The organism is Bacillus sp. N1(2025) (genome assembly GCF_053470005.1).
This window is the reverse complement of the sequence record NZ_JBLTJB010000011.1, coordinates 54,815-112,154: the sequence shown is the minus strand read 5'-3', so window position 1 is coordinate 112,154 and position 57,340 is coordinate 54,815. Positions and strand designations below refer to the sequence as shown.

58 protein-coding genes, 2 pseudogenes and 1 riboswitch (2 of these 61 cut by a window edge) are annotated in these 57,340 nt (G+C 43.7%); of the genes and pseudogenes, 23 read left to right on the top strand and 37 right to left on the bottom strand.

Features of this window, described 5'->3' with window-relative positions; all coding sequences use genetic code 11:
* Positions 1-185 carry the 3' end of a sulfite exporter TauE/SafE family protein gene (locus ACNFN4_RS19290; RefSeq protein WP_448200400.1) on the top strand. It extends 559 nt beyond the left edge of the window, so only the last 185 of its 744 coding nucleotides appear in the window; its start codon lies off the left edge, out of view; it ends in the stop codon at positions 183-185.
* 41 nt (positions 186-226) lie between these two features.
* Here ACNFN4_RS19290 and ACNFN4_RS19285 read toward each other — a convergent pair whose 3' ends face one another.
* Positions 227-1,066: a helix-turn-helix transcriptional regulator gene (locus tag ACNFN4_RS19285; protein WP_448200399.1), complete on the bottom strand. Its 840-nt coding sequence runs from the start codon at positions 1,064-1,066 to the stop codon at positions 227-229.
* A gap of 108 nt (positions 1,067-1,174) precedes the next feature.
* Between ACNFN4_RS19285 and fabF the strand changes: the two genes are divergently transcribed.
* Positions 1,175-2,410, top strand: a complete 1,236-nt coding sequence (gene fabF / locus ACNFN4_RS19280; RefSeq protein WP_448200398.1) for a beta-ketoacyl-ACP synthase II — start codon at positions 1,175-1,177, stop codon at positions 2,408-2,410.
* A 28-nt stretch (positions 2,411-2,438) separates the two neighbouring features.
* On the opposite strand, the gene ACNFN4_RS19275 is transcribed toward fabF, so the two are convergent.
* Positions 2,439-3,650: a Bcr/CflA family efflux MFS transporter gene (locus ACNFN4_RS19275; RefSeq protein ID WP_014417042.1), complete on the bottom strand. Its 1,212-nt coding sequence runs from the start codon at positions 3,648-3,650 to the stop codon at positions 2,439-2,441.
* 145 nt (positions 3,651-3,795) lie between these two features.
* Positions 3,796-4,929, bottom strand: a complete 1,134-nt coding sequence (locus ACNFN4_RS19270) for a glycerol dehydrogenase (protein WP_014417041.1) — start codon at positions 4,927-4,929, stop codon at positions 3,796-3,798.
* A gap of 282 nt (positions 4,930-5,211) precedes the next feature.
* Between ACNFN4_RS19270 and ACNFN4_RS19265 the strand changes: the two genes are divergently transcribed.
* The 4 genes from ACNFN4_RS19265 to ACNFN4_RS19250 all read left to right on the top strand — a co-directional run bounded on the left by ACNFN4_RS19265 (position 5,212) and on the right by ACNFN4_RS19250 (position 9,470).
* On the top strand, positions 5,212-6,069 hold the full coding sequence (locus tag ACNFN4_RS19265) for a YitT family protein (RefSeq protein WP_335494664.1): 858 nt from the start codon (positions 5,212-5,214) through the stop codon (positions 6,067-6,069).
* Between the two features lie 116 nt (positions 6,070-6,185).
* Positions 6,186-6,713, top strand: coding sequence for a GNAT family N-acetyltransferase (locus tag ACNFN4_RS19260; RefSeq protein WP_014417039.1), 528 nt, complete (start codon positions 6,186-6,188; stop codon positions 6,711-6,713).
* Between the two features lie 276 nt (positions 6,714-6,989).
* Positions 6,990-8,621 (top strand): ribosomal protection-like ABC-F family protein, encoded by a 1,632-nt coding sequence (gene abc-f / locus ACNFN4_RS19255; RefSeq protein ID WP_448200397.1) that lies wholly within the window; start codon positions 6,990-6,992, stop codon positions 8,619-8,621.
* A 126-nt stretch (positions 8,622-8,747) separates the two neighbouring features.
* Positions 8,748-9,470 carry a gamma-glutamyl-gamma-aminobutyrate hydrolase family protein gene (locus ACNFN4_RS19250; RefSeq protein WP_104843124.1) on the top strand — a complete coding sequence of 241 codons (723 nt, stop codon included), beginning with the start codon at positions 8,748-8,750 and terminating at the stop codon, positions 9,468-9,470.
* Positions 9,471-9,503: 33 nt separating this feature from the next.
* On the opposite strand, the gene ACNFN4_RS19245 is transcribed toward ACNFN4_RS19250, so the two are convergent.
* From ACNFN4_RS19245 to ACNFN4_RS19225, 5 genes are all read right to left on the bottom strand, one after another.
* Positions 9,504-11,657 (bottom strand): MMPL family transporter, encoded by a 2,154-nt coding sequence (locus tag ACNFN4_RS19245; RefSeq protein ID WP_022552671.1) that lies wholly within the window; start codon positions 11,655-11,657, stop codon positions 9,504-9,506.
* 98 nt (positions 11,658-11,755) lie between these two features.
* Positions 11,756-12,391: a response regulator transcription factor gene (locus ACNFN4_RS19240; protein ID WP_053285505.1), complete on the bottom strand. Its 636-nt coding sequence runs from the start codon at positions 12,389-12,391 to the stop codon at positions 11,756-11,758.
* Positions 12,384-13,601 (bottom strand): sensor histidine kinase, encoded by a 1,218-nt coding sequence (locus tag ACNFN4_RS19235; protein ID WP_079891268.1) that lies wholly within the window; start codon positions 13,599-13,601, stop codon positions 12,384-12,386. The genes ACNFN4_RS19240 and ACNFN4_RS19235 overlap by 8 nt, the downstream gene beginning before the upstream one ends.
* Positions 13,602-13,755: 154 nt before the next feature.
* Complete coding sequence (locus tag ACNFN4_RS19230; RefSeq protein ID WP_014417033.1) at positions 13,756-13,878, bottom strand: maltose O-acetyltransferase; 123 nt, start codon at positions 13,876-13,878, stop codon at positions 13,756-13,758.
* A gap of 118 nt (positions 13,879-13,996) precedes the next feature.
* Positions 13,997-14,251, bottom strand: coding sequence for a maltose acetyltransferase domain-containing protein (locus ACNFN4_RS19225; RefSeq protein WP_014417032.1), 255 nt, complete (start codon positions 14,249-14,251; stop codon positions 13,997-13,999).
* 146 nt (positions 14,252-14,397) lie between these two features.
* On the opposite strand from ACNFN4_RS19225, the gene ACNFN4_RS19220 reads away from it, so the two are divergent.
* The 7 genes from ACNFN4_RS19220 (at position 14,398) to ACNFN4_RS19190 (ending at position 19,115) form a co-directional block, all read left to right on the top strand.
* A complete protein-coding gene (locus ACNFN4_RS19220) occupies positions 14,398-15,435 on the top strand; it encodes an ROK family protein (RefSeq protein WP_014417031.1) in 1,038 nt (345 codons plus the stop codon).
* A complete protein-coding gene (locus ACNFN4_RS19215) occupies positions 15,432-16,646 on the top strand; it encodes an MFS transporter (RefSeq protein WP_072177221.1) in 1,215 nt (404 codons plus the stop codon). Before ACNFN4_RS19220 ends, ACNFN4_RS19215 begins: the two co-directional genes overlap by 4 nt.
* Before the next feature lie 150 nt (positions 16,647-16,796).
* Entirely contained in the window at positions 16,797-17,042 is a 246-nt protein-coding gene (locus tag ACNFN4_RS19210) for a hypothetical protein (RefSeq protein ID WP_007409324.1), read from the top strand.
* 17 nt (positions 17,043-17,059) lie between these two features.
* Positions 17,060-17,428, top strand: a complete 369-nt coding sequence (locus ACNFN4_RS19205) for a spore coat protein (RefSeq protein ID WP_014417029.1) — start codon at positions 17,060-17,062, stop codon at positions 17,426-17,428.
* An 18-nt stretch (positions 17,429-17,446) separates the two neighbouring features.
* Positions 17,447-18,583, top strand: coding sequence for a zinc-dependent alcohol dehydrogenase (locus ACNFN4_RS19200; protein ID WP_448200396.1), 1,137 nt, complete (start codon positions 17,447-17,449; stop codon positions 18,581-18,583).
* 18 nt (positions 18,584-18,601) lie between these two features.
* Positions 18,602-18,808, top strand: coding sequence for a hypothetical protein (locus tag ACNFN4_RS19195; RefSeq protein ID WP_014417027.1), 207 nt, complete (start codon positions 18,602-18,604; stop codon positions 18,806-18,808).
* Positions 18,809-18,815: 7 nt separating this feature from the next.
* Positions 18,816-19,115: a spore coat protein gene (locus ACNFN4_RS19190; protein WP_014417026.1), complete on the top strand. Its 300-nt coding sequence runs from the start codon at positions 18,816-18,818 to the stop codon at positions 19,113-19,115.
* 65 nt (positions 19,116-19,180) lie between these two features.
* Here the strand turns inward: ACNFN4_RS19190 and pdxR (ACNFN4_RS19185) are convergent, their stop codons facing one another.
* Entirely contained in the window at positions 19,181-20,569 is a 1,389-nt protein-coding gene (gene pdxR, locus ACNFN4_RS19185) for a MocR-like pyridoxine biosynthesis transcription factor PdxR (RefSeq protein WP_448200395.1), read from the bottom strand.
* 126 nt (positions 20,570-20,695) lie between these two features.
* On the opposite strand from pdxR (ACNFN4_RS19185), the gene ACNFN4_RS19180 reads away from it, so the two are divergent.
* On the top strand, positions 20,696-21,580 hold the full coding sequence (locus tag ACNFN4_RS19180) for a DMT family transporter (RefSeq protein WP_173613708.1): 885 nt from the start codon (positions 20,696-20,698) through the stop codon (positions 21,578-21,580).
* A 77-nt stretch (positions 21,581-21,657) separates the two neighbouring features.
* Here the strand turns inward: ACNFN4_RS19180 and ACNFN4_RS19175 are convergent, their stop codons facing one another.
* Complete coding sequence (locus tag ACNFN4_RS19175) at positions 21,658-22,236, bottom strand: TetR/AcrR family transcriptional regulator (RefSeq protein ID WP_021495037.1); 579 nt, start codon at positions 22,234-22,236, stop codon at positions 21,658-21,660.
* 258 nt (positions 22,237-22,494) lie between these two features.
* Here ACNFN4_RS19175 and ACNFN4_RS19170 point away from each other — a divergent pair, with 258 nt between their 5' ends.
* The gene (locus ACNFN4_RS19170) at positions 22,495-23,685 is read left to right on the top strand and encodes an MFS transporter (protein ID WP_014417022.1); all 1,191 of its coding nucleotides are present in this window, start codon (positions 22,495-22,497) and stop codon (positions 23,683-23,685) included.
* A gap of 196 nt (positions 23,686-23,881) precedes the next feature.
* Complete coding sequence (locus ACNFN4_RS19165) at positions 23,882-24,244, top strand: hypothetical protein (protein WP_014417021.1); 363 nt, start codon at positions 23,882-23,884, stop codon at positions 24,242-24,244.
* Between the two features lie 47 nt (positions 24,245-24,291).
* Here ACNFN4_RS19165 and ACNFN4_RS19160 read toward each other — a convergent pair whose 3' ends face one another.
* Positions 24,292-24,912: an FMN-binding negative transcriptional regulator gene (locus tag ACNFN4_RS19160; protein WP_021495040.1), complete on the bottom strand. Its 621-nt coding sequence runs from the start codon at positions 24,910-24,912 to the stop codon at positions 24,292-24,294.
* Positions 24,913-25,029: 117 nt separating this feature from the next.
* Between ACNFN4_RS19160 and pdxR (ACNFN4_RS19155) the strand changes: the two genes are divergently transcribed.
* A complete protein-coding gene (gene pdxR, locus ACNFN4_RS19155; protein ID WP_014417019.1) occupies positions 25,030-26,412 on the top strand; it encodes a MocR-like pyridoxine biosynthesis transcription factor PdxR in 1,383 nt (460 codons plus the stop codon).
* Between the two features lie 30 nt (positions 26,413-26,442).
* Here pdxR (ACNFN4_RS19155) and ACNFN4_RS19150 read toward each other — a convergent pair whose 3' ends face one another.
* Both ACNFN4_RS19150 and ACNFN4_RS19145 read right to left on the bottom strand, forming a co-directional pair.
* Positions 26,443-27,732 (bottom strand): Na+/H+ antiporter NhaC family protein, encoded by a 1,290-nt coding sequence (locus ACNFN4_RS19150; protein WP_326232704.1) that lies wholly within the window; start codon positions 27,730-27,732, stop codon positions 26,443-26,445.
* 226 nt (positions 27,733-27,958) lie between these two features.
* Positions 27,959-28,363, bottom strand: a complete 405-nt coding sequence (locus ACNFN4_RS19145; RefSeq protein WP_007409338.1) for a MerR family transcriptional regulator — start codon at positions 28,361-28,363, stop codon at positions 27,959-27,961.
* 159 nt (positions 28,364-28,522) lie between these two features.
* Here ACNFN4_RS19145 and ACNFN4_RS19140 point away from each other — a divergent pair, with 159 nt between their 5' ends.
* Entirely contained in the window at positions 28,523-29,572 is a 1,050-nt protein-coding gene (locus tag ACNFN4_RS19140) for an NAD(P)-dependent alcohol dehydrogenase (protein ID WP_109566726.1), read from the top strand.
* A gap of 57 nt (positions 29,573-29,629) precedes the next feature.
* Here ACNFN4_RS19140 and ACNFN4_RS19135 read toward each other — a convergent pair whose 3' ends face one another.
* From ACNFN4_RS19135 to ACNFN4_RS19090, 10 genes are all read right to left on the bottom strand, one after another.
* Positions 29,630-30,592 (bottom strand): arsenic resistance protein, encoded by a 963-nt coding sequence (locus ACNFN4_RS19135; protein WP_029974170.1) that lies wholly within the window; start codon positions 30,590-30,592, stop codon positions 29,630-29,632.
* Positions 30,593-30,769: 177 nt separating this feature from the next.
* A complete protein-coding gene (locus ACNFN4_RS19130) occupies positions 30,770-32,005 on the bottom strand; it encodes an HAD-IIA family hydrolase (protein WP_029974172.1) in 1,236 nt (411 codons plus the stop codon).
* On the bottom strand, positions 31,986-32,834 hold the full coding sequence (gene thiD / locus ACNFN4_RS19125) for a bifunctional hydroxymethylpyrimidine kinase/phosphomethylpyrimidine kinase (protein WP_100261619.1): 849 nt from the start codon (positions 32,832-32,834) through the stop codon (positions 31,986-31,988). Before thiD ends, ACNFN4_RS19130 begins: the two co-directional genes overlap by 20 nt.
* Before the next feature lie 14 nt (positions 32,835-32,848).
* Entirely contained in the window at positions 32,849-33,607 is a 759-nt protein-coding gene (locus ACNFN4_RS19120; RefSeq protein WP_014417013.1) for a class I SAM-dependent methyltransferase, read from the bottom strand.
* A complete protein-coding gene (locus ACNFN4_RS19115; protein WP_014417012.1) occupies positions 33,604-34,614 on the bottom strand; it encodes a thymidylate synthase in 1,011 nt (336 codons plus the stop codon). Before ACNFN4_RS19115 ends, ACNFN4_RS19120 begins: the two co-directional genes overlap by 4 nt.
* Positions 34,611-35,075 (bottom strand): hypothetical protein, encoded by a 465-nt coding sequence (locus tag ACNFN4_RS19110; RefSeq protein ID WP_014417011.1) that lies wholly within the window; start codon positions 35,073-35,075, stop codon positions 34,611-34,613. The genes ACNFN4_RS19115 and ACNFN4_RS19110 overlap by 4 nt, the downstream gene beginning before the upstream one ends.
* A 77-nt stretch (positions 35,076-35,152) precedes the next feature.
* A riboswitch (TPP riboswitch) is annotated at positions 35,153-35,256 on the bottom strand.
* A gap of 117 nt (positions 35,257-35,373) precedes the next feature.
* A complete protein-coding gene (locus ACNFN4_RS19105) occupies positions 35,374-35,754 on the bottom strand; it encodes a hypothetical protein (protein WP_448200394.1) in 381 nt (126 codons plus the stop codon).
* A gap of 109 nt (positions 35,755-35,863) precedes the next feature.
* A complete protein-coding gene (locus ACNFN4_RS19100) occupies positions 35,864-36,913 on the bottom strand; it encodes a Cfr family 23S rRNA (adenine(2503)-C(8))-methyltransferase (RefSeq protein WP_017419193.1) in 1,050 nt (349 codons plus the stop codon).
* A gap of 150 nt (positions 36,914-37,063) precedes the next feature.
* The gene (locus ACNFN4_RS19095; RefSeq protein WP_017419194.1) at positions 37,064-37,267 is read right to left on the bottom strand and encodes a hypothetical protein; all 204 of its coding nucleotides are present in this window, start codon (positions 37,265-37,267) and stop codon (positions 37,064-37,066) included.
* Between the two features lie 143 nt (positions 37,268-37,410).
* Entirely contained in the window at positions 37,411-38,205 is a 795-nt protein-coding gene (locus ACNFN4_RS19090) for a dihydrodipicolinate synthase family protein (RefSeq protein ID WP_072177226.1), read from the bottom strand.
* Between the two features lie 275 nt (positions 38,206-38,480).
* Between ACNFN4_RS19090 and ACNFN4_RS19085 the strand changes: the two are divergent.
* Positions 38,481-38,977 (top strand): annotated as a pseudogene (locus tag ACNFN4_RS19085) (DinB family protein).
* Between the two features lie 261 nt (positions 38,978-39,238).
* Here ACNFN4_RS19085 and ACNFN4_RS19080 read toward each other — a convergent pair.
* Positions 39,239-39,772, bottom strand: a complete 534-nt coding sequence (locus ACNFN4_RS19080) for a cupin domain-containing protein (RefSeq protein WP_029326205.1) — start codon at positions 39,770-39,772, stop codon at positions 39,239-39,241.
* 271 nt (positions 39,773-40,043) lie between these two features.
* Here ACNFN4_RS19080 and ACNFN4_RS19075 point away from each other — a divergent pair, with 271 nt between their 5' ends.
* Positions 40,044-40,676: a hypothetical protein gene (locus ACNFN4_RS19075; protein ID WP_159353816.1), complete on the top strand. Its 633-nt coding sequence runs from the start codon at positions 40,044-40,046 to the stop codon at positions 40,674-40,676.
* An 89-nt stretch (positions 40,677-40,765) separates the two neighbouring features.
* Here ACNFN4_RS19075 and ACNFN4_RS19070 read toward each other — a convergent pair whose 3' ends face one another.
* Together ACNFN4_RS19070 and ACNFN4_RS19065 are read right to left on the bottom strand one after the other, a co-directional pair.
* Positions 40,766-41,803, bottom strand: a complete 1,038-nt coding sequence (locus tag ACNFN4_RS19070) for a flavin-containing monooxygenase (RefSeq protein ID WP_159353817.1) — start codon at positions 41,801-41,803, stop codon at positions 40,766-40,768.
* A 61-nt stretch (positions 41,804-41,864) separates the two neighbouring features.
* Positions 41,865-42,806 (bottom strand): cation diffusion facilitator family transporter, encoded by a 942-nt coding sequence (locus ACNFN4_RS19065; protein ID WP_025650274.1) that lies wholly within the window; start codon positions 42,804-42,806, stop codon positions 41,865-41,867.
* A 192-nt stretch (positions 42,807-42,998) separates the two neighbouring features.
* Here ACNFN4_RS19065 and ACNFN4_RS19060 point away from each other — a divergent pair.
* Positions 42,999-43,398: pseudogene (locus tag ACNFN4_RS19060) on the top strand (VOC family protein).
* Between the two features lie 131 nt (positions 43,399-43,529).
* On the opposite strand, the gene ACNFN4_RS19055 reads toward ACNFN4_RS19060, so the two are convergent.
* From ACNFN4_RS19055 to ACNFN4_RS19025, 7 genes are all read right to left on the bottom strand, one after another.
* Positions 43,530-44,876, bottom strand: coding sequence for an FAD-binding oxidoreductase (locus tag ACNFN4_RS19055; protein ID WP_017419201.1), 1,347 nt, complete (start codon positions 44,874-44,876; stop codon positions 43,530-43,532).
* A 398-nt stretch (positions 44,877-45,274) separates the two neighbouring features.
* Positions 45,275-45,574, bottom strand: coding sequence for a hypothetical protein (locus ACNFN4_RS19050; protein ID WP_014417001.1), 300 nt, complete (start codon positions 45,572-45,574; stop codon positions 45,275-45,277).
* Between the two features lie 240 nt (positions 45,575-45,814).
* Positions 45,815-46,000, bottom strand: coding sequence for a hypothetical protein (locus ACNFN4_RS19045; protein ID WP_017419203.1), 186 nt, complete (start codon positions 45,998-46,000; stop codon positions 45,815-45,817).
* A gap of 194 nt (positions 46,001-46,194) precedes the next feature.
* Entirely contained in the window at positions 46,195-46,611 is a 417-nt protein-coding gene (locus tag ACNFN4_RS19040) for an NUDIX hydrolase (RefSeq protein ID WP_014417000.1), read from the bottom strand.
* A gap of 324 nt (positions 46,612-46,935) precedes the next feature.
* Positions 46,936-48,234, bottom strand: coding sequence for an MFS transporter (locus tag ACNFN4_RS19035; RefSeq protein ID WP_101560367.1), 1,299 nt, complete (start codon positions 48,232-48,234; stop codon positions 46,936-46,938).
* Between the two features lie 92 nt (positions 48,235-48,326).
* Complete coding sequence (locus ACNFN4_RS19030; RefSeq protein WP_022552649.1) at positions 48,327-49,715, bottom strand: aminotransferase-like domain-containing protein; 1,389 nt, start codon at positions 49,713-49,715, stop codon at positions 48,327-48,329.
* Between the two features lie 240 nt (positions 49,716-49,955).
* Positions 49,956-51,203 (bottom strand): Zn-dependent hydrolase, encoded by a 1,248-nt coding sequence (locus ACNFN4_RS19025; protein WP_110124534.1) that lies wholly within the window; start codon positions 51,201-51,203, stop codon positions 49,956-49,958.
* A 126-nt stretch (positions 51,204-51,329) separates the two neighbouring features.
* Between ACNFN4_RS19025 and ACNFN4_RS19020 the strand changes: the two genes are divergently transcribed.
* On the top strand, positions 51,330-52,226 hold the full coding sequence (locus ACNFN4_RS19020) for an AraC family transcriptional regulator (protein WP_014416996.1): 897 nt from the start codon (positions 51,330-51,332) through the stop codon (positions 52,224-52,226).
* A gap of 39 nt (positions 52,227-52,265) precedes the next feature.
* Here the strand turns inward: ACNFN4_RS19020 and ACNFN4_RS19015 are convergent, their stop codons facing one another.
* The 4 genes from ACNFN4_RS19015 to ACNFN4_RS19000 form a co-directional block, all read right to left on the bottom strand.
* On the bottom strand, positions 52,266-53,426 hold the full coding sequence (locus ACNFN4_RS19015; RefSeq protein ID WP_014416995.1) for a M20 aminoacylase family protein: 1,161 nt from the start codon (positions 53,424-53,426) through the stop codon (positions 52,266-52,268).
* Between the two features lie 49 nt (positions 53,427-53,475).
* On the bottom strand, positions 53,476-54,786 hold the full coding sequence (locus tag ACNFN4_RS19010) for a septum formation initiator (RefSeq protein ID WP_206647874.1): 1,311 nt from the start codon (positions 54,784-54,786) through the stop codon (positions 53,476-53,478).
* Between the two features lie 77 nt (positions 54,787-54,863).
* Positions 54,864-55,241 carry a RidA family protein gene (locus ACNFN4_RS19005; protein ID WP_014416993.1) on the bottom strand — a complete coding sequence of 126 codons (378 nt, stop codon included), beginning with the start codon at positions 55,239-55,241 and terminating at the stop codon, positions 54,864-54,866.
* A gap of 139 nt (positions 55,242-55,380) precedes the next feature.
* Positions 55,381-56,046 carry a GntR family transcriptional regulator gene (locus ACNFN4_RS19000; RefSeq protein WP_072177239.1) on the bottom strand — a complete coding sequence of 222 codons (666 nt, stop codon included), beginning with the start codon at positions 56,044-56,046 and terminating at the stop codon, positions 55,381-55,383.
* Positions 56,047-56,187: 141 nt separating this feature from the next.
* Between ACNFN4_RS19000 and ACNFN4_RS18995 the strand changes: the two genes are divergently transcribed.
* A protein-coding gene (locus ACNFN4_RS18995; protein ID WP_014416991.1) for a diaminopropionate ammonia-lyase crosses the window boundary here: on the top strand, positions 56,188-57,340 show its 5' portion. 44 nt of this gene lie beyond the right edge of the window; the window shows 1,153 of its 1,197 coding nt (coding positions 1-1,153); it begins with the start codon at positions 56,188-56,190; its stop codon lies off the right edge, out of view.

Here is a 57,340-nt window from a genome sequence, read left to right as displayed (position 1 = left end):
TCGGCGGAGGACTCGGTTATGAGACGGAAGGATTTGTCGATTATATGCTGTTGGTCAAAGTGCTGATCGGAACGATGTGCGGCGCATATGTCGGAGCGAAATTCACCAACCTCGTGCCGAAAGTCATTCTGAAATCAGCCATCTTTTTAACACCGGCCATCGCCGGTCTCATGCTTTTATTTTAAACTGAAACGGGAGGCGGCCGCCTCCCGTTTTTTTCTGTTCTTCACCTGTTTTCGAAGAGCTTTTTCAGCTTTGCTTCCGTTTCGGTATGATCTACCGGCGTATACACACTGCAGCGCAGATCACTGTTGCCCTGAACCTGAAATGAAGTCAGGTTAAAGACCATTTTTCCCGCCTTCGCGTGGCGGAACTCAATTAATACTTCGGGTGCCGAGCTGACTTCGCTCTCATTCCACAGCGTATGAAATTCCGAATACGTTTTCTCCATTTCTTCTATAAACTGAGAATACCACGTATCAGCTACATACTGGCCGTAATACGTTCTGAAAATGGCGATGAATCCTTTCACAAAGTGCTCCCAGTTCACGGCTAAACTTCTTAATTCTTTTCTGGAAAACAATAGCTCTATGAGATTCCGTTTTTCAGGAGGAATTTGTTCAAAATCTAAAAACACGTGAGCCGCGGCCTGGTTCCATCCTACGATATGACACCGCCTGTCCGAGATAATGGTGGGACAATAACGGAGCTCCTGCAGGATTTTTGAAAGCGACGGGCTGATAACCGCTTCTTCCTCCGCGGTAAACGGCTGCTTCACGCCCTCCTCAATGGCAAGCGCGTATAAATAATTTCTCTCATCTTTGTTGAGCTGCAGCGCATCGGAAACGGCGTCCAATACGGCTGTGGACACTTTAATGTCTCTGCCCTGCTCCAGCCACGTATACCACGTGGTGCTTACGCCGGCTAATTGCGCGACCTCTTCTCTTCGGAGTCCGGGCGTTCTTCTCCGTGTGCCCATCGGCAGCCCGGCCATCTGCGGAGAAATTTTGGCCCGCTGCGTTTTTAAAAACTCTGAAAGCGCCTGCAATCTTCCTTCTGGTATCATACCGAATCTCTCCTCTCTTACCCTGGTATTCATTATACTAGGATAATCAACAACTTGTAATAGGATAATTGCGAGTTACAATAAATACATACTGAAGGAGGAATGACCATGAAAAGAGTTGTGATCACCGGAATGGGAGTGATTTCACCTCTCGGCAATGATGTGCATACATTTTGGAAACACCTGACGGAAGGAAAATCGGGAATCTCTTTCATCGATTCGTTTGATGTCTCCGGTTCAAAGACAAAAATAGCCGGTACCGTCCGTGATTTTGACGCAGAAGAAAGATGGGGCAGAAAAGAAGCGAGACGGCTTGACCGTTTCAGCCAGTTTGCTTTAGCGGCAGCGGAACAGGCGCTTGAAAGCTCCGGGATTCAGCTCGATCAGATTGACCGTGAACGCCTCGGCGTGTACGTCGGCTCGGGAATCGGCGGCATCACGACTTTGATTGATAACGTTCATACTTTAAATGAACGGGGAGCGCGAAAAGTGAGCCCGAGCCTTGTCCCCATGATGATCTCAAACGCGGCCGCCGCTCAAATCAGCATCAGATTAGGCGCGCTCGGCCCCTCACTTTCTCCCGTCACCGCGTGTTCCATCGGCAATACGTCGATCGGGGAAGCATTCAACGCCATTCGGAATGATGACGCAGATATCATGTTTGCCGGGGGAGCGGAAGCGGCGATTACGAATTTGTCATTAGCCAGCTTCGGCAATGCCCACGCGCTGTCAGCGAGAAACGAAGACCCCGCCGCGGCAAGCCGGCCGTTTGACGCGGATCGCGATGGGTTTGTCATGAGTGAAGGCGCGGGCATCTTAGTATTGGAATCATTGGATAGCGCAATCGGCAGAAACGCCCCGATCCTCTGTGAGGTGCTCGGCTACGGCGCAAGCTCTGACGCCTATCATATGGTAGCCTCCCATCCGGAAGGAACGGGCGCATACCTGGCGATGAAAAACGCTTTGAAAAAGGCGAACGTTTCAGCGGAAGACATTGATGTCGTAAGCGCTCATGCGACAAGCACAAAAGCCGGAGATCTTTCTGAAACATTGGCCATCAAGACATTATTCGGGGAGCTTGCCTATGACATTCCGGTTACGACCAACAAATCAATGCTCGGCCACATGCTTGGCGCGGCAGGCGGCGTTGAAGCCATCGCTCTGACAGAAAGCCTGAGACACGGCATCATTCCGCCGACGATCAATCTGCAGCACCCTGATTCGGCATGTGATTTGGACTATGTAGCAGACGGACCCCGCCAGCAATCGTTAACGATCGGCCTTTCCAACTCATTCGGCTTTGGCGGGCATAATTCGGCGATCGTGCTGAAGAAATATGAATAGCGGGCATCAAAAAAAGGAGTGAATCATTTCACTCCTTTTTTGCTTTCTCCGGTTTTGTTGTTAAGGCGAAAAAAGCGATGGAACCGATAACGGATGTCGTGAACATTATTGCCCCCATCGGCACGGCCGTCGCTTCATTCATCCCCACAAGCGGCGACACGATGGAACCGAGAAGAAGCGGAAGCATGCCGAGCAGTGCGCTTGCGCTTCCCGCGCGGTGTCCCTGCTTTTCCATCGCCAATGTAAAGGTGCTTGTCAGCGTCATGCCGATCGTAATCATATAAATAAAAATGGAAATCACCAGTGCCGCCAGCGGCCCGTGAATGATTGTCATGACGAGCAGAACGGCAGTCGCCGTCATCGCTGTAATCACGCCGATTCTCAGCAGGCTTTTTTCGTGAATGATCCCGCCGAAACGCCCGATGATAAAGCTTCCGGTAATGATCGCCAGACCGTTTATGCCGAATAAAACACTGAATACCTGAGGCGTTACTCCGTAAATATCCTGATACACGAAAGGCGTTCCGGAGACATACGCAAAGCTCCCGCCGTGAATAAAACCGACCGTCAGCGCATAGCCGATAAATGACCGATCCTTCAGCAGGCTTCCCATTGTCCGCACGGAATTTCCGATGGAGCTCGGAATCCGCTTTTCCGGCGGCAGGGTTTCTGTCAGCTTGAGCGCAATGATGATTACAAGCAAAAAACCGATAAACGTTAAAAAGAGAAAAATCGTATGCCATGATGCAAACGGAAGCAGTAAAATCGCGCCTCCCGTCATCGGCGCCACCATCGGCGCGACGGCGGTAATGACCATCAGCAGCGAGAAAAATTTAGAAAGCTCTCTTCCCGTAAACACATCTCTGACGATTGCACGGGATAAAACGAGTCCTGCCGAAGCGGTGAACCCTTGAAGAAAACGGGCAATCACTAGTGTTGCAATGTTCGGTGCAAGTGCGCAAAACAGAGAAAACAACGCAAATAAAAAAATACATAGTAATAACGGTTTTCTTCTTCCCTTCGCGTCACTTAACGGGCCGACAACAACCTGTCCGATTGTCAGCCCGATCAGACATGCGGTTAAACTGAGCTGGACAAGCGATGCGCGGGCGCTTAAATCTTCAGCGATTTCAGGGAAACTCGGCAGATACATATCTATATTGAGCGGCCCCAGTATCGCAAGCATTCCGAGAAGAAAAGCAAGCGCAAGCCGCTCCTTACCGGTCGGATTATGCAGCATATCGTTCCCACCTTTCCTTTGTCAATCTCTCAAAACATTTGTATATTGTATCATAATTTTTTCTTTATTTTTAAAAGTTTTCAAAGGGCACAAAAAAACCAAGGGCTGTAACAGCCCTTGGTTCCGGGTCACGCGGTAAAAGGTTTTACGCGTGTTTTTCTTTAAATGCTTTTGCGTATTGATCAGCCGCTATAATGGCATCCGCCACGTCGTCAGCCGTCACGTCAAAAGCGGCATGAATCGTTTCTTCTTCAATCGTCGCGGCTTCTGCCACTTTCATAATGTCCTCTTTAGATGCGTCTTTCAATTTGATGTCTTCAAGTGTGACAGGCAGCCCCAAGCTGATATAAAACGCGATATACCGCTCAATTTCCTCAAGCGAACGTTTTTCCAGCGCCAATTGAACGAGCGTGCCGAATGCCACTTTTTCACCGTGGGTCAAGTGATGGATTTCACCTTCAAGCGCGGTAAATCCGTTATGAATGGCATGTGCCGCAGCTAAGCCGCCGCTTTCAAATCCCAGTCCGCTCAGAAGTGTATTGGCTTCAACCACCGCTTCCAATGCGGGCGTAACGGCTTTCGCTTTCACAGACTCATAAGCGAGACGGCCGTATTTGAATAACACCGCTTCACATTTTTCCGCGATAGCTTCTCCGGCGATGGTAGGAATTCCGCCTGCCATCGTTTTACCGCCATTGGCGATGACACTGCGCGCCTCTATCCACGTCGCCATCGCATCGGCAATCCCTGATGCTAAAAAGCGCGGCGGAGCTTCCGCGACGATTTTCGTATCGACCAGAACCAAGTCAGGATTCTTATGATAGAAACGATAGTTTTCGAACGCGCCTTGTTCAGAATATACGACAGACAGCCCGCTTGTCGGAGCATCCGTTGAAGCGGCCGTCGGCACGATAACGGTGTAGCCGTTTATTTCATCTGATACGGCTTTGGCGGTATCAAGCGTTTTACCGCCGCCGACTCCGATGACAATAGTCGCGCCTGCTTTTTCTGCGATGCCGGCAATTCTTTTCATTTCTTCCTGGGAGGCTTCGCCGTTGAAAACCGCCTCTTCAGAAGAAATATTGCTTTTCTTTAATTCAGCCGTCACCTTGTGGCCCGCGATATCCCATACGGTTTTGTCCGCAATGACGACGGCTTTTTCACCAACGCCCTCCAAATGTCCGCCGATCGTTTCAATGGCGTTTTTTCCCTGCACGTATTTGGCCGGACTGATAAAAATTCGTTCCAATGTCATCATCCCTTCTTCGTTGTCTTTCATTACATTTCTCTTATTGATAGAGCAGAAATGAAAACTCTTCTGATATAATTCCTCGTTTTAACTTGATTTAAACCTCATATACACTGCAGAAAAATCAATTTTCACGGCATTGACAAGATGTGAAGGTGTCTATATAATCTTCGATATTGAAGCTGATCATTCTTTACTGAATGAACAAACGAGATTGTGAATGATTCGTCTTAAAAATTATTTAGTTCTGCTGGATAATTTTTGAGGCGTTTTTGTTTTTTATATATTTTTGACTGCAGAGGAGGTTTGCACATGAAGAACATTTGCAAGGATATACTGATGATTATGGCCGGAGCCTTTCTTATTGCGGCGTCCGTGGAATTTTTCGTCATCCCGAATCATTTAGGGGACGGCAGCACCGTGGGAATCGCTCTCGTGTTATATTATCTTTTCCATATACCTGCAAGTATTACGACTCTGGTTGTAAATTTGATTTTTATCGGGCTGGCTTATAAATTTTTAACGAAAAAAACGATTTTATACACGATACTCGGTACGGGGATGACTTCTGTTTTTCTCAGCGTCGTCAGCTTTATTCCGTTCGGCGTGCACGACATGGTGCTCGGGATTGTATTCGGCGCTCTGCTGATGGGAGCGGGGCTGGCATTGATCTTTATCGCTGACGGATCTACCGGCGGGACCACGCTTTTGGCGTATTTATTAAATTACACAAAGGGCTTTAACATCTCGAAAAGCATGTTTTATATGGATTGTGTCATCATTTTCGCATCCGTTTTAGCGATCGGCCTCAATCATATGCTGTATACGTTTATATTCGTATATCTGTGCGCCAAAATCGTCGATATTGTCATTGAGGGTTTCCATAATAAAAAAGCCCTCACCATTATGTCTGACCAATACGAAGAAATCGCCAAAGCCATCACCTCTGAGTACGGCAACGCGGCGACGATTTTTTACGGATACGGGTATTACGGCAGCAAAGACAAGCGCATTATCTATGTTGTCATTAAAAAGAACGAATTGCTGAAAATCAAAAAACATGTTCAAAAAATTGACCCGAAATCATTTATCGTTATTCATGAAGTAAAAGAAGCTGTCGGAGGGCAATTCGGATTTACAAACCTGCCCGCCGCCGCAAATGAAAAATAATCGCCTGCAGTGTATAGCTGCAGGCTTTTTTTATTCGGCTCTTCTCCGCTCAAAGGTTTTTACATCTTTCAATCGAAGTAGTAAATGAAATCTTTTTTGATGGAGGAACATAAAAAATGAATATCAAAACTGACAGGCTCGTCATTCGGACATTTGAACCGGAAGATTGGCAGGATGTCTATGCGTACACATCAAATCCGAATGTCATGAAATATATACCAGAGGGTGTCTTTACCGAAGATGATGCCAGGAAATTCGTTACTGAAAACAGCGGTGAACATGCCGGGAAGTTTCCCGTTTTATTGAAGGATGAGAAAACGGTCATTGGCCACATTGCTTTTTTTCAGTATTTTGGCGATCATACGTATGAAATCGGCTGGGTGTTTCACCCGGAATATCAGGGCAAAGGATATGCTTCAGAGGCGGCGCGCGCCGTGCTGGCATTCGGGTTTAACAAGATGAAATTACACCGGATCATTGCGACATGTCAGCCGGAAAACACGGCTTCGCACCGGGTGATGGAAAAGATCGGGATGAGACGGGAAGGCTTTTTTAAAAAATGCATCCCCCATGATAATGAATGGTGGGATGAATATTATTATGCCGTTTTAGAAGAAGAGTGGGAAGTCTCCAATCTGGAATAAAAAGGCTTATACCCTTTGCTTTTACAGATAAGTGTGTGCTACACTGTTCGTAACAAATACGAAGGGATGATGGGTGGACAATGATTAACTAATCTTATTTTGACCGTTTGAAATCAAATATTTCAAATCAGAAAAAATAGGATTAGTCTGCCCATTTTCTATACGATACGAAAGCTATGTGAAAATAGCTTATTTGATCATGCACAGGTACGGCTAATCCTTCCAAATCAATTGGGAGGATTTTTTTGTCCTCCCTTTAAAGCGAGGGATTGACATATGAAAGAAATGTTAAAAATAAGCGGCATCAGTTATGAAATCAACAGCGTTCCCCTTTTTGAACAGATCAGCGCGAGCGTTCAGCAAGGTGACATCATCGGCGTTATCGGTAAAAACGGCGCCGGCAAATCGTTATTGCTGCAATTGATCTGCAATCAAAAAGCGCCGTCACAAGGACAGATTCAGATGATGCAAGATGTGAACATATATATGGTGGAACAAGAAACGGAAGCTTATGATTCCGGCCATCCGGAGCCTGCGGAGGCAGCCTTGTTAGAAAAGTGGAACGTGCCCGCACGCGCCTTTTCGCAATTGAGCGGCGGAGAAAAACTGAAAGCCCGTCTTGCCAAAGGTTTCTCCTCCTCAAGCAGCCTTTTGTTATTAGATGAGCCGACGAACCACCTCGATCAGCACAGTTTAGAAATACTGCTGAATCAGATCAAGAATTACAAAGGCACCATTATTTTCGTTTCGCATGATCGTGCTTTTATAGATGCAGCGGCGACAAAAATCTGGGCCATCGAAGGAAAGAAACTCATTGAACATAAAGGGAATTATTCAAGCTATATGGAGGTCCGCAAACAGAGAAGGCTGACACAGCAGCGGGAATATGAGAATCAGCAAAATATGATCAGACGGATTGAAGCTCAAATGAACGAGCTGAGCGCCTGGTCGAAAAAAGCCCACGCCCAATCAACGAAAATAGAAGGCTTTAAAGAATACCATCGTGTAAAAGCAAAACGCACGGACGCCCAGATTAAATCAAAGCAGAAGCGTCTTGAAAAAGAGCTTGAAAAAGCGAAAGCAGAACCGGTTGAAGCGGAGTATGAAGTCCGTTTTTCCATTGAGCACCGCAAAAAAGCGGGAAAGCGTTTTTTAGAAGTAAGGGATGTCACAAAGTCATATGACGGCCGAACGCTTTTCAAAAACGTGAATTTCACTGTGATGCACGGTGAAAAGATTGCCATTACAGGCCCGAACGGCAGCGGGAAAACAACATTATTGAAGGTCATCCTCGGTCAGGAAAAAGCACAGGACGGCAGCATATGGATTTCTCCGTCTGCAAACGTCGGATATTTAACCCAGGAAGTATTCGACCTCCCGCTTGATAAAACCCCCGAACAGCTTTTTTACAAAGAAACGTTCGAAGCAAGGGGAAATGTTCAATCCCTCATGAAGCATTTAGGATTTACCGCAGCGCAATGGACGGAACCCATCGGCAAGATGAGCATGGGAGAGCGGGTCAAATGCAAACTGATGGCGTTTATTCTGGAGGAGAAAGATGTGCTGATTCTGGATGAGCCGACAAACCACCTTGATCTGCCGTCACGCGAGCAGCTTGAAGACACTTTGGCCCGATACGACGGAACGCTTATCATCGTATCTCATGATCGTTACTTTCTCGAAAAGACGACGGACATCCGGCTTGATATCTCAAATGGCAGCGTCCGAAAACAATGGAAAGAATCCCCCTCTGTCAGGGACGATGCTGAAGAACTGCGATTAAAGCTTGAAACCGAACGGCAGGAAGTTCTCGGAAAACTCAGCTTCATGACTCCGGCTGATAAACAATATCGTGAGCTTGATCAAAAATTCAAAGAGCTGACGGAAGAAATCAAGAAATTGAAATGAATGTAAAAACCCGTGATTGTCACGGGTTTTGTTTTGGAAAGTTCACGTATCATGAAGAATAATTTCAAACTGATCTGTACAACCTACGTTCAGATTTATTATGAGCATGGTTCAGGGGGGCAAAGAATGGCCAAACGCATCGGAATTACGGGAAACATTATGGCTGATCAATCCGGTCCTTTCCCGGGTTATAATCGGGCATATGTCAATAATGATTATATTCAGTCTGTTTCTGAGGCCGGCGGTGTGCCGTTTATATTGCCGGTGATTCAAGAGACGGCGCTTGTAAAGGAACAGGTCTCTCATGTTGACGGGATCATTCTGTCCGGCGGTCAGGATATAGACCCGCTGTTTTACGGTGAAGAACCTTTACAGGCTTTAAGAAAGACCTTTCCTGATCGGGACGCCTATGAGAAGGAGCTGATTCTCACGGCGGTTGCTTTAGAAAAGCCGATTCTGGCCATCTGCCGGGGGATGCATATGTTAAACGTCACTTACGGGGGAACTTTATATCAGGATCTGACACACGCTTCATTTGCTGAAATCAAGCACGATCAAGAAAAAGATCCGCCGTTAAAAACCCATCATGTTTCTTTTGAAAAAGGGACACGTCTCCATTCCTTGTTTGGCGATTCAGCGCGGGTGAATTCATTCCATCACCAGATCATAAAAGAGACGGCGCCTTCGTTTAAAGCCGCGGCTTATGCGAAAGACGGGGCCATTGAAGCGATTGAACGGACAGGTGAATTATTTGTCGTCGGCGTGCAATGGCATCCTGAAATGCTGACAAAAAAACATGAAGACATGAAAAAGCTTTTTTCTCTTTTCATGAATGCGGTCAGCACATAAAAAAAGCAGATCATAACGATCTGCTTTTTCATTTTATTCTTCCGGTTTCTCCGGTGTTTTGCCTTGTGTCAGCTTATGGCCTTCGATATCCACGTTCGGAATGATTTTATCCAGCCACTTCGGCAAGTACCAGGCCGCATGTCCCATCAGCTTCATGACACTCGGAATAATGGTCATTCTTACAATGAACGCATCAAAAAGAACACCGAAGGTCATTGCCAAGCCCATGGATTTGATCGTAGCTTCTCCCGCAAAGATGAACCCCGCAAAGACGAAAATCATGATCAGTCCCGCCGCTGTTACGACAGGTCCGCTATGTTTCAATCCGGCATGGATGGCTTGTACCGGATTTTTTGTTTTGACATATTCTTCTCTCATTCTGCTGACAAGGAATACTTGATAATCCATCGCCAGTCCGAAAAGAATACCGATCGCTAAAATAGGCAGGAAGGCGAGAATCGGGCCTTTTTCCGGAATGCTGAGCAAGCCGGTGAAATTCCCATCCTGCAGAACGAATACCGATAAGCCGAGTGTAGCGGTCATCGTCAGCAAAAAGCCGACGACGGCGGCAAGCGGCACGAGAAGCGAGCGGAAAACAACGGTCAGCAATACAAACGCAAACCCGACAATGAGAATGGCGAATTCCGGAATGGCATCGTTTAACCGGTCTGAAATATCAATGTTTACCGCGGTTGAACCGGTGACGAGCAGGCGGATGCCGTTTTTGTCTGATCGTTTCCGTATATCCTGCACTAACTCTTTCGTTGCCTTATCATTCGGCCCGGTTTCAGGCACTGCCGTAATAATGGCATAGTCCCCTTTTTCGTTCGGCATGGCCGGTGTGACGCTCGCCACATTGTGCAAGTCCTTCATTTCGTTCACGGCGTCTTGAAATGCTTCACTTTTGTTCCCCTTGACCCCTTTTGCATCGGCAACAATTGTCAGCTTGCCGTTAAAGCCTTCGCCGAATCCTTTAGACAACAGATCATAGGCGCGGCGATCCGGGCTGTCTTTCGCTTTCATTCCCGCATCAGGCAGCCCCAGCTCTAAATGCATGGCCGGCAGACTGATGACGGCTAAAAGAATAATGCTGAAAATGCTTAACAGAATAGGCTTCTTTGTAACGAAGCGCCCCCAGGCATTCGTGTCGGCGCTTTTCTTTTCTTTCTTCTTGTTTGATTTCGGAATCATCCGTTTTCCTGCGATTGACAACACCGCAGGCACCAGCGTAACAGAAGCCGATACAGCCATCAGCACACTGAGTGCCGCAGTCAATCCCATGGCAGACATGAACGGAATGCCGACAACGGTCAATCCGCAAAGCGCGACGATCACGGTCAGTCCCGCAAAAACGACGGCGCTGCCAGCCGTTCCCGCGGCTTTAGCGATCGATTCATTTTTTTGTACACCTTCGCCCAAAAACTGACGATGCTTCGTAAAGATAAACAGCGCATAATCAATCCCGACGGCCAGTCCGATCATTCCGGATAATGAGAGACTGACCGAGGCTATCGTAAAGAACTGTGTCCCGATTAACGTCAGCGCGACGCTTACGCCTAACCCAATCAGGGCCGTGACAATCGGAAGCCCCGCTATGACTAATGAACCAAACGTAATAGCCAGTACGACGAATGCCAGCACAACGCCGACAATTTCAGATACACCGCCGATTTCAACACCGGCCCCCGGCACATCGCCGCTGAGCTCCGTCTGCAGACCTTTGTCTCCTGCGGCGGACAGACTGTGTTTAATATGTGAAACAGACGCATCCGTAATGTCATCCGCCGCTTTTTTGTACGTAATATCGGCATATGCTACTGATCCGTCTTTAGAAATGGTTCCTGTCTCAAAAGGACTTGCAATCGAAGCGACTGAATGATCTGTTTTGATCTTCTTTAATGTCTCTTCAATCGCTTGTTTTTCCGGTTTTGACGTCAATTTCTTCCCGTCTTCAGCTCCGAAAATAACCCGTATGCTTCCTTTATCGGGACCCTTTGAAAATTCTTTTTGAATCATATCCATCGCCTTTTCAGAAGGTGTGTCGGGAATTGACATATCCTCAGAAAAAGCAGGTTTTAACGAGATGGCGATCACAATCGAAGCGATCAGTATCACGAGCCACGCACTGATCATTTTTAATCGATTGCGGGCAGACCATCCCCCTAATTTATATAAAAAACCAGACATCGAATACTCCTCTCCAATCATTACTTTCTGCCTAATTGTAGTTCACATTCACATAAAAAAAACGTACATAGGGGCATGTACGTTTGGGCAGTTTTTCATTATATATTCAGTTTCAGAATGCCTTTTTGCATGGCAATGGTGACGGCTTCCGTCCGCGAATCAGCGCCTAATTTGTTATAAATTGATGTTAATCTCGCTTTTACCGTCCGCTCTGAGATTCCTAAATCGAAGGCGATCGCTTTGCTTTTATGTCCTTGCGCAACGGCTTGCAGAACTATGATTTCCTTGTCCGTCAGCTGTGTTTCATTGGCATTTGCCCGTTCCATTTTCATTTCCCGGAAACGCCGCAAGATGTCCGGCTGCAGAAGCACTTCTCCCCTGACTGCCGCATCCATCGTATGAAATAAGGTTTCTGAGCTTGTGTCCTTCAGCAGATAACCGTTCGCGCCTGATTCGATGCCTTCTATCATCAGATGATCTTCATTATAGGTCGTCAAAATAATGATCGGCACATCAGAATGCTCTTTTATCTGTTTAATGGCTTCCAGCCCGCTCATTTCCGGCATGTACAGATCCATGAGAATGACATCGGGCTTTAGTTCCTCTGCGAGGCGGACGGCGGTTTTCCCGTTTTCCGCTTCTCCCGTTATGGTGTAATGGTCATTTGTTTCTATCAAAAGCTTCAGACCTTCTCTGACGACAAGATGGTCATCTGCTATTAACACTTTATACATGTTCCGCCTCTCCCTGAATTGGTATGATGATCTCAATTTGAGTCCCCGCTGATCTGGCGCTTGTTATACGGAAAGTACCGTTCATCATATTGACGCGTTCTTGTATCCCAAGCAGCCCGTAATGTCCGCTTTTTCTCATTTCTGTTCCGGCATCAAAGCCTTTCCCGTCATCTTTGACGGTTATGCGGATCTGTCTCTCTTCTTCCCGAACGGACACCCAGACATTCTTTGCTTCTGCATGCTTGGCGGCGTTTGTCAGGCCTTCTCCGATCATGTAATGGCAATTCTCCGCCGTATGAACGTCAAGCACATGATGCACGCTGTAATCTAAAAAACAAGACAGCCCGGAGGCTTCTGTAAAATGGTTGATTTGTTCAGTGATGCTTTCTTTTAAGAAACCGATCTCTTCTGATTTACTGCGAAGGTTATCAATGGCCGAGCGCGCATCAGCCAATGTGCCCTTCACTCTGTCCATTGACTGGCTGATGATGTCTTTCGCTCTGTCAGTGTTATCTTTCGAAAGATGAACTTGCACCGCTTCAAGCTGCATGTGCAAGCTGACCAATCCTTGGGCAAGCGTATCGTGTAAGTCTCTCGCCATCCGCTGTCTTTCATTCTGAAGCGTCAGCTGTTTCACTTGCCGGTGAGCGAGCTCTAATTTTTCAAGCGTCATCTGTGTTTTTATTTTTTCATCAACTTGCGCGAAAAATGTGGCCGCATACGTGATAATCACGATCATGATGGGAGCGGCGATAACGATGAAACGCAGCAGATGATGCGGATGCTCCTGATGCAGGGCTGTTATGGACATTAAAATGAAAAGATAGAGTATGAGCAACGTTTTTCCCTTATCCGCCATTCCGATAATCTGCCCGATTAAAAAGGCATAGAGACCGATGACCAGTGCGATATAGCCGCCGGTCATCAAGTTAGCCGATGTATATATGATAAATCCCTGTATGATGAAATAAAGAAACGTCTTTTTCTTCACCCAGCGATGGGAATGCCAGTGCAGCACGGTAAAAATGACGATCAATATCGTGAATAACAGCTGCAAAAAAACCGTCCAGCTTTCATAAATGTACTGCAAAGAAACTGATGCGGCATATACCATTAAAATAAACGCCAGACCGGGCACCCGAAGCGCAAGCATATGCAATGAGCGTCTGTCACGGGAGACGTAGTCTTCTTGATGTTTTGTACCAAACAATCTCTGTCCACTTCCTTTTAGCCGACCGGCCTCACGAGGTTTTATTCTATTTGTCATCATACCATATGTGCCTTCTTCTCACCTTCCCCTTCTGTCCCTGCATGACGGGTGAAAGAAAAAACAGCCTGCGGGATTGTTCGCAAGCTGTTTTTGTTCATATCTTTTTTATGACCTTCCCCGGGTTTCCGGCCATGACGGGATTTGGCGGGACGTCTTTCGTAACGACTGTACCGGCCGCAATGACGGAGTTTTCGCCGATGGTGACGAAAAATGACACAGCTGCCTCCGATCGTAATCGGAATGCCGTAACCGCTTTTATTTCTTCCTCCCGGCTGTATAGATCCCGACATTCGGCCCTATCATACAGTTATCGCCTATTCGCACGTCAGCCATGTCTAAATGGTGCAATTACAGCCGGCATAAAAATGATCACCGACATGAATATTGGTTCCGATATCACAGTGAAAGTTATGCTCGATGCCCGGTTTTTCCCCTGCCGTCCCGAACAATTCTCTGATGAGCGCTTCTTTTGTTTCAAACGCTTCCGGATCGGCGTCGTTTAATTCCCGGACAAGCCTATGCGCCCGGATGTTTTTCTTCCTCAGCTCTTCCGTTTCGCGTTCATAATAGATTTTGTTATCAGAACTCATGTGTCGAGCCTCCATTTTCAGCAAGGATATTCTGTTTATTCTCCGCTTGAAAACAATGTTAACCCGTCTTGACTGATTCGGTAAGTATATTTTAAACTACTTTTAATAAGTCTTTTAAAAAGTGATTAATAAAGGGGTGCAGAATCATGGCAAATACCATTAATAATACATCCATTGTAAAAAAAACGAATGAAGAAACAATCATTGAAGCGCTGCTGAAAACGGATGCGGCCACCATTTCCTTTCTCTCTCAACAAACAGGGCTCAGCGCCGCCACGTGCGGAAACATTTTACATGAATTAAAAGAACGCGGCGAAGTTATGGAACTGGAACCGAGCGCCTCAACAGGCGGAAGAAAAGCAAGGCAGTTTACGTTAAATGCGGACAGTCATTTGGTACTCGGCATATCCGTTAAAACAGAAGGCGGCGTCCATTCGATTGACGTCGCGCTGGCAGATTGGCACGGTGACTATATTGAAAAAGACAGCCACTTTTATGATGTCATCAATTATGACGTCATCGAACGGCTTACTGACGAATGGATAAGGCGGTTTCCCAATATAAAGGCGATCGGCATGGGGGTTCAGGGTGTGGTCAGCCACGGCATCATCGGCATTTGTGACACTGAAGAGCTGTGTGATATCCCGATGCAGGAAAGACTTGAAGCCAGACATTCTGTCAAGGTCAATGTAGAAAACGAGATGCATTACGCTTTGTACGGATTTTATCGCGATCAGCAATATTCCGTCCCGAAAACCATCGCCATGGCCGCATTTGTCAAAGACAACCCTCCGGGAGCGCGCTTCGTTATAGACGGGCGCTTAGTCAAAGGCAATACGCAATTCGCCGGAGAAATTTCTTATATTCCATTTGAAACGACACGGAAGCAGCAGCTTGAAAAGCTCTATTCACCTGATTCTTTTCCGGAACTGGCTGTTAAGATGACAAGCGCCATGATTTCAATCATCAATCCGCAGGCCATTGCGTTTATCGGAGAATTATCAAAGGGATTGGATATGGAACAGGTTTATGAAGCATGCTCCGCTTTTGTCCCGAAAGAACACATGCCCGAGCTGATTCTCATAGATGACATCCAGCCCTATTATCAAAAAGGATTGATTGCCATCACATTAAAATCTCTGCGTTTTCCGCTTCATTTGGCAGAGAGGGAACTGATTTCATGAGTAAACAGGGCATTCAAAAATGGAAACTTTCCCTTTTTTTTATTTTTTCGCTGCCCGGACTTGCTTTCTCATCCTGGATTTCCCGCACGCCTGAAGTCAGAGAAACGCTGAAAGCCTCGACTTCAGTGATGGGATTGATTATTTTCGGCCTTGCATGCGGCTCATTAATCGGTCTGTTAAGCGCCAGCCGGATCATCTCGCGGAAGGGAACCAGATTCGCAGCTCTGATCAGTGTTCTGATTGTCATTATCGGGATATTCGTCATCAGCGCAGGTGTTTTTGCCGCTTTCAAAAGCATCGTATTTGCCGGACTGATCATCTTCGGGCTCGGCTACGGACTTGCGGAAGTGGCCCTTAATGTAGATGGTTCCGCCCTTGAACACGCCGCCGGGAAAACCATGATGCCCGCATTGCACGCATCGTTCAGCGCCGGCACATTGATAGGCGCGGGACTCTCCTCTCTCGCTATTTTATTCAAGGTTCCCGTGCTCGTTCACCTGCTGCTCATTGCCGGAATTGAGTTTATCCTGATTTTTACTTTCTTCCGGTTTCTGCCGGAGGACACCGGGAAAGAAGATGCCGTCTCAAGGCGGCAGGAAGTCTCAAGCGAAAAGCCGGAAAACGTCTGGACAGAGCCGCGCACACTGCTGATCGGGCTCATCGTGCTCGGAATGGCTTTCGCAGAAGGGTCGGCCAATGACTGGCTTCCGCTCACCATGACGGATGGTTTTCACGTGACGCACGCGCAAGGCACGGCGGTTTACGGGGTCTTCCTCACCGCTATGCTGATCGCCCGCATCTTTGGCGGGGCATTTTTGGACCGGTACGGACGCGTGCCCGTTCTTCGTCTCTGCACCGCCGTCAGTGTCATCGGACTTTCCCTTGTAATTTTCAGCGGAAACCTCACAGCAGCCGTAATCGGCGTCTTTCTTTGGGGAATCGGCGCCTCCCTCGGCTTCCCGGTCGGCCTTTCCGCAGCCGGCGATGACCCGAAAGGAGCAGTTAAGCGGGTCGGAGCAATCTCCTTCGTCGGCTACTGCGCCTTCTTAGTCGGCCCTCCCGTTCTCGGACTGCTCGGTGAAGAATTCGGCCTTGTTAAAGCACTGATCATCGTACTGATCGGCATCGTGCTCAGCGGGCTCGTCTCCCGCGCGGCAAAACCGCCCGCGCATCAGAAAAACGTTCATGACACCAACAGCCATTCCATGTGAACAAGAGGAAGCGATTGTGCTTCCTCTTTTTTTTGATGCACCGTCAGGCTTTTTCTCCGCTTTTTCTTACAAACAAAATTTGTAAGACTAGAGCTCTTTTCTCAGGGGAAATTAATTACGTATTTTTAGAAAGGGAGGTTTCAGACGATTATGGAAAAGCGTGAATTAGCGGCTCACGAGTCGCTGGACTTACATGAAATCATTAACTTCAAGACGCTTTGTGTAGCGAAATCCAAGCTCATGCAAGGGCTTGTGTTTGATCAGGATCTGAAAACGTTAATGGAAAAAGACGTTCAGCAAGCCTCTCAAGACCTGGCTGATCTGCAGGCGGTTTATGAACGGGCAACGTTTCAGGCTCCCGTTCCTCAAAACCGGCCGACTTCGATCATCAATTGAAAGGAAGGTAAGCATCATTGAATCATGACCATTTAGATCCGATCAATTCATTACATGTCCCTGAACTTGCGGATATGACATTCGCAATGGATTTTCTCATACGCGCCAAAGAAGGCGTCAGAAATACCGCCGTCGCTTTAACAGAAACCGCTTCACCTGATGTAAGAGCTTTGCTGCGCAAACAGCTCATGCAGGGAATCGCGATGCATCAGGAGATAACAGACTTGATGGTCAGCAAAAAGTGGTTTCACCCGCATGATTTGAGCGAACAGTATAAATTGGATCAGCTCTCTGCAAAAAATACCCTCATGGTCGGAAGCATGAACCTGTTTCCCGTTGAAACAAACAGAAAAGGGATGTTTGACCGCACACCTGATGAACACTAACACTGGAGGTATTACAGCATGAAGGCCGTAACGTATCAAGGAGTGAAAAACGTCGTTGTCAAAGACGTGCCTGATCCGAAGATTGAAAAACACGATGACATGATTATAAAAGTCACAAGTACGGCAATTTGCGGATCAGATTTACATTTAATCCACGGACTCATCCCGAATTTGCAGGAAGACTACATCATCGGCCATGAACCGATGGGCATCGTGGAAGAAACCAGTCCCGGCGTGACGAAAGTCAAAAAAGGCGACCGCGTCATTATTCCTTTTAATATCGCCTGCGGAGAATGCGTTTATTGTAAGAATCACCTGGAAAGCCAGTGTGATCAATCAAATGAGAACGGCGATATAGGCGCTTATTTCGGCTATTCAGGAAATGCCGGCGGCTATCCGGGAGGCCAGGCCGAATATTTGCGCGTTCCATTTGCGAACTTTACCCACTTTAAAGTTCCCGAAACATGCGAAGAACCGGATGAGAAACTGAGTGTTATTTCCGATGCGATGACAACCGGCTTTTGGAGCGTCGACAATGACGGCGTAAAAGAAGGCGATACAGTTATCGTTCTCGGCTGCGGGCCCGTGGGCCTTTTCGCTCAAAAATTCTGCTGGTTAAAGGGAGCGAAACGCGTAATAGCCGTAGACTATGTCAACTACCGTCTCCAGCATGCGAAACGGACGAATAAAGTGGAAATCGTGAACTTCGAAGACCACGAAAATACAGGCAGCTACCTGAAGGAAATCACCAAAGGCGGCGCCGACGTGGTCATTGACGCCGTCGGCATGGACGGGAAAATGACAGACCTTGAGTTCCTCGCCAGCGGTTTAAAACTTCAAGGCGGGGCGATGAGCGCATTGGTCATCGCGTCCCAAGCGGTGCGAAAAGGGGGAACGATCCAGATTACGGGTGTGTACGGCGGCAGATACAACGGGTTTCCCCTTGGCGATATCATGCAGCGGAACGTCAATATCCGATCAGGACAAGCTCCGGTCATCCACTATATGCCGTATATGTTTGAATTGGTGTCAACCGGCAAAATTGATCCGGGCGATGTTGTAAGCCATGTCATTCCGCTCAGTGAAGCGAAGCACGGCTATGAGATGTTTGACACGAAAACAGATGATTGTATTAAAGTTGTACTCAAACCTTAAAGAACGGAGGCTACAGAAATGGCCAGCGCCTTACATGAATTACTTGAAATTCAGGAGATGGCTTCTTTTAAGTCCCTTTGCCTGACGAAATCCAAAACCATGAAAGCGCTCGTATCCGATCCGCAGCTGAAAGAAATCATGCAGCAGGATGTGGATACATCAACAAGGCAATTGCAGGAATTTGCCTCGATTTTATCTGATGCACAGCATGAAATGAGGAGATGAATCACGAATGAATCCGATTATTGAATACTTGACGGGAATGAATGCACTGACAGACCAAATTGTCGCAATGGATTTATTGAATTCGGCAAAAAGCGGTGTCAGAAACTATGCGATGGCGGCGACGGAAGCCGGAACGCCTGAAGTGAAAGCGATCCTCACCCGGCACTTAGAAGAAGCCCTTGACATGCACGAGCAAATCTCACGCTATATGATGGAAAAAGGCTGGTATCACCCGTGGAACACAAATGAACAAGTCCGGCTCAATTTGCAAAATATTGATACGGCGCTCCGCCTGCCCGTCCTATAAATCGTTTTGCTGCTGAGACTGCACCCCTGACTCAAGCTTCAGTATTTCAAACTGTGAGCTGCCTTTTACAGCGCCCAGGCGGCTCTCAGTTTTTTTATACCTTCTTGTATATTGGTTTCAGAAACCCCCGCGAAACCGAGAGAAACTGTTTTTTCAGGGAGCTGTTTTTGATAGGTGAGAGACACGGGATAGATTTTGACTCCTTGTTCCTCCGCCTTTTCAATCAGCTCTTTTTCACTGAAAGGCAGCTGAACGTCAAGTAAAATCCGCAGCCCGGAATTTTCTCCGCGAATCCTGACGTATTGTCCCAGCTCGCGCCGCACGGCCTCTAATAATACCGCTCTTTTTTTCCGGTACAGCTTTCTCATTCTGTTAATATGTTTCTGCCACTCTCCGCTTTTGATAAATTGAGCCAGCGTCAGCTGACTGTGGCAGGAGACGGTCTGCTTATATAAAGAAGCGATTTCCCTGCCTTTTTCGATAAGCGGCAAAGGAAGAATCATATAGCTGATGCGCAGCGAAGGAAGCAGAGATTGGGAAAACGTTCCCATATAAATAACACGGTGATGCTGATCAAGCCCTTGCAATGATGGGATCGGCTGGCCGGTGTATCGGAATTCACCGTCATAATCATCTTCTATAATGAACGATTGATGTTCCTTCGCCCATTTCAGCAGCTGAATCCTTCTGTTTACCGGCATAATCATTCCTAACGTAAATTGATGAGAAGGCGTGACATATACAAGACGCGGCCGCTCTTCATTCAGCTTCCGGATACAGACTCCTTCATTATCGACGGGTATCGGAATGATCTTCATGTGATTGGCTTTAAAAATCTCCCTCGCTCTCGGATAACCCGGATCTTCATATCCGATGGATAGATTTGCTTCAAATATTTTGCACAGCATTTGCAAAAGAGCAGGGTTTCCGGCGCCGACTATCACTTGTTCAGGAAGACAATTCACGCCGCGCGACTGATATAAGTATTCTGAAATGAGCGTTCTCAGTTCAAGCTCGCCCAAATCATCCCCGGGCCGATACAGCTCATGCCCGTATTGATCTAAGCTTGCAACCATGCTTTTGCGCCATGCCGAAAAAGGAAAATGAGCGGCATCCACAGTGCCGTAGTGAAAATCAATCCATTGGCGGTCTTCCTTCGCCTTTGTTTGAACAGGCGAAGCGCCCGGCTTTTTCACATAGACGGCGTCCGAGTCATAATCGGCAAACCATCCGCTTCTCGGCTTACTGACAATATAGCCTTCGGCGGCAAGCTGTTCATAGGCACGCTCCACAGTCGTCTGACTGACGGAAAGCTGACTTGACAAAAGCCTTTTTGAAGGAAGCTTCAGTCCTTTAGGAATACGGCCCTGATGCATATTTTCCTTAAAATGCCGATAAAGCTGCTGATAAAGCGGAATATCCAGATCTCTATTTAAAAATGGCGTGATATCCATTTTTATTCCCTCCAAACTGGCATTCTTCTTTTTATAAAAACTGGCCATTTGTATAAGGCCAATTTCAGTTTATAGTCATTATAAACTTTGAAAATGGGTTTAGAAATATATATTGGAGTGATTGGAATGAATAAGGCCGCAAACGGCTGGATTAACGGATTTATCGGCGTGCTCATTTTCAGCGGCTCGCTTCCCGCGACCCGCTTGGCTGTAGCGGACTTTGATCCGGTATTTCTCACCGTATGCCGCGCCGCGATAGCCGGTATATTGGCAGGCGCTCTGCTCCTGATTTTTCAGGAGAAACGCCCTGCCAAAAGCGACATCATTTCATTAATAACAGTAGCGCTCGGCGTCGTGATCGGTTTCCCGCTGCTTACAGCATTAGCGCTTCAGCATGTCACATCCGCTCATGCCATTGTCTACATCGGGCTTCTCCCGCTTGCGACGGCGATCTTCGGCGTACTGCGAGGAGGCGAACGGCCCAGACCGGTCTTTTGGATTTTCTCGGCTGCCGGCAGCATCCTCGTAGCCGGATATGCTCTGCTGCAAGGAGGGGAATCCTCTCCGCTCGGTGATACGTACATGATCGCTTCGATTATCGTGTGCGGTCTCGGTTATGCCGAAGGCGCCCGCCTCTCCCGGCGGCTTGGCAACTGGCAGGTGATCTCTTGGGCTCTCGTTTTATCGCTTCCCCTTATGTTCATCCTGTCTTTCTGCTTCATGCCGGACTCATGGTCAAACATCGGCGCGCCCGCACTGCTCAGTCTTGCATATGTCTCAATATTCAGCATGCTGATCGGCTTCGTATTCTGGTATCGCGGACTCGCCCAGGGAGGCATCGCCGCGGTCGGACAGCTGCAGCTTCTGCAGCCTTTCTTCGGACTGTTACTGGCCGCCATGATTCTCCATGAAAAAGCGGGATGGGAACTTGCGGCGGTGAATGTCGGCGTTATCGCTTGCGTGGCGGCCGCCCGGCGGTTCGCAAATCAATCAGAAAAGGCCGAACAATGAACTTGTTCGGCCTTTTCATTATGTTCCGCCCATAGGCAGCAAAAGTCTGCATCTCTTTCACATGATCCGGGTATTTTTCAGGCAGGCTGAACTCCCTTAAACGCACTCATCACCAGATCATGCACATAGGAATCATTCACCTCATCACCTGTGATCAACAGGCGATAGAAAATCGGTCCGTAAATGAGATCGATGCTTACGTCAATATCAAGATTCTCTCTTAATTCACCTTTTTGAATTCCCTTTTCCAGAAGGCCTTTCGCTTGGAGGCGGCGGGGCTGGAAAAATCGCGTGCGATATTCTTCCGCCAATTTTGCATCCAGCTGCCCCGCACCGATTAATTCCTTAATAACGGTTCCTTCCCGGCTCGTCAAAAACCTTGCTAAATTCGTGGCGTGGGTCAATATATCTTGCACTGTTGATCCTGTATCGGGCACAGGCAGTCTGTCCGTAGCGGTCGAAAGAAAGCTGTCCATGATAACGGCAGCCTTGTTTGACCACCATTTATAAATCGTTGCCTTACTCACTTTGGCACGCTCAGCAATTTTATCGACTGTCACCGCGTCAAAGCCATTTTCCAACAATAGGTCATAGGCTGCAGAAAGAATCGCCTTATGTGTTCCTTCATCGCGCGGCCGTCCTCGTTTACTCTGCACATGAATCATTCCTTCCCGAATTATAAACGATACGTTCAGTATACTTAACCTGTATAAAAAAAGAAAACAGAAACCCATTTACAAAACTGAACGTTTAGTATATCATTTGCTTATAATAAAACTAAACGTTTAGTTTACAAAATAACTTGAGGGAAATCTTGATGAAACACAGACTCCAAAAGCCTCTGCGTAAAGGAGATGAATCAGCAAATCATTTATCAAGCATCATAAAAACCACTTAAAAAGGAGTTCATTCATATGGCTAAAGAAAACAAACAGACAGCAGATCAGGGAATTTCACCTGGTTTAACCCTTCTTCTCGCAACGGCATGCGGTATCATTGTCGCTAATCTTTATTATGCACAGCCCTTGGCAGGATTCATTAGTGCGGCAATCGGACTTTCTCCAAGCAGCGCCGGACTGATTGTCACGCTGACCCAAATCGGATACGTTGCCGGCTTACTGTTTCTCGTCCCTTTGGGAGACATTATCGAAAACAAAAAACTTGTCGTTGTATCACTCCTTCTAAGCGCAGCCGCTTTGACACTGACAGCATTTGTGAAGCATGGAACACTGTTTTTAACCGCTGCGTTTTTCATCGGACTGGGATCCATCGCAGCCCAAGTGCTAGTTCCGTTCGCATCATACCTTGCGCCAGACGCCGCACGCGGCCGGGTTGTCGGCAATGTGATGAGCGGCCTGCTGCTCGGTATTATGCTTTCCCGTCCGATATCCAGCCTGGTCGCTGATATATGGGGGTGGAATGCCATATTTGCTTTATCCGCCGCGTTAAGTGTTGTCCTGGCAATCATCTTATCAAAAGTGCTTCCTGCCAGAAAACCAACAGCAAACACAAGCTACACCGTCTTACTCGGTTCAATGTGGAAGCTGCTGCGCACGACTCCGGTCTTACGCCGCCGTGCCATTTATCATGCGTTTGTATTTGGCGCTTTCAGCTTATTCTGGACGACTGTGCCTTTATTATTGTCCGGTCCTGCTTTTCATTTTTCTCAAAAGGCAATCGCGCTGTATGCATTAGCGGGCATTGCGGGTGCAGCGGCTGCACCGATAGGCGGCCGTCTGGCTGATCGCGGCTTGACCCGGCTTGCCACCGGAATCGCTCTCGGTGTTGTCATCGTTTCTTTATTACTCCCGCTCATGATTCAGAGCAGCTCCCCCGTCGGAATAGCAGTTCTGGTGGCCGCTGCTATCCTGTTGGATATGGGGGTATCTGCCAATCTCGTACTCAGTCAGCGTGCCATTTTTTCGTTGGCACCTGAATTTCGCAGCCGATTAAACGGATTATTTATGGCAATCTTCTTTCTCGGCGGTGCTATAGGATCATCAATCGGAGGATGGGCATACGCCTCAGGCGGGTGGAGTATCACATTATGGATTGGAATCGCTTTTCCGGTCATAGCATTGCTTTATTTCACCACAGAGAAATAAGCCTTTCACCAAAAATAAGCCGTCAGGACCAAGCTGACAGCTTTTTTTGGTGTATTCTTCTTTACATCCATCCGAACAAAAAATCCGGATTCATGAAAAGATGATATTGATTCTTTACGCCCCGCTCACATAGCAGAAACGGTAAAACCATGTCATAATATGTTAAGAAATAATTGCGCCATAGGCAGGTGAACACATGAAGAAGTATTTATATAAACACCTTTTGTTAGCTCTCGTTTCGTCCGTTTGCTTTTTATTGGTCTTTTATGTGGGTTTAAAAATGACACAGGAAGACACACCGCCGTTGTCTTCTTACCCGTTTTACCTTTTTATTTATCTTTACATCGCAGCCGGATATTTGACGGTCGGCCTTGTTTTAGCTTGTATGACTGATATCTTGAAAAACCGCTGGACATTGAATAAAACGTCTTCCATTCTATTGAAACTTATCGTTTACTTCCTCATACCGTATGCTATTTTTCATTCTTTCTTCATTTTAATGGCGCCGTTGATTTATGTGCTGTTTGAGTCGTTATTCATCCTGAGAAAAGCTTCGTAACCTGAAAAAACATACCGCATGCTGCCGGTATGTTTTTAATATGCTTGTCAGTTGTTCGCAGTGATCCGTTTGATGTTTTCTTCCATCAAGCCGGAAATGAGCTGTTCGTTTGTATGAGGAATCTGTTTGAGCTGTTGCACGACCAGCCCTTGTCTTGCGGCTGAATGATTTTGACTCAGCTTTGCTTTCCCCTCTATTTTGCTGATTTTGATTTTAAAGCCTTTTACCCCTTTGTTCATGCCTGCCAGCAATTTCGCATCGACATCCTCTAATTTGTACGGGCTGTCGGGGCTTTCGTATTTCAATACGAGATCACTCATCGACTGCACGGTTTCTTCCTCATCCAAAAGCTCCGCCTCTCCGTAAACATGAACCGCCACGTAATTCCATGTGGGAACAGCCTGATTCGTCTCATACCATTTAGGCGAGATATAACAATGAGGCCCTTGAAAAACGGCTAACACGTTTTGGCCATCAATCTCTTTCCATTGGGGGTTCGGCAATGCAAAATGACCGTATAAGCATTCGTTATTCTTACTCATCATCAATGGCAGGTGGGTTGCATACGGCATGCCTTCCGCCGTTGAAAACAATGCTGCGAAACCATACTCTTTAATTACATCGCACGCTTCAGCTTCACTCAGCTGAAATGGAGCGGGAATATACATAAAAACTCTCCTCTCTGAACATGGATTGATAAAGCGCTTTCCGCTATAATAAGATATCAACTGACATTTAAAAAGGTACAGTTTTGAATAAATATACATGTCAGAGGAGAACATCTGATGAAAAATATGATTTTCGCTTTCGAAAGCGATACCCCGAAATACAAACAAATTTACGAGCAATTTAAAACATTGATTGAGCAGGGAAATATTCAGGCAGATGAGCGGCTGCCTTCAATTCGGGAGCTGGCAGATTCTCTGCGGGTAAGCCGTAATACAACGCTGATGGCCTATGATCTGCTTTTAGCGGAGGGATACATTCGCGGAGAAACACGCAAAGGTTATTTTGCAAATGAAGTAGAACCTTCTTTATTTCAACAAGAAAACGATGTTGTTTACGCTGAGAAAACCGAATCAACTCAGCCGATCCTGATTGATTTTCGTGCCGGAGCCGTCGATCAAAATCATTTTCCTCTGAAAACATGGAGAAAATTATACAATCAAGTTTTGACATCAGAGAAAAGCTTTCTGTACGGTGAACCGTTCGGCGAGAGAGACCTGCGTGAACAAATTGCCGCTTATCTCTTGGAATCCCGCGGAGTGAAAACAGATGCGGATTCCATTATCATCGGCAGCAGCACCCAGCAGATGCTGATATATCTCAGCCGGATTCTGAAAGAGGATTTTTCGGGAATGATCGTTGAAGACCCGGGATTTGACGGTGCCAGAGCGGCTTTTCAATTTCACGGGCTTTCTCTGGAGACGATGCCTGTCTATGAAAACGGAGCTGATTTTTCTCAATTACATGCAATGAAAGAAAAATTAATCTATGTGACCCCTTCCCATCACAGCCCTTACGGCGTAAGCATGTCCATTCAGCAGCGCCAAACTCTGATCAATTGGGTGAATCATAGAGAGGGTTATATTCTTGAGGATGATTATGACAGTGAATTCCGTTATACACAGCAGCCGTTTCCCGCTCTTGCTTCCATTCAATCAGACCGGGTGATTTATTTGGGGAATTTCTCAAAATCCTTTCTTCCGGGCATCCGCATAAGCTATATGGTTTTGCCGCAGCGCATTTTGCACCGGTATAAAAAAAGGTTTATTCATTTCGAAAGCACCGCTTCTTCGCTTAACCAGCTGACCATGGCTGAATTGATGAAGGCCGGTGAATGGACCCGCCATATTAAGCGCATGCGCATTGTTTATAAGCGCAAAATGCAGCACTTGATTTCACATGTAAAGCAGCAGTTCGGCGATCATGTGACGATCATCGGCGAGCAGTCGGGATTGTATATATTGGTGAGAGTTCACCTGAACTATACAGAAGAAACATTAATCGAACGCGCTTTTCAGTACGGAGTGAAGGTATATCCTACCGCCGTTTATTTTGTTGCCGAAAAACCCGAACCGCCGATCATAAAGCTGGGTTTCGCCCATCTCGATACGGATCAGATCACACATGGCGTACAGCTTTTAAGAAATGCTTGGCTGACATGAAAGAAAAAAGGCGCCGAACGGCGCCTTTTTTTATTTCGTATTTCTTGTGAATTTCGGCAGTCCAAATATAATGGCGGCGATGCCGCAGATTCCGATGAAAACGGGATAGAAAGAGTATGGCAGGATGCTGACGGGTGAAATATTCCCGAATTTCCCGGCTGATAACAGCTGCGCGCCGTAAGGAATCAATCCTTGTATCATACACGAAAAGATATCCAGAATACTTGCCGATTTTCTGTTGTCGATGTTGAATTTATCAGCGATATTCTTTGCAATCGGCCCGGCTGCGATAATGGAGATCGTATTATTGGCCGCAGCCAGATTCGTCACGCTGACCAGTCCGGCAATGCCGGCTTCGGCTCCTTTTTTCGAACGGATTCGTTTCGTGATGAACTCCAGTAAAAAGTCGATCCCGCCGTTTTGTTTCATCACGCCGACCATCCCGCCGATCAGCATGGACAGGATGATCAGATCGCTCATTCCGGCAATTCCATCCGTAATCGCCTTAAAATAAGAATCAAACGTCAGGCTGCCGCACGCTAACCCTATGATTCCCGTCAAAATCAATCCGCCGAATATGACAGCCATCACATTAATACCGATTAACGCAAAAACCAACACGGCGATATAAGGAAGCACCTTAATCCAGTTGTAAGATTCAGCACCCGTATGGCCGGCGTGGCCTGCCGGAATAAAAAATAAGATAATAACAGTCACAATGGCAGCAGGCAAAACAATCAGAAAGTTCGTTTTGAATTTATCCATCATTTGTGTTTTTTGCGTCCGGACTGACGCGATGGTCGTATCGGAAATAAAAGAAAGATTATCTCCGAACATAGCTCCGCCGACCACAGCCGCCATTGTAATCGCGCCGGAGATGCCAAGCTCTCCGCTCAAACCCGCGCTGATCGGCGCAACCGCCGCAATCGTGCCCATTGATGTTCCCATCGATATAGAAATAAAACAAGCAATGATAAACAGCCCCGGCAGCAAAAACTGCTGCGGAATAACGCTCAAAGCAAGATTGACAGTTGAATGCACCGCTCCCATCGCTTCAGCCGCTGAAGCAAAGGCACCTGCCAATATAAAAATCATAACCATAATGATAATATCAGGATGTCCCGCACCGGAAGCGAACCATTCTATTTTTTGATTGAGCGATTTCTTCCGGTTAAATAACAGCGCAAAAGCTGACGCAATGATCGCGGCAATCAGGATCGGCAATTTATAAAAATCTCCGGTCACCAGACCAGAGCCGACAAAAAGCCCTACGAATAAGACTAAAGGCAATAACGCCCAAGGGTTCTTTTTATTGTTCATCTGGGTAAACCACCTCTTTTCAGCATTAAAGTCGCTAATCACAGTCTAAGCAACATTTCACACTTTAAAAGTCTGCAGTGAAAAAGTCAAGCTGAAAAAAGGATAAGTAATGATTGATAAGATAGAAAAAAAAGCTGTTTTGTTTCCTCTCTTTAAAAAATAAAAAAACCAAGGCTCGTTTCCCTTGGTACATTTCATGCGGCCCGGCGTCCGGGACACCTTCTCTTCATTCAGAAATACATTCAGCTTTCAATCTGTTTTTAAGTTTCGCTTCATTTTCAAGGATATCTTCGTAATCCTCAATCTTCCTGTTTAATCGTTTTATGGTTTCATCAATTTCCCTCTGTTTCTCCGTCAGCCTTTTCCTTTCATTTATCAGGATGTTTTTTCGGGGTTCGATCGTATGATCGGCTCCTTCAATAAATAAAGCGGTATATTCAATCAGCGCCTCAATCGACAGCCCGGCACTTCTCATGCATTTTATAAATTGAATCCAATTCACATCATCTTCGTCATAATCGCGGATGCCGCTTTCATCGCGTTTTACCGGAGGAATCAGTCCTATACTTTCATAATACCTAAGCGTTGCGGCTGATAACTCAACCTGCTTTGCAGCCTGCGCAATCTTCATATTCTTACCACCCGTCCTTCATACCTTTCATAAGCGTGCCATTATAGAATATCATTTCATAAAAAAATAAACCAAACTCCTTGACTTAAAGTCCGCTTTAACATTTAAAGTAAAACCGAACAAAGGATTCATCACTTTATCTTGGAAAGGAAGATAACCATGTGTAATAATCATCCGACTCGTGTATTAAGCGCTCCGCATGCAAAAGCTAAATTTGAGCGGACGACGATTGAGAGAAGAGCATTACGGCCGCACGATATCCTGATTGATATTAAGTACAGCGGGATTTGTCACTCAGACATCCACAGCGCATTCGATGAATGGGGCGGCGGAATCTTTCCGATGGTTCCCGGGCACGAAATTGCCGGAGTTGTGGAAGCCGTGGGTGAAGACGTCACCACATTTGCCGTCGGCGACCGTGTGGGTGTCGGCTGTTTTGTAGACTCCTGCGGGGAATGTGAATACTGCCTTAACGGAGACGAACAATATTGCACAAAAGGCGTTGTTCAGACTTATAATAACCTGGACTACGACGGAAACCCTACATACGGCGGCTACAGCCAGAAAATAGTTGTCACTGACAGATTCGTTGTCCGGATTCCCGATCAGCTAGATTTGGATGCTGCCAGCCCGCTATTGTGCGCGGGCATTACCACGTATTCTCCGCTGAAACACTGGAATGCCGGCCCCGGCAAAAAAGTGGCGATTGTCGGAATGGGCGGGCTCGGACATTTAGCCGTTCAATTCGCGCACGCTTTAGGCGCAGAGGTCACCGTCCTCAGCCGCTCAATGAACAAAAAAGACGAAGCGCTTGAATTTGGAGCCGATCATTACTTTGCAACAAGCGATCCGGATACATTTACTGAGCTGGCCGGACGTTTTGATCTTATTTTAAATACAGTATCCACGAACCTTGACGTAGATGCCTACTTATCTCTGCTTCGCATTGACGGTACATTGGTAAATGTGGGGGCGCCCGCTAAGCCGGATTCATACAGTGTGTTCTCTTTAATCACGGGCCGCCGCAGCATTGCGGGTTCACTCGTCGGCGGTATTCCGCAGACTCAGGAGATGCTTGATTTCGCCGCCGAGCACGGCATTGCTCCTAAAATTGAAGTGATACCGGCCAATCAAGTCGACGAAGCGTACGAACGGGTTCTCCAAAGCGATGTCCGCTACCGTTTCGTCATTGACATTGCAACTTTATAATTCTCATAAAAACATACCAATATCTATTGGTATGTTTTTTTCTGTTCAGATTATTTTTTATTTCAGCAGCCATCCGGGCACCGCTTTTATATAAACCAATTCGCCTATCAGCTCAACAATCGTCTGTGTGACGATAACAGCGGCGGCCAATGGGGCCCAAGCATCCGGCAAAGCCAGCGCTAACGGAAGGACTGCGAGTGAATTTCTTGTGCCCGTGCTGAAGATCAATGCTCTTCCTTCACCTGTATCCAGACGGAACGCATTTGCGATAAACCGGGAAACAAACGGCATAATGAGCAGGAATAACAGATAGATTGGGATCACACGTATAATGATGTCAGCATCACTGATGACCTTGCCGATTTGTGTGGCGACGACCGCCAGTAAGACCAGAGCCATAAAAGGAACAGGCAGCCACGTCGTCCATTCCAGCACCTTTTCTCCCGCCGGCTTCTTATCAGCCCATAATTGAGTCATCACCGCCGCCAGCAGCGGCACCGCTATTAACAATAAGAATGCTTCCAGAAACGGTCCCGCATGAACAGCTCCTATCACTTCTTTCCCGATAAACAGCCACAGGTATAACGGAAGCAATACCATCTGAACGGCGAACAAAACCGGCGTGGAAGCCAGTATTAATCTCTCATTTCCTTTGCCGAGCTGAGTAAAGACGATGACGTAATCAATACAAGGTGTAAGCAATACCAAACAAACCCCTAATAATATAGGAGGAGATTGAGGAAAAATGGCGGTTAACACCCATACAACGACAGGTACAGCTAAGAAATTACCGATCAGTAAAGCCGCCATAAACTTGAGGTTTGACATGGCTTCCCTCAGCTTCAAGAATGGGATTTGGGCAAACATGGCATACATGAGAACAGCGATAAACGGTGATATCGTCCATCCCCAGCGAAGTCCTGAATCTTTCCCGGCGATCCCCGCTATTCCTCCGATCACAAGAGTCACACCATATATCCAAATTTGCTGTTTTTCTAATGTCTCTCTGGTTATTTTCATTGGCTGACACCTCTTCTCCGCCCATTATACCTTCTTTTCTGCCGCTCTTGCATTAAGGTCCTGCCGGAATTAAAAAACACCAAGGGTCTGTGACACTTGGTGTTTTTGGAACGCGGCCGAGAGATACGGGTTGAGAAACGTTAATTATTGTAAATAACTCTTTTGGCGTACTGTTCCTTATCGAATAAAAGCATTCTCTTTCATTTCCAAAGCATCATCCAGCCATCTCGGGTGCATCGGCAAGAGATGTTCAGGTAATTCATGGATATCAAAATATCTGATTTCCATGGCTTCCTCTGTGGACTCTTTCAAAGTGCCGCCGATGACGTCACATTGAAAACAATTGGTAATAAAATGGCTGACTCTGCCGTCAGGGTATATAAAGGTTTGTGAACTCGGATCAGAATAAACGCCTATCATTTTAGAGACTTTCACCACTAATCCAGTTTCCTCCTCTATTTCTCTTATAATTGCTTGTTCAACTGTTTCACCAGGTTCCACATGGCCTGAAGGAATGCCCCATAAACCATTATCAGCACGCTTCATTAATAAAACGGAACTTGATTCTTTCATTATAATTCCAGCGACTCCGGCTTTCACTTGTTCTGTCCATTGGAAATCCGGTTTTTTCCGTACTTCTGCCTTTATTTCATTATCGAACAAGTCTTTCAGATCGCGGATCACAACATCCGGATTTCTAAAATCATGTTTTGCAGGAAATAAAGTATTTTGATCAGAAACTAATACGGAAGTTATGCCTATTTGGTTTGCTCCGACAATATCTGTTTCAGGCGTATCCCCGATCATAACGCATCTCTCTTTATCCTCAAAAGGCTCTAGTACTTTTTCAAATATTGAAGACGCCGGTTTTCCAATTATCATCGGCTCTTCAGCAGCTGCTGTTTTAACAGCCGCGACTATAGCGCCTGTCGCGGGAGCTGGTCCGTTAGCGGCAGGAAATGTTTTATCCCCGTTTGCAGCGATAAATGAAGCTCCGCAGCGGATGAGGTTTACTGCCTTATGCACATCCTGAAATGTAATATTTTGATCCCATCCAATGACAACAGCCTCCGCCTGATCTTCCGTAAGATCAATACCGGCCTTTTGAATTTCACTTTTAAGTTGGTCATTTCCCAATATATATGCCTTCTTTATTCCTTCACTGACAAGGTAATCAGCTGTTGCCCACCCCGCAGTAAACACTTCACCAATACTTGCTGAAATCCCCAGTTTATGAAGGCGTTTCACAATCGTTTCTCTTGTAACACAAGGATCATTCGTTAAAAAGCGAATGGCTTTCTTTTCTTCACGGAGTCGTTTTAAAGAGGCCACAGCTCCTGGTAAAGCTTTATCTCCTATATATATCACTCCGTCTAAATCAAATAAAAATACATCATAATTCTTGGAGATCATCGTAACACTCCTTAAGCGGTGTCTCTTGGTTAATAGTTGAGCGATACGCAAAATGATTTGTAGGGCCTTGTCCTTTCCCGATTCCTAAGGGATGTTTAATGGCTGCTGAAATGAATTCCTTTCCAGTTGCCACTGATTCCGGTATGCTGTGCTGCTTTGCCAGCTCTGCAGTTATCACAGCTGAAAATGTACATCCTGTTCCATGAGTATGCTTTGTATCAAAGCGGGGAGAAACAAATTCCTCGAAATCCTCGTCAAAGTACAAAATATCACGGGCTTCTCCGTTCAGGTGCCCCCCTTTTACGACAGCACTTTTTGCCCCGTATACCTCCACTATTTCTTTCGCCGCATCACGCATCTGCTGTACAGTCTCGATTGATTTGCCGATGATTACTTCCGCTTCCGGAATGTTCGGTGTAATAACAGTTGTTTGGGGTATTAATAATTTCTTCAAATGATCAATGGCGTCCTTATGGAGCAGATGATGTCCGCTTTTAGCAATCATAACCGGATCCATCACATACGATTGAATATTTGCGTCTTTTAACTTTTCTGCCAGCAATTCAATAATTCCTATACTTGCAAGCATACCGGTTTTGACAGCATCCGGTTTTATATCATCCATGACACAGTCTATTTGCTGAGATATATTCTGAAGAGACATCTCCTCAAAACTTTTCACACCAAGTGTGTTTTGTGCAACAACTGATGTAATAACAGCCATTCCATATACCTTTTGTTCCTGAAATGTTTTTAAATCCGCATGAATTCCCGCCCCTCCGGAAGGATCAGTCCCAGCAATCGAAAGCGCTTTATAAATATCCTTCAACTTACACTCCTCCTTCAGGCAGGTTTCACTGCTTTAAAAATGACAAAAGGCGGATATTCCTTTTCACATTTCCAATTATTAAATTGAAACTCTTTCTCTATGGCTTTTACATGCTCTTGGTCAATATCGTTTAACGTTGGTTCTGATAAAGTTACATTTTCAAAACCTGCATGAGTTAATAGTTTATAATACATTGACTTCGGCCAATGAAAATCATTTAAAATTAAATCTGCTTGTCCCGGAACATGGAGCCATTCATTTCTTTCTTCTCCGTAAGAATATTCTTTCCCCGGTATTCCATTGCGGAAGGTTGAAAATTCAATTCCGGTTGAATCAGGATTCGTATCGAGTATGACAAATGAAGCTCCTGGTTTTAACACACGAAAAATTTCATTTATGATACCTTTGATACGCTGGTCACTATCCGTATTAATAAAAACATAACAGGCCATTGCAGCATCAACTGAGTGATCTGGTAAGAAGGAAAGATTATCGTGTTCAATTAAATGATAGTCCACATGAGGATGTTGTCTTTTTGCCTTTGCTATATCTAACATCTTCCTTGATTCATCGACTGCGATCACATTGCAGCCTATTCTGTCAGCCAGCCTGTAAGCTACCTTTCCCGGACCGCATCCGAAATCGAGCACCTTTTTAATCTCCGCTTTATCAAAAGTACGAAAAACAAACTCAAAACCTAACGTTTGTTCTAAAACGTCATTATAAGCATCGAATTTACCAGCAACACTGTCTTCTTTCCATGAAGTTTTCATTGAATTTCCTCCTTTTGCTCAATTGAGAAATAATGAAACCACTTATTCCTGACGAAAAATTGATATATAGGAAGTAAACTTTGAAATAGAGAATGATCCATATCCCGTTTATATGCAATATGCTGGTATATACTGAAAAGGAAAAGAATCTGTTTCCAGTAATCAGGTAAATCAAGCATTTCAATATCGTTTTTAGTCATAGAAATGTGATCTTTCCTAAGTAATTCTTCATACTTTAAGACTGTTTCAATGGACGGCCAGTTATTTCCCTCAGGCATTTTCGGAAATTCAAATTCCGGAATATCATGGTGATTTTCAGCTTCCTCAAGCACCGTTTTCGCCCATTCATGATCTGAATCATAAATATGGATTGATCCCGCATTATGAAAATATTCTCCGACTTCTAAACGCAGTTCTCTGGCCATTAATTCCTGCATGAACGTAAATGAGAAAAGATCACTGATCATCCCGCGAAAAGCATCATTTGCACGCATGACAGAAGACATGTATAATTCGCCTTCCCTCACAAAAAACTGCAAACCGATTGTGCAGGAAACATCTATATTTTCTGAAACGAAGAGTTCCGAAGCATCGAATATTTGAATAAATGCCCTTTTTGAATCAATATCTTCTTGTGTCAAAAGATTTTTTATTCTATTCCATTGATTTAGTTTTGCATTTCCGAATTCAAATATTTTAGGCCCGTACGCAGTGCCTGTTAATGTTTTTTTATTCATTGAATATGAAGGCATTTTTTTATTGTAATAACTGATAAAATCTAAGTCGTTACTCCCCGATAAATACCATAACACTTCAGCAAAATTAAACACGATATTGGTTTTTCTTGAGGATAAATAAGTGACACGTTCTATTGGATTTTCCAGAGTCAGATGGTAGTTCAATTGTTCTCTGCTTTTTTGTCCGCGCGGTGAATTGAAAAATTCAGGGTTGTGATAGATGTCATACAGCGTTTCCGTATATGCTTCATGAAAAGTTCTCTTTCTCATTGAGATTCCGCCTTATATGCTGCAAAGATATTTTTAATGTTCTCTAATAAATCATCTGTATCTTTATAGCTGATGTACTCAACATCCGCCACTGCATTTAACCCTTGAATTAAGAAAGCATAATCCTTGTCCTTTTCTAGAAATAGCACGATCTTTTTTTTCAAGGCAGAAGCCCATCCAATTTCTATATGTGTTCCGGGAGAAGCGGGTGATCCGGGGAATGCTGCAAAAAGGTCGCAAGTGCTTATTTCATCAAAATCAATTTTAGTGCATTGAAGGGGTGTCATGAAATCTTTCCCCCACCCTTCCCGCTTGTGAGCATTATGAACCAGCCATCCTTCATTCTCAAAAAAGGAAATTAATGATTCCAGCTTTCCCCTCTCATACGTACTCATCAATCCAGTTTTCTCATCTACTAAACTTTTAAAAGGCCCTGCCAGAAAAACTTTTTTAGTCGCCACTTCATATCACCCTTTCAAAATAAATAAAGCCACTTTCCTCTATGGAAAGTGGCTTAAATATAGATAAGATAAAGAATCTCTCTAATTTTTCACTTCCCTACGCTGGTATTAACCAAATCAGGTTCAAAGGGTCAGGACGTATTGTCTCTTCTCAGCTATTAAAGCTCCCCCAGTGACTTTTTATAAATATTTACTTTAATTCTATGCTACTCCATATAAATAGTCAAACAATGACCGGCAAAAAGCGCTGCGGATATCACTGGGATTCCCCTTCAATATTGCAGCTTACCCACTAGTTTTAAAACCTTCCGGCCTCTTTTTTCCTGCCAACGAATAAGGTGACCGTAACACTGGCTGAACTGACCAAAGTTCCCAGGACGGCAGCAAGAATTGTCAAAAAGCCATTGGGGATCAGAAATCCAATCGGAATGAGCCCCGCAAACGTGAGGACGATAAAACATTGATAGACTCCGGATATGATTCTCACAACCAAGCTGCCAAAAAAGGACATGACGATTGGCGGAATGAACAAACATAAGATGATTCCGAGTGAGATCAATAAAATCATAGGCTCGTCAAAAGAAATGACACGATCGCCGGGAGACTCTTCAGCAGCCGCGAATACAGCAAATATAGACATTATCAGCGTAAGAAAAACAAGAAAAAACCTTTTCAGCAACGTTATGACTCCTTTTTTTATAAAAACGGGTATCTTTTTTTCAATCACAATAACCATTTTATGTTATCAAATGAAATAATATGAAGTCAAACCGAGTTCTGCACCTGATTTATCGGTTCTTATTTTTTTGATAATTTCCATATAATTGTCCGCAAGCAGCATCTATATCAATGCCAAATTGACTTCTGACGGTCACGTTAATTCCTGCTGACTTTAATTTTTTATAGAAGTTTACAACTTGTTTCTCATTTACTTCTTCAAATCTCATAGGTGAACTAACAGTCGGGTTATATCTAATGATGTTTACATGGAACAAGTTCCCTCTCTTATATCTGCTTCTTAAAAGACGTACTACTTCATTCGCATGATCAATAGAATCATTAACTCCCGGCAGCATAATATAAGCAATATAAACTTTTCTTGAGGTCACACGTATATGCTCATCTAATGTGTCCATTACCTCCAATAACGGGAAGCGTTCATTAATCGGCATTAACTTGCTTCGCTGTTCATTAAAAGGAGAATGTAATGAAAACGTCAGGTTGACCTGCGGATAATCCTGAGTGATTTTTTTAATGCCCGGAATAATACCTATGGTCGAAATAGATAACCGACGAGGGCTTAAAGCAAACAACTCCGGATTTGTAAGCACATGTAAAGCATCAAAAACTTGTACATTCGCTAATGCTTCTCCCATTCCCATAAAAGAAATACTGTCAATTGAATGTCCTTTTAAGTGAAAGTACAAAATTTGGTCAGTCATTTCATCTGATGTTAAGCTGCGTTTTAAACCAATATCTCCTGTTGCACAAAATGTACAGCCAAAATGACAGCCGCACTGCGAGGATATACAAAATGACTCCCAGCCAGCTTTATATTTCATATTGACCGTTTCTATTTTTTCGTCTCCTGAAATTTCAAATAAGACTTTTGTTACTTGCTCAGAATGCTGCACTTTTAAAGCAGCAATATTTAAAATTGACTCTCCAAACTCATTCATTAACAATTTTCTCAAGGATTTAGGAAGAACCGTTATTTCATTAAAATGATTTATTCTCCCTTTGAACACAGCATTTTTGATTTGATTCATTCTAAAATCAGGAAACTTATTTTGTTTCAGGAACTCTTGAATTCTTATATACTTGTTTTTTTGTTGCATGTTTTCTCATCCTTCCATAAAACTCTGGTTTGTTTGAGTAAATAGAAGGGAGTGATCATCTAACCTTTTTTTAAAATCAGGCACAAAAAAACACCGACACAATTATCGGTGTTACGCTTAAATAACATCATGCACAAATAAACAAGGACATTATGTCATTGGATTATCGTTTATTTGACATAGAGAAAAAGCACCGATAACTGTTTTTGTATGATGATTTGGCTTAAAAAAGGACAGACTGCTCCCTTTATCCGCCAAGATGTTTCCAATTTTTGCATTTTCACCATACAAAATTCCATAAATCGTTATCATCGCTTTCACCTCTTTCTTGTCAATATTAGCAATAATCACCATATCATAAGGGTTCCCTTATGTAAAGTTAAACAAATGCTTACGCCTCCGCTAATGACAGTATTATATAACTTGCTTATTAAGCCTAATCCAAGTACAGAAAGCGCGCTGATCACATGTTTCACTTATCCGCGACGGAACATTTCTTATATAATGGGTGACCGGCAGCTGCCTGCTTGAATCCCAATCTTCTTATAGTGATTTTTTATATTCATGACAGTATGATGATTTGTCACTTCAGCAATCAGATCGTTTATTCGATCCAGATTAATCGGTTTATTTTCTGATAAGCTGTTGAAGCTTTCTCTGATTTCTTCAGGATAGACATTTCCGGCCATGCTTGACAGGCCGTTACACCCGTTACTCAGCATCTTCGGAAATTCAACGTCTCCTGCCGCAAACAAAATAAAGTGATTAGGGAACTCTGTTTGTTTATGACGCAGAACGTCTCCTCCTTCTTTCAGCCCCCTTATCCCCGGATGCCGGCTTATTAAGTCTTTAAGCGCTTTCTCACTCAGATTAAAACCGGTCCGGCCGGGGTTATTATAAAGCACAGCCTCTTTAGAGGTATGACTGAGAAGTTCGTCAACGTAATAAACGGCTTGCTGCTGTGTCGGTCTTATATAAGGAGAAAAACCAATCAGTACAGAATCAATATTGGTTTTCTCGATGTGTTTCATCAGTTTGACGGCATCACTGGTTCTTACGGCTGAAACACCGAACATCAGTTCAACATCTTCAAATTTTCGCTGATTAACATACTCAATGATCTGAAGACGCTCATCTATGCTGAGTGAATGCTGTTCACCAGTCGTGCCGCATATGAGTAACGAATGGATACCGCTGTTTTTCAAATGTTCGACAATAGCATCAAATCCTTCTAAATATAAACTTTCATCTTCATGAAAAGGCGTAGGGATAGCAACATTAAAATTTCGCATGAGAATGTCCTCCAAGTACATATTCTTGAATATCTGCAGAGTATCATATAACACTGTCTGACATTTAAAAAGGTACAGTTTCAGAAAACTCGACATGTCAGATGTAAAGGCCGACACACAAAAAAAGCAGGCAAAGAGAGCCTGCTTCATTGCTTCGTCTTACAGCGGCCCATTCCCCGGATGGCTTGACAAATATGAGTAATAAGGCAAACTGATATAAAAATTGTGCTAATGAGGTGGGGTTAATGATTTTAGATTTAAAAGGTGAAACGCACATGGATCATCTTGTGGGAATGCTGTATTCTGCCGTTAATGAAAATTACAGCCGCTTAATATCCATTGTGTCAGACATGTCACAGCAGGAGATCGATTATAAAGGACCAAATCAAACATACAATAGTACAGCTCAGCTAATAAGACACTTAGCATATGTTGATCTCAACTGGATATTCAGAATAAAGGGTGAACCGATACCAAAGCAGCTTGAAGAGAAGTATGGACCAATGTTAGATCAGAACAATAAGATCCCTTTCATTTCCGGTGTTTCATTAAAACAAATCTCACTGATTATGAAAAAGTATTCAGCATGTTTAAGTCTGTTTGTTATCAATTAACTGACGATCAGCTGAATCATACAGTAGATTATGAAGCAGAAAAACAAGCAACCATTCAATGGGGAATATGGCATATGGCAGACCATAATAGATATCATCAAGCTCATATTCATCAGCTTCGCAAATGGTTTGAAGAGAAACAGAAACTTGGCAGTTAAAGCCGCTTATTAGGAGGAGCAAGGATAAATTCATTACAAATGTCTATTTTCACTGACTGCCAATCAATTAAAATGGTCAGACAAAAAAACCACATTTGCTGTTGAAAAGTTGTGGAATAAAGCATCGCATCAACTGCACTATGACAAGCTGAACCCGTTAATTATTTTGTGTTTCAGCCATTCAATCGCTTTATTTCATCATGCTGTCCCAATACCATTTTTTCTATAGTCTTTGCAGCAGCAAAGTCCTCTGGAATCCTACTAATCTTCCGCAGCCGCTGCATCTGCCTTTGTCACATGAACTGTACCAAACGGATGGTTGGGAGGAGCATAAATTGAATATAGTTTTAACGGCGTATTACCCGTATTAATAACATTGTGCCAAGTGCCGGCAGGGACAACAATGGCATAATCATCATAGACATTTCTCCGGAAACTTAAATTATTTTTACTCTTGCCCATTTTAACTATCCCTCGGCCTTGCTCAATCCGTAAGAATTGATCTACGTGAGGATGGATCTCCAAACCGATATCTTCTCCAATACCAAGACTCATCAAAGTAATTTGAAAATGCTTTCCTGTCCATAGGGCCGTACGGAACGTATTGTTTTGTTTTGCGGCTTTATTAATATTCACAACAAATGGTTTTGGTCCATAATCTTTCAAGAGAAGGTTTCTATCTTCGTATGAAGGATCATAGTTATTTGGAACAGTCCAATAAACAGATCTTCCATCGCTATACATCGGTACATTCACACAATAATAACATTGATGCGAAAAAGGTATATAATACATTTTTCATCCCCGCAATTTTAAATTTTTGTGATATTATCCTATGCTTTTTGTATGAGAGTGTGCCGCACTAAGAAATTCCCTTGTTCAGCCTAAAAGACTTAAGTTAGCAGAAACGTTTTGGCCACAAAATCCGTTTGCATAAAAAATACCAACTGAATATGCGCGGACTAAAATAGTTGCACTGATGGATTCATTTAGGCACATGCCCTTATCAAAAACAATCTGGGTGCATATCCTGCTCCTAAAAGTCATTCATAAAGGGAGTTTAGATATGTATTATTATTATCCTTATTATGTATATGATTACAGACAGCAGCCTGATTTAAGTCAGGCAAATCATAAAATGCGAAGCCATTTATCTGCGATTCAACAAATTCCAATACACTCATCCTCCTTTCAACAATCAATGGCTGCGGTAGTGAAACACTTGCAGGCTGTCAGCAGAGCACTCGCTCTGGGATGCGGTATGAGTTCAGAATTCAGATTTCTTCCAGACACTTGGGGATTACGAGAACTTCATACTGTACACGCAAAATATCTTACTCCGTTGAGCTATCACGTTTATTCCGCTTTAGGCGCAGCAGAGCTTCTCGCCTCCGGACAAGGCCGGGCTCCTCATTTTCCTCTTATGGTTGGCTGCATGAATTCAATACTTCGTCTATGGTCAAACTTCCCCGCAGCGATAGCAGACCTGCGAAGAGCAGCCGGTCACCAATACGCGTCATCTGTAGACGAGGCGGAAAATCTCCTAAGACCAATGGTTCCAGCCACACAACAGGCATTATCCATCAGTGAATCTGCAGTGAGTCCGGCTATTTGGCAGGCTTCCTTACGTGCCGCGCAGTTAGCTCGGGAAGTACGTCAGAATGTTGCACAATCAATGAGTCAGGGATCTTCTTATTAATGATTTTTTCGGCTTTACACAGTCACATAACCGGACTTATTCAACACAAAAAAAGAGCAGTAAACACGTAAGTTACTGCTCTCCTCAGTCTATCCGCCGTTCATTTGTTTTACAATGTATTCAGCATCATTTCCTACACCTTGAAGCAGCGCTGAACCTCGCCTATGCTGCCAAGGCAAACCAATAAAGTACAATCCTTCCACAGCTGAAACACCCCGGTGATGTATAATTCGGCCTTCCTTATCCAAAACACCTTCTATTTTCATCCAACAAAGCGGATTCTTAAAGCCAGTTGCCCAAATGATATTGTTTACTTCTAATGAAGATGAATCTTTAAAAATGATTTCATTTTGCTTTCCGGCTATGACTCTTTGTTTTAAGATGATCTTCTTCTGTCTTATTGCATGTTTTAATTCATACCCAAATATGGGGTCGCCTTTCTTTTGAATGAACTTGCCTACTATTGATGTATGACTTGCATGTAAAACTCCTAATTTATCAAACCACCAAAAGATGCTTCTTTTTCCAATCCATAAAGGGAAATAAGCCGGTTTATTACTGCAAGCCAAATATGTAACTCTTTCTTTGGATAATTCAACAGCTATCTGAGCTCCGCTATTCCCGCCGCCGACTACCAGTACATTCCCGGGCGCCAGTTGTTTTGAATGTTTATATTGTGAAGAATGTAATTGATGAATATGATCGGCTACATCCCTTGATATTGATGGAATGTTAGGGGTATGAAAAGGACCTGCGGCCATCACAAGATTTTTCGTTTGATATTCTTCCCGGTTTGTTTTTATTAAGAAATAGTTGTTTAATTTTTGGACACTTATTACTTCTGTCCGTAATTGGATCGGGATTTCAAATCTTTCAACATATTTTTTCAGATAAGCAGCAATTTCATTTTTTGAAGGAAGTCCATGCTTGTCTCCTTCAAGCGGCATTCCAGGCAAAGAGCTGTACATTCGAGAAGTAAATAAAACCAATGAGTCATACCGGTTTTTCCAGCTTTCTCCCACTTCATGACTTTTATCCAAAATGATAAACTTTTGTTTCGACTTCTTTAGATAATATCCTACTGAGATTCCTGCCTGACCGGCTCCGATTACTATCGTGTCGTACATATGAATCCCCCTCCGGTTTTATCTTAATTGTCAGCAGACAAGTGAGTCCCTATTTCCTCCTTTAATGATGATGATGGTCACGCGGATTCTCAGTTTGGGCCTGACAAAGAATCGTATTGTCGTGATTATGCGCTGCTGTTTCCATTTGAATGGTTACATGTGTAATGCCTTTATCTCCAAGTTCATGTTCAATTTTGCGTAAAATACTTTCACTTTCAGAAATGGTCAGTTGATCGTTAACAACAGCGTGGCAGGAAAGAGCATTCAATCCGCTTGTGATAGACCATATGTGCAAATCATGAATGCTTTGAATTCCTTCTGTCTCTTCAATTGTATGAATGATGTCAGTGACATCGATATTTTCCGGAGTTCCTTCCATTAATACGTGAATGGAGTCTTTCGTCACATGGTAACCGCTTCTCAGAACAAGAATAGCCACAATGACACTGGCCGCTGGATCTGCCCAGCTCCACCCGAAGAAGATGATAAGAATCGCAGCCAGTATGGCACCTACAGATCCGAGCATGTCACTTATCACATGTAAGTAAGCCCCTCTTATGTTCAGGTTATTCTTTGTATCTCCGCCGTTCAGCATAATCCAAGCGACCAATATATTCACAGCTAACCCGATGATACTAATCGTCAGCATGCCGGTTGTTGCTACCTCCGGCGGATGAGAGAAACGTTTGATTGCTTCATAAATGATATAAAGGGAAATCACTATTAATGCAACACCGTTTATCACAGCTGCGAGAATCTCAAATCGTTTGTAGCCGAATGTCTTATGATGACTTGCCTTTTTTTCGGCCAATTTAAAAGCAATCAGAGCAACCATTAATGAGATTGAATCACTCAGCATATGGCCTGCATCTGACAAAAGCGCTAAACTATTGGTTAAAAATCCGCCTATCGCTTCTATTATCATATAACCTGTAATCACGATAAAAGAGATCAATAAAACCTTCTTATTGGACCCGCCAGCGTGATTGTGATTGTGACCCATAAAAATCTCCTCCTTATCTCATACACTGCATTTATTATTTCTTTTCTGTTATGAAGCATTCTAACACGGACACAAAAATAACTGTATATGATTATGTGCTCATATATGAATATATAGGTTCTTTACTGAAATGTCAAAATCTTTTCAATGAAAATGTCCAATACTTTATATTGCTCTTAATCAATGATTGCTATGAAGCCGCGGATTACAGTAATTACTTCAGGCGCAGACAATTTAGAAAAATCGCTGCACTTCTATCAGGATGGCTTGGGTCTGCCTACAGAAGGAATAGCCGGTACAGATTTGAACATGGCGCAGTTGCTTACTTGCAAACGGGACTGAAACTTGCCCTTTGGGACCGCAAAGACATCGCACATGAATCAAACGTTACGTTAACTGCTCCAAGCCCTGCGGAATTTACATGAGGACATAACGTCAGCAGTAAAGCTGAAGTCGATAAAGTCATGGAACAGGCAAAATAGGCAGGAGCAACGATAACTGATCCCGCTCATGATACTTTTTGGGGCGGATACGCCGGTCACTTCCAAGACCCCGATGGACACTTATGGAAATCGTTTGGAATCCGCATTGAGATATAAGTGAATAACCACATTTCAGAAATGAAAACAACAATAAAAACACACCTGAATGTTCTGGTGTGTTCCAATAATAATGTTTAGAATGCAAACGCAGCATTTTATTTTGTTTCCCAAAACGATCAAACTATTTATACGATGGCGGGATGCTTTGCGGAAAACGGAATACATTTTCGGGATCGTATTTCGCCTTTATTCTTTGAAGCCTTGCAAAGTTTGAACCATAATATGCTTTTCCGAAGTTCTCGATATTTTGATCCGGAACATTCACATATGAACCTGTTACATATGGTTTCATCAGCTGACGCACTCTTTCAACTGATGCAAGATTCGAAGCTTCTTGTGATTTATTTTTCCAACTAGCCGTCCATTCCGTATAAAACAATGGCCGGCGCCAATAGAAGGCTGTTTCACTGCTTGGAACTCTGCTTATCGCGCCGCCCCAATTGATAAAAAAGAAATTGGTTTCTGTCCCAGTCGCTTTTTCTAAAAATTGTCTCATTACTGCAATAGGTTCTTCCGGCCAAAGATTGAGCGCCCACGCCGAGGAGAATTTAACACTCTGATCAGATCTGCCGGGAATCGGTTCGTCAGGATCTAAGAAATCTATACAATCCGGGTAGTATAGTGTTTTGATTACTGTTTGTGCCGGCGTTCCGGCATTTAATAAAGGTTTTAATAATTGAACCAGCTCTGGTTTTGAACCGAGGAATAATCCTTCCGCATGGCACAAGCCATTTACTTTGCTGTAAATCTCAAGATAGCATCCTAATCGTTCGTCTGTAAACGGCGCCCATTTTTGCCACGCTTTAAATACCGTTTCTAACTGTTCCCACGGCCAAATAATATTAAAGACGGTTGCGGTTTTAGGGGCACGGTGAACTTTGAACGTATATTGGGTGTTATATCCGAAATTGCCTCCCCCGCCGCCTCTGGAAGCCCACAGTAAATCTTCATTGCGGGATTGATTTGCTTGAATAATCCTGCCTTTGGCATCTACCATTTTCAGTGCGAGAAGGTTATCGCTTATCAGGCCGATCGATCGGGAAAGCACTCCAAATCCGCCTCCCATCGTGATTCCTCCGATTCCGACGGTTGGACTGTCTCCGAACGGGGCCATAAAACCTTCCCGAGCTAAACCTTTTACAAGCGGGCCGACGTGAATGCCGGTTTGAACGGTTGCTACCGCGTTTTTTTCATCTAAGAAAACTTTATTCATGTCACTCACATCAATAACAATCCCATCACTTACCGTGGAAAGATTTTTATCCAGAGCATGGCGGCCGCTTCTGACACGCATAGGCACATTCTTCTCACGAGCCCATTTAATAGCATTACTTACATCGTATGAATTTTGTGCAAAAACAAAGACAAGCGGACAGACATCAACATAAGGGTTCCAATTCTTAACCGCCTGTGTATAGCCGGGGTCCCCTTTGAAGATGACGCGTCCTGTTAACTGTGCTGATCCCATCTATTTCACTCCCAATAAGCATTTGATTCCGATACCAGTATATGTAGGAATTGGACAAATTCTTAGACAGATGATCTGTAAACTTAAAAATAGATACCTATACGCGAAGATGATATAAAAACAAAAAAAGACAAGAGCGGCAAGCTGCCGAAACTCTTGTCTCTCCTGCCTTTTTTATCATGATAGGCACTTACATTTATTGGCGTGGTATACCGACCAAACTATGGAAGTCCATAGAAATTTATGTTTGCCCTGCTATGCGTGGTTCTGCTGAGACACCGGCTGAGCAACCTTTCTGTTTGATCCCCCGACAAGAATCTTTTTCTTTATCGTTTTTGCACCCCTGTACGGGTAAAATCAATACACATGAATTTTATCTTTTACATGATGAAAAGCTCTTATTTTTTCTTCTTGTGCTTACGTTTGCAATCATGTTTTTCCTCTTTCTTATGACGTTTTTTACATTTCGCTTTTGCTGCTAATTTTGCCGCTTTTACCTTTGCTTCTGCTGCTCGGGCTCTTGCTTCTTCCGCTCTTGCTATTGCCTCTTCCGCTCTGGCTCTCGCTTCTGCTTCTCTTGCTGCTTCCGCTCTTGCTTCGTCGTCCGCCATATCAAAATCATGGCCAAGGTCACAGGCTTCGTTGTATGGCTTTTTCTTCTGAACGTACTGTTGATCTTCACCTTCGTTATAATACATTACGCCACTCCTTCTCGCATTTTTTAATCTCTTCATACTATGTAAATAAAAAACCCCAGCTTGGACTATTATGTTGATGAATCGACACATTTTAGGGCAATTTTCATTTATCGATGCAACAGATTCTGGATGCTTGATGAAACTTAAATGATTTATGATAAGCAGCGTAAAGAGAGACTGCGAAAAAGGATGCTGCGCGCTGCAGCATCCTTCTGTACCAACTTTTTGTGTTTTTGACTTTTAGTTTGCTTGCTGTGTTTGTTTTACTGGTTCTTTGCTAAAAAGTCCGACAATGTTCCACAAGATAATTGCAGCAGCTATGATTAAACGAGCCGTACTGACTTCTTGGTTAGTAAACAATTTATAGCCATATATTGATCCCAATGCTGCTATGCAAAAAATATTGAACCATTTACTCCAACGCAATTAGAAAACTCCTTATTAAATAATTACATTTTCAAACAATGCATTATAATATTAACAGATTTTTCAGTATTTAACCTTAAATTTTTCTTAATTGTCGTTCAAGTAAAAATCATTATTACTATTTTGTTTTTTCCTTGAAGAACGAGTACCTTACCTCTTCACCCTCCACAACCATTAATCAAAGTACGGGATTATCAGTATATTGTTCCCTGATTGTTATACAGCGCATTTCCTTTCATAAGCTTTTTAATCCCTTCGGTGTAATAAGGCAATCGTTGACTTGCCTGTTCAATATCAACCCATTCTATTTTCAATATTTCTTGAGCATTTTTAATTCCTTCTTTCCCTCCTGTAACTTTTGCTTCAAATGTAAAAAATATGGCGTGATGATTTCTCTTTATAAATTTCGCTTCATTAACAGCTAGTATATCCCCAATTTCAACTTCCAGCCCTGTTTCTTCATATACCTCACGTACAGCTGCTTCTATTAGATTTTCATTAAGCTCAACTTTTCCGCCTGGAAGTGACCAATGCCCCTCATGATTATCTACCATTACTATCTGATTGAACTCATTTCTAATCAATGCGTATACAACTTTAACTTCTTCCATATGACTCTCCTTTACTAAAAATATTTTTTAACCGCTTATTTATATATTTACTGTAAAGAATATAAAGGGATATAACAGCTGTTTTTTTGTAATACATCAAACTTACAACCATTCAAGCGCATCATTTGTATCGTTTTAGAACCTTTTTTAAAAACGACAGTCTATTGAGCAGAGCAAATAAGAGTAAACTTTAAAAATAAAAGAGAACATAAAAAATACCAAAGGCCGTTACACCCTTGGTATCATTGAGATGCAGCCGGGAGGACTTACGCTTCATGAGTTTTTCAACCACGGGAGCCTCGCACTGCTTTTAAACATAAGATACTATTCCTTACTTCCAAGCGACCATATCACCACCGGAATTAATAATAACGATAATATCCCTCCGCCAAGTGATAATGTCAGGTAATTGGCACCTGCTACGACCATTCCGGACAAGGCTCCGCCGGCGGCTCCGGACAACGCAATCAAAACATCCACAGTACCTTGGGTTTTAGCCCGTGTTGACGTTTCAGTTGAATCAACAATCAGTGCCGTTCCGCTTATCAAACCAAAATTCCATCCTAACCCGAGCAAAGACAGAGCAATGACCATAAGAATCATAGAATCTCCCGGTGCAAATGCCGATATAAGCCCTGCCAAAAGCAGCGTCATTCCGGAAGATACAGCCATTACAGTACGGCCTAATTTATCCGCAAGCACACCTGTCACCAAAGAAGGGAGATACATGGCGCCTATATGAAAACCGATAACAAGACCTACCGCTCCTAAGCCATGGCCGTGATGTCTCATATGGACCGGTGTCATTGTCATAATAGCAGTCATTACAATTTGAGTAAGAATCATAACCGCCGCGCCCGCAATAATACCTTTTTTGTTCTCTGTGTGTTCGTCGGCGGTCACTTGTCCTCTATCATCAGGTGTTTGGCCGGCCATTTCTATTGTTCTTGCTATGACTAAAGGGTCAGGACGTAGCATGATGAAAAGAGTAACACCTGCCAACATATATGCTGCCGCCGCTAAAATGAATGGACCCGCCAGTGACGGAACACCAATGGAGCGAGCGAAGTTCCCCATTACATTCACTAAATTCGGGCCTGCAACGGCACCGAATGTGGTAAAAACCATAGTCATACTGACAGCAGTCGCCCGCTGTTTATGATTTGCCAAGTCCGTACCCGCATAACGGGCCTGCAGATTTGTCGCTGTTCCCGCACCATAAATAATCAAAGAAGCAAACAGCAGAAACACACTATTTAAAATAGCCGCAATGATGACTCCTATCGCTCCCAGTCCGCCAATCATAAATCCGGCTGAAAGACCTGTCCGGCGGCCGTAACGCTGAGAAAGCCTCCCCACAAATAACGCGGCGCCTGCTGATCCTAAGGTAAATAAAGCAGAGGGCACACCGGCAAACGCATCTGTACCAAGCATTTGCTGTGCAATAAGCGCACCGACAGTCACTCCGGCCGCCAACCCTGCGCCGCCGAAAATTTGTGAAAGACTGACGACAAACAAAGTACGCTTATATAATCTTTTTTGTTTATCAGGAGAACCTATGAATTGCTCCAATAATGCCGATTGAGTATCTGACCCTTTTGCACTGTCTTTGTGAAGCATAATCCGACCTGCCTTTCTATAACCTCCAACAGATTTGGATTATCATAACACGCACAAAAAAACCATACAATATAATAATTGTATGGCGGACAATATTAGATATGCTCATCCAGCAGGCGTTTAAGAATCAGCAGTCCCTGCTCAAGCTCCCCAAGCGTTTTCGGTGCACAGACAGACACCCTTACAGCCTTTTCCGGACAACTGTTCCCGACGACAAAACGTTCAGCCGCGTATACTTGCACTCCATGCTGTGCGGCTGATTTTTCAAATGCAGCACCTGTCATATTTCCGGGTAACAGTAACCATCGAAAGATTCCCGTCTCAGCACCTGCACACGTATAGCCGGTTAAATATTGATCGACCATTTTGTTTCTGCGAATAGTCTGTTCACGATGACTGTCAATTAAGATTTCAAATTGATTCGATACGATCGTCCGTGCAGTGAGTTCTGCTAACAGCGGGGAAACGGTTATATTTAAATTGTAAAGCGCCTTTGAAATCGGCTCCTTATATTGACTCGGGACGGCGACATACGCCATCCTTAACCCTGGTGCCAGTGATTTTGATAAACCGGCAATGTGAATGACCTGTTCCGGTGCAAATGATGCGATGGCCGGAAGCGGATTCTTGCCAAGAAGATGGTACGAGGCATCTTCAATAATGAATTGGTTATATTTTTTAGCAATTTTCGCGATCATTTTTCGATTCTCAACAGACATAAAGGACGCTGTCGGATTATGATAATCCGGGATGAGGTAGATGCCTTTAATATTTTCATTTTTACACGCATATTCAAATGAGGCAGGGCTCATCTCATTGTTCTCTGATTTGATCGGCACAATCTGCACACTCAGCATCGAAGCGGCAGTTTTCAAGCCTGGGTATGTATGGTGATCAACTCCAATGCGGTCTCCTGGTTTACAAAGACTCGCCAATGCCGCGGCAATCGCATTTTGCCCGCCGTTTGCAAATAAAATGTGATCAACGGACGTTTCAAATCCGCCTCTTCGAATCAGCTTAACAGCCGCATCTTTCTGCCAAAGACTTTCACCCGTCCGGCCATAGCCAAACCACTTTTCATAATCTTCCTCTTGCAGCATACTTTTCAGCTGGAGCAGCAGCGGCTCATAAGAAGCCTGATCCGGAAGCGTCGCCCCCATTTCAATCAGATGCTTCGGCTTTGTATCTTCCAGCAGATACGCATTCGATAACGCATCATAAGCAACAAAAGTCCCGCTCCCGACAGAGGCACTCAGCAGACCCTTTAACTCGCAGACTTTAAAAGCCTTTGAAATGGTGCTTACATTTAAATCCAAAAAATCAGCCAGTTCTCTCTGAGGAGGCAGTTTGGTTCCGGGTAATAAAACTTCTTGTAATATATCCTGTTCTAATTTCTCTGCAATCGCTTTATAAATGGGTTTTTCCGTTTTATCAATCGCCGGCTTCCAGCTCATCGGATAATTTTCAAAAGAATTGATCGGCATGATATGCATCCTTTTTCATTCAATTATATGATCACACCGTTTATAAAACAATTTTCACTTAACAGACGCAAAAGTTGACATAAAAAAAAGCCAAAGGCGGTTAAACCTTTGGCATGATTGATACGCCAGGGAAAAATTGAACTTTCATCAGAGATATCAATGATGAGAAGAGCTTTTCTGTACGACACTCTCTATCTTCACTCTTTATCTCGATTTGTATTCCTTGATGTTCCCGTTTCCTTATTTAGAAGAAAGATCACTAACGACATCTAATAATACATTGACACCTGCAGCCAAGTCATGATCTTTCGTGTATTCTTCAGGATTATGGCTGATCCCCTCTATACTTGGAACGAAAATCATAGCCGTCGGACAGATGCGGGCCATCATTTGTGCATCGTGCCCGGCACCGGATGTCATCCGTTTTGATTCCAGTCCCCGTTTATTTGCAGCCCGCTCAATTAATGCAACAATGTTTTTATCAAATACAACGGGATTGAAACGGACTAATGGTTCAGATGTGATAGATACGTTTTCAGCCTCTTCCAAATCTTTCAGGTAATCGGCCAGTGCTGATTCTTCTTCTTGAAGTCTCTTTTCGTCCGGATCTCGCAAATCAACTGTAAGTGCTGCCAATGATGGAATGACATTGATAGCATTTGGCTCAAAACTGATTGTTCCGACCGTGGCGACAGTTTGGCCGTTAGACATATTGGCACGTTTGCGCAAATACGTTATGATTTGTGCGGCTGCATGCCCGGCATCCTGACGCATATCAGTCGGAGTTGTCCCGGCATGATTTGAAACGCCTTGAACCGTTATACGCTGCCAGGAAATCCCTTGCAAATTCTCAACGGCACCGACCGGAATGCCTGTTTTGTCTAAAATCGGCCCCTGCTCAACATGAAGCTCAATAAAGGCGTGCGGTGTTAAAAAGCCGGGCTTTTCTGTTCCCTCATATCCTATACGCTTAAGTTCTTCACCCAGTTTCGTCCCATCCGTACCGCGGGTCTGAAGCGCCTTTTCTAAAGAAAGTCCTCCGGCGAATACGAGTGATCCCATCATATCTGGAGTATATCGCACACCTTCCTCATTGGTAAAAGCCGCAATGACAATCGGACGCTCCGGTTTGAAGCTGGACTCCTTTAAAGTGTTTATGACTTCAAGTCCCGAAATAACCCCGTAACATCCATCGTAAATACCCGCGTTGATGACCGTGTCGATATGAGAGCCGATCATAATGGGCGCATCATTATTCTGATCAGAACCATACCATACCCCGAAAATATTTCCGATTTTATCAATCATAACCTCTAAGCCTGCTTTTTTCATCCATGTTACCAATAAGTCCCGTCCCGCCTTATCTTCATCGGAAGCAGCTAACCTTGTGAGTGTGTCATTGCGGTCACGTCCGATTTCACCAAGCTCCTTAAGACGGCTGAGTAAACGTTCAGAATTCATGTAAAGGTTCACATGTTCAGATGCCATTTTGCATTCCTCCCTGTACTGAGTCAATCGCTTCATTGATATAACAATAATGTTATGATATATAAGAATTCATCATCTTAATACCAATATTGGATTTAAAAATATAAGTATATTGAGGTGTTTAACATGCAAACGCAAAACTTTCTGATGGATGACAGTCTGCAAGATTTGACGAAACACCATACAATTGTTATGCCGGTTGCTTGCTATGAAAAAACCATTAAGAACCATTTGCACGGATATATTCCCCTTCATTGGCATGATGAAATTCAATTCGTGCTTATAATAAAAGGAGAAGCGCTGTTCCAAGTAAATGAGGAATGGGTGGTTGTCCGTCAAGGCGACGGGCTGTTTATTAACAGCGGCTGCCTGCATATGACAAAGGAGCATGGCAGTTCAGATTGTCTTTATATCTGTTTAAATGTCTCCCCGCATTTCGTTTTATCACAGGAACTCTACACGACCTATGTAAAACCTTTGATTCACGCAACGAATGTCCCTTACTTATATATCCACGCAGACGACCCTTTAGAAAAAAACATTCTGAATGCTGTATTAGAGATCCACAAATGCATCGAGCAAAAATCCCTCTTTTATGAAATAGATATCACGATGAAACTTACGTCTGTTTGGAAACACTTAATCGCCAACTGTTTCCACCTTGAATGTATCGAAACAGAATGGTTGAAGAACCAAAGGATGAAGAATATGCTGAGCTGGATCCATCAGCATTATGCTGAAAAAATCACATTGGAGGATATTGCGAAAGCCGGGCAGCTAAGCCGTTCTGAGTGCTGCCGCTATTTCAAGCGCTTTTTAAAATGTTCTCCGTTACACTACGTTATAGATTACAGAATTCAAAAAAGCTTATATTTATTGCAGCAAAGAGATGCGAGTGTGACAGACATTTCTTATCAAGTTGGTTTTAACAGCACAAGTTATTTCATCAGCAGGTTCAGACATGCCATGAAGATGACGCCGCTGGCTTATAAAAAACAAAAAAACAAAGAAAGACAGCACTGACTGATTCAGTAATTGCTGTTTTTCTTTGTTTCATGTGTTTTAGGATAAGCGAATTTTAACTAATTCCGCAAAATACGCTGCACCGGTTAAAAGAATGTCATCATTAAAATCATATGACGGGCTGTGTAATGGAATATGGCCCTTTTGATCATGCTCATCACCATTGCCAAGAAAAACAAATACACCGGGAACCTTCTCTAAAAAAGCCGAGAAATCTTCTGAAATCATCATCTGATTTATGTTAGAAGTGACATTCTCTTTTCCGGCTGTTTTGGCAGCAGCTTCAACAGTAAACCCGACATATTCTTCCCAATTCGTCGTTGGAGCAAATTCATGTGTATACTCAAACTGACACTCCGCACCATGCATCTCACAAATCCCGGAACTGATAGTCCTCATTTTTTCTTCGAGAAAACGTCGGGTGTCAGGAGAATAACTTCGCGTATCACCTTTGATTTCCACATAAGTCGGAATCGCATTCCTCACCCCGTCTGTTACGATTTCCGTACAGGATATAACGGCAGGAACGCTTGGATCTAAATTTCTGGACACAATAGTCTGTAAGGCGAGAATAATTTGCGACGCTATGACCAATGGATCAATACTCATATGAGGGCGGGCTGCATGAGCGCCTTTTCCTTTAATCCGGATGACAAAGTTATCTTCACCGGCCATAATTCCCCCGGGGCGGGTTGCAAAAGTACCCGCCGGCAATCCAGGCATATTATGCAATCCGTAAATTTCATCGAGCGGAAATTGTTCAAAAAGTCCATCCTCAATCATGGCCCTCGCACCCTTGCCCGGTTCTTCCGCCGGTTGAAAAATAAAACACACGGTGCCGTTAAAATGTTGTCTTTCACTCAATATTTTAGCTGTCCCAAGAAGGATTGCCATATGTCCGTCATGACCGCAGGCATGCATTTTCCCTTTATTTTTAGACACATACGAATGATCTGCTGCTTCAGTGAAGTGTAATGCGTCCAGTTCCGCTCTGATTCCTATAACCTTTGAACCTTCTCCCGCTTTTAAGGTGGCGACTATACCTGTTCCGCCCAGACCCGAACAAACGCTTACTCCCATTTTTTTTAATTCTTCAGCAATATACACTGAGGTCATGTGTTCTTCAAAAGCTGTTTCAGGTATCATGTGGAGGTCATGTCTCCATTTTATTAATTGATCTTTCATTGTGATATCATTCATAAAGACCACTCCAATATAATCATTAAATAGAAAGCGTTTACACAAATAATTAAAATAAAGCAAAAATAATTGCCGAAACAGTGATGACACCAATAATCGTAACAAAAACATTACTGATTTTATTTCGATACATTTTTAATACTGGCAGCTTACGAATGGCATACATAGGGAGCAGCAATAGAATAACAGCCCCTATCGGTCCGCTGATGCTTTCAATGATGCCTAGAATACTTGGGTTGATATAAGCTATTAGCCAGCAAGTGACAAACATAAAAAACAGAATGATAAAATCTGTTTTTTTCTTATTATTTCTTGATGGAAAAACCTCAACAATGATATCCCGCATGGCCTCATAGGCTCCTATATAATGTCCTAAAAAGGATTTCGTAATTGCGACAAATGCGATAATCGGGGAAAGACAAGCAATAAACGCTGAATGAAAATGGTTGGCGAGATAAGTGAGAATTGAGATGTTTTGTTTCTTTGCCATAGCAAGATCTGCCGGCGACAAACTGAATACACAGCTGTATACAAAAAATAAAACAGTAAGTATCATCAATATATAACTGTATTTTTGTATTTGGGCACATTTATCATCAGCAAATTTGTCTCCATAACACTGCCTTTGAGCTACAACGAATGGTGAAATCATTGAATAATGATTAAATGAAAGCACCAGGACAGGGAATGTCATCCATACCGTCATGAACATCCCTTGTCCTGATCCGGATAATGATAGGTGTGTGACATCCAAAATGGCTGTATTCCATTTAGGTATCAGATAGATCCCCATCAAACATAACGAACCTATAAATGGATAAACTAACAAACTCATAGTCTTCATGACCGCATCCTGACCAAAACGCACGATAAACAGTAATCCTGCTATCAGAAATCCGGCAGTTAAACCCCTTGGCGGCTCTGGCATGTTCATTTGATTCACAATAAAGCTTTGAGCTGTATTTGTAATGGCAACTGAATACATTAACAGGATGCTGTAAATCGCAAGAAAATAAATGACAGTGAATACTCTTCTTGCTTTCGCCCCAAAGTATTCTCCTGTCACCGCTAAAATCCCGTCTGTTGCAGAACCTGCCGATAAAACAAATCTGGCCAAAGCTCTGTGAGAAAAGTACGTAATCGGAAAAGCCAGAACAGTGATGATCATCAGAGGCAGAATGCCCCCTATTCCCGCATTAATTGGCAAAAAAAGCACGCCCGCGCCTATTGCTGTGCCAAACAGGCCTAAGACCCAAATTGTATTTTGCCTGCACCATTTAGCCGGATCTTCATAAGAGGCATTATTCGATGAAGAACTCCGGCACCGCACATCCACATCCTGTTCTATAGACATATTTATCCTCCCGAAAAAAGAATGTCATGCTCTGGAACATCACGAATTACCATGAAGCCGGGCAGCTTTTCACTCGTATATATTTATCCGGAATACGCGATGACTTCAATTTCAATCTGTACATCTTTAGGCAACCGGCTTACTTCAATTGTGGATCTCGCAGGACGATGGTCTCCAAGATATTTACCATATTCCTCGTTAACAGCTTTAAAATCACCTAAATTTTTAAGGAAAATAGTCGTTTTCACTATATTTTCAATTTTTAAATCCTCTGATTTCAGAATGGATTCAATGTTTTTTAAAACTTGAATCGTTTGTTCCCTAATATCAGCCGGAACTTCATCCGTGTTTGGATTAACAGGAAGCTGTCCTGATAAAAATAAAAAATCTTGTACTTTAATGCCTTGAGAATAAGGTCCGATCGCTTTTGGTGCTTTTTCTGTAAAAACTGTTTTTAACATAATAATCACCTTCTCCTTATTGATGTAAAATTCTAAATATTCTTCACAAAAAAACTGAATTGCTTTCAGTTAAAAGTAATATATCACATATCTCATATTAGTCAAACGAAAAATTCATACAAAAAAGCCTGACGAGTTGTCAGGCTTTTAATTGGCTGTTTAAAATGATTCGAGTCAGACTGTTTTCCCAGTTACTCCTTATGGCATTCAGTCCTTGTTTAAGATCTTTATTCTTCATTGCGTCTAATATTTGATTGTGTTCACTGCAGGATGCATTCATTGCGTGATTTTGACTGAAATACCGAATTTCAATTCTCTGTATTTTCGTTTTTTGTCCTTGCAGTAATTTCTGCAGTTCAGTATTATTTGAGACTTCAATGATCTTTTGATGAAAGGCATTATCCAATTCCAGCGCTTTTACCTTATCATCCGTCTCCATTATTGCATTCATTTGCTTATTTAATTTTTCCATCTCGTCTATATGATCTTGTGTAAATCTTGAAAGTGCCTGTTCAAAAGCGAGACACTCGAGAGACCAAACGACCGAGTAAACCTCTTTCGCATTTTCCAGGTCAATAGGTGCTACCACTGTCCACCGATTGGCTTTCGTTATGACAAGACCTTCATTTTCAAGCTGAAGCAGCGCCTCCCGGACCGGCGTGCGGCTGATTCCGAGTGTCTCAGATATATCTTGATTTCTCAGTCTTTCTCCCGGCTCAAGCTTACCTGTTATAATCCACTCTCTCAGAAACTGATAAGCTTCAACTTTCATAAATGTTCGTTTTAATTGGTGCTGTTGGTTCATTGTCACGTTTTCACCTCTTTAAAACATCATTTTACATGTAATATACCACATTTCAGTATATCGTTTGCGAAAAAGAAAAGTTGCTTTACATTCCGATCCATGTATAATGTGATATATCACATATTGGAAGGATGAAGAAATTTGTTTGCGAATATTGATTGGGTTTCGAATCATTTCAGATCTGATACGTTACCTCAGGAATCTTCCTATTTCTCTGCAGAGGAAACAAAAAAAGCGCTTCATTTTCATTCCGGCATTCCCGGCTATCAAGCAACACCGCTTCACTCGTTAAGAAGTCTCGCACAATATCTCGGCATAAACAGTCTTTATGTCAAAGATGAATCTAAACGCTTTAGCCTTAATGCTTTTAAAAGCTTGGGTGCTTCATATGCGATTGCTTCTTACTATAGTAAAAAACTTAAAATCGACCTTAATTCCATTCATTTTAACGAATTGGTTGAACTTGTAAAAAGCGCTCCTTCTGCTACATTTGCTACAGCTACCGACGGTAATCACGGAAAGGGACTGGCATGGGCGGCTTCCCTTTTTGGACAGAAAGCAAAGGTATATATGCCAAAAGGTTCTTCTCCCGCGAGATTGGAAGCCATTAAACATTTAGGTGCTGATGCGTACATTACAGATTTAAATTATGATGACACTGTTCAAATGGCGGCAGATTTATCTGAGAAACATCATTGGATTTTAGTTCAGGATACGGCTTGGGAAGGATACCAGCAAATTCCTCTCTCTATCATGCAAGGATATACAACAATTATTGCAGAAATATACAAACAAAATGAAGATTTCTTCAATACAATCAGTCATGTTATCCTTCAGGCTGGAGTGGGATCTTTCGCTGCTTCAATGGCAGCTTCCCTATTAAATGTAAAAAGCGGGAATAAGCCCAAAATCTCCATAGTTGAACCCGAAAGCGCAAATTGTCTGTACCGGTCAGCCCAAAGCGCCTCTGGATCACCTGTCCGAGTATACGGTGATCTTTCTACAATGATGGCTGGGCTTGCCTGCGGCGAACCCAACCCATTCGGTTGGAACATTTTGAGAACATGCAGTGATTATTTCTTTTCCTGTAATGACAAGATAAGCGCATTGGGGATGAGAATATTGGGTAATCCTATTGATCCGGATCCGAAGATTATTTCTGGTGAGTCAGGTTCCGTACCATTAGGTTTGCTGCATGAGTTAAGTAAGAATACTTCAATGGAACAGATAAAGAAGAAATTAGAATTAGATCAGTCATCTAATGTGTTAATGATTAATACAGAAGGTGATACTG

What these genes read in the sequence shown, in the direction of transcription:
- ACNFN4_RS19285 (WP_448200399.1), bottom strand. Translation starts at nt 1,066, where the DNA reads ATGATACCAGAAGGAAGATTGCAGGCGCTTTCAGAGTTTTTAAAAACG.
- fabF (WP_448200398.1), top strand. Translation starts at nt 1,175, where the DNA reads ATGAAAAGAGTTGTGATCACCGGAATGGGAGTGATTTCACCTCTCGGC.
- ACNFN4_RS19275 (WP_014417042.1), bottom strand. Translation starts at nt 3,650, where the DNA reads ATGCTGCATAATCCGACCGGTAAGGAGCGGCTTGCGCTTGCTTTTCTT.
- ACNFN4_RS19270 (WP_014417041.1), bottom strand. Translation starts at nt 4,929, where the DNA reads ATGAAAGACAACGAAGAAGGGATGATGACATTGGAACGAATTTTTATC.
- ACNFN4_RS19265 (WP_335494664.1), top strand. Translation starts at nt 5,212, where the DNA reads ATGAAGAACATTTGCAAGGATATACTGATGATTATGGCCGGAGCCTTT.
- ACNFN4_RS19260 (WP_014417039.1), top strand. Translation starts at nt 6,186, where the DNA reads ATGAATATCAAAACTGACAGGCTCGTCATTCGGACATTTGAACCGGAA.
- abc-f (WP_448200397.1), top strand. Translation starts at nt 6,990, where the DNA reads ATGAAAGAAATGTTAAAAATAAGCGGCATCAGTTATGAAATCAACAGC.
- ACNFN4_RS19250 (WP_104843124.1), top strand. Translation starts at nt 8,748, where the DNA reads ATGGCCAAACGCATCGGAATTACGGGAAACATTATGGCTGATCAATCC.
- ACNFN4_RS19245 (WP_022552671.1), bottom strand. Translation starts at nt 11,657, where the DNA reads ATGTCTGGTTTTTTATATAAATTAGGGGGATGGTCTGCCCGCAATCGA.
- ACNFN4_RS19240 (WP_053285505.1), bottom strand. Translation starts at nt 12,391, where the DNA reads ATGTATAAAGTGTTAATAGCAGATGACCATCTTGTCGTCAGAGAAGGT.
- ACNFN4_RS19225 (WP_014417032.1), bottom strand. Translation starts at nt 14,251, where the DNA reads ATGAGTTCTGATAACAAAATCTATTATGAACGCGAAACGGAAGAGCTG.
- ACNFN4_RS19220 (WP_014417031.1), top strand. Translation starts at nt 14,398, where the DNA reads ATGGCAAATACCATTAATAATACATCCATTGTAAAAAAAACGAATGAA.
- ACNFN4_RS19215 (WP_072177221.1), top strand. Translation starts at nt 15,432, where the DNA reads ATGAGTAAACAGGGCATTCAAAAATGGAAACTTTCCCTTTTTTTTATT.
- ACNFN4_RS19210 (WP_007409324.1), top strand. Translation starts at nt 16,797, where the DNA reads ATGGAAAAGCGTGAATTAGCGGCTCACGAGTCGCTGGACTTACATGAA.
- ACNFN4_RS19200 (WP_448200396.1), top strand. Translation starts at nt 17,447, where the DNA reads ATGAAGGCCGTAACGTATCAAGGAGTGAAAAACGTCGTTGTCAAAGAC.
- ACNFN4_RS19195 (WP_014417027.1), top strand. Translation starts at nt 18,602, where the DNA reads ATGGCCAGCGCCTTACATGAATTACTTGAAATTCAGGAGATGGCTTCT.
- ACNFN4_RS19190 (WP_014417026.1), top strand. Translation starts at nt 18,816, where the DNA reads ATGAATCCGATTATTGAATACTTGACGGGAATGAATGCACTGACAGAC.
- pdxR (WP_448200395.1), bottom strand. Translation starts at nt 20,569, where the DNA reads ATGGATATCACGCCATTTTTAAATAGAGATCTGGATATTCCGCTTTAT.
- ACNFN4_RS19180 (WP_173613708.1), top strand. Translation starts at nt 20,696, where the DNA reads ATGAATAAGGCCGCAAACGGCTGGATTAACGGATTTATCGGCGTGCTC.
- ACNFN4_RS19170 (WP_014417022.1), top strand. Translation starts at nt 22,495, where the DNA reads ATGGCTAAAGAAAACAAACAGACAGCAGATCAGGGAATTTCACCTGGT.
- ACNFN4_RS19165 (WP_014417021.1), top strand. Translation starts at nt 23,882, where the DNA reads ATGAAGAAGTATTTATATAAACACCTTTTGTTAGCTCTCGTTTCGTCC.
- ACNFN4_RS19160 (WP_021495040.1), bottom strand. Translation starts at nt 24,912, where the DNA reads ATGTATATTCCCGCTCCATTTCAGCTGAGTGAAGCTGAAGCGTGCGAT.
- pdxR (WP_014417019.1), top strand. Translation starts at nt 25,030, where the DNA reads ATGAAAAATATGATTTTCGCTTTCGAAAGCGATACCCCGAAATACAAA.
- ACNFN4_RS19150 (WP_326232704.1), bottom strand. Translation starts at nt 27,732, where the DNA reads ATGAACAATAAAAAGAACCCTTGGGCGTTATTGCCTTTAGTCTTATTC.
- ACNFN4_RS19145 (WP_007409338.1), bottom strand. Translation starts at nt 28,363, where the DNA reads ATGAAGATTGCGCAGGCTGCAAAGCAGGTTGAGTTATCAGCCGCAACG.
- ACNFN4_RS19140 (WP_109566726.1), top strand. Translation starts at nt 28,523, where the DNA reads ATGTGTAATAATCATCCGACTCGTGTATTAAGCGCTCCGCATGCAAAA.
- ACNFN4_RS19135 (WP_029974170.1), bottom strand. Translation starts at nt 30,592, where the DNA reads ATGAAAATAACCAGAGAGACATTAGAAAAACAGCAAATTTGGATATAT.
- ACNFN4_RS19130 (WP_029974172.1), bottom strand. Translation starts at nt 32,005, where the DNA reads ATGATCTCCAAGAATTATGATGTATTTTTATTTGATTTAGACGGAGTG.
- ACNFN4_RS19120 (WP_014417013.1), bottom strand. Translation starts at nt 33,607, where the DNA reads ATGAAAACTTCATGGAAAGAAGACAGTGTTGCTGGTAAATTCGATGCT.
- ACNFN4_RS19115 (WP_014417012.1), bottom strand. Translation starts at nt 34,614, where the DNA reads ATGAGAAAGAGAACTTTTCATGAAGCATATACGGAAACGCTGTATGAC.
- ACNFN4_RS19100 (WP_017419193.1), bottom strand. Translation starts at nt 36,913, where the DNA reads ATGCAACAAAAAAACAAGTATATAAGAATTCAAGAGTTCCTGAAACAA.
- ACNFN4_RS19095 (WP_017419194.1), bottom strand. Translation starts at nt 37,267, where the DNA reads ATGGTGATTATTGCTAATATTGACAAGAAAGAGGTGAAAGCGATGATA.
- ACNFN4_RS19090 (WP_072177226.1), bottom strand. Translation starts at nt 38,205, where the DNA reads ATGCGAAATTTTAATGTTGCTATCCCTACGCCTTTTCATGAAGATGAA.
- ACNFN4_RS19080 (WP_029326205.1), bottom strand. Translation starts at nt 39,772, where the DNA reads ATGTATTATATACCTTTTTCGCATCAATGTTATTATTGTGTGAATGTA.
- ACNFN4_RS19075 (WP_159353816.1), top strand. Translation starts at nt 40,044, where the DNA reads ATGTATTATTATTATCCTTATTATGTATATGATTACAGACAGCAGCCT.
- ACNFN4_RS19070 (WP_159353817.1), bottom strand. Translation starts at nt 41,803, where the DNA reads ATGTACGACACGATAGTAATCGGAGCCGGTCAGGCAGGAATCTCAGTA.
- ACNFN4_RS19065 (WP_025650274.1), bottom strand. Translation starts at nt 42,806, where the DNA reads ATGGGTCACAATCACAATCACGCTGGCGGGTCCAATAAGAAGGTTTTA.
- ACNFN4_RS19055 (WP_017419201.1), bottom strand. Translation starts at nt 44,876, where the DNA reads ATGGGATCAGCACAGTTAACAGGACGCGTCATCTTCAAAGGGGACCCC.
- ACNFN4_RS19050 (WP_014417001.1), bottom strand. Translation starts at nt 45,574, where the DNA reads ATGTATTATAACGAAGGTGAAGATCAACAGTACGTTCAGAAGAAAAAG.
- ACNFN4_RS19040 (WP_014417000.1), bottom strand. Translation starts at nt 46,611, where the DNA reads ATGGAAGAAGTTAAAGTTGTATACGCATTGATTAGAAATGAGTTCAAT.
- ACNFN4_RS19030 (WP_022552649.1), bottom strand. Translation starts at nt 49,715, where the DNA reads ATGCCGATCAATTCTTTTGAAAATTATCCGATGAGCTGGAAGCCGGCG.
- ACNFN4_RS19025 (WP_110124534.1), bottom strand. Translation starts at nt 51,203, where the DNA reads ATGGCATCTGAACATGTGAACCTTTACATGAATTCTGAACGTTTACTC.
- ACNFN4_RS19020 (WP_014416996.1), top strand. Translation starts at nt 51,330, where the DNA reads ATGCAAACGCAAAACTTTCTGATGGATGACAGTCTGCAAGATTTGACG.
- ACNFN4_RS19015 (WP_014416995.1), bottom strand. Translation starts at nt 53,426, where the DNA reads ATGAATGATATCACAATGAAAGATCAATTAATAAAATGGAGACATGAC.
- ACNFN4_RS19005 (WP_014416993.1), bottom strand. Translation starts at nt 55,241, where the DNA reads ATGTTAAAAACAGTTTTTACAGAAAAAGCACCAAAAGCGATCGGACCT.
- ACNFN4_RS19000 (WP_072177239.1), bottom strand. Translation starts at nt 56,046, where the DNA reads ATGAACCAACAGCACCAATTAAAACGAACATTTATGAAAGTTGAAGCT.